The 49,244-nt window shown below is 71.8% G+C and carries 40 protein-coding genes; 23 read left to right on the forward strand and 17 right to left on the reverse strand.

What is annotated here, in order from left to right:
• The first annotated feature begins 324 nt into the window (after positions 1 to 324).
• Positions 325 to 1,914 carry a phosphoglycerate dehydrogenase gene (gene serA, locus ACZ4W9_RS23825; RefSeq protein WP_467939019.1) on the forward strand — a complete coding sequence of 530 codons (1,590 nt, stop codon included), beginning with the start codon at positions 325 to 327 and terminating at the stop codon, positions 1,912 to 1,914.
• 34 nt (positions 1,915 to 1,948) lie between these two features.
• Here the strand turns inward: serA and ACZ4W9_RS23830 are convergent, their stop codons facing one another.
• A complete protein-coding gene (locus ACZ4W9_RS23830) occupies positions 1,949 to 3,499 on the reverse strand; it encodes an MFS transporter (protein WP_467939021.1) in 1,551 nt (516 codons plus the stop codon).
• Between the two features lie 96 nt (positions 3,500 to 3,595).
• On the opposite strand from ACZ4W9_RS23830, the gene ACZ4W9_RS23835 reads away from it, so the two are divergent.
• Together ACZ4W9_RS23835 and ACZ4W9_RS23840 are read left to right on the forward strand one after the other, a co-directional pair.
• Positions 3,596 to 4,180 (forward strand): TetR/AcrR family transcriptional regulator, encoded by a 585-nt coding sequence (locus ACZ4W9_RS23835; protein ID WP_467939023.1) that lies wholly within the window; start codon positions 3,596 to 3,598, stop codon positions 4,178 to 4,180.
• Positions 4,181 to 4,259: 79 nt separating this feature from the next.
• Positions 4,260 to 5,804: an FAD-dependent monooxygenase gene (locus ACZ4W9_RS23840; RefSeq protein ID WP_467939025.1), complete on the forward strand. Its 1,545-nt coding sequence runs from the start codon at positions 4,260 to 4,262 to the stop codon at positions 5,802 to 5,804.
• Positions 5,805 to 5,816: 12 nt separating this feature from the next.
• Here ACZ4W9_RS23840 and ACZ4W9_RS23845 read toward each other — a convergent pair whose 3' ends face one another.
• Complete coding sequence (locus ACZ4W9_RS23845; protein ID WP_467939027.1) at positions 5,817 to 7,121, reverse strand: PucR family transcriptional regulator; 1,305 nt, start codon at positions 7,119 to 7,121, stop codon at positions 5,817 to 5,819.
• A 143-nt stretch (positions 7,122 to 7,264) separates the two neighbouring features.
• Here ACZ4W9_RS23845 and ACZ4W9_RS23850 point away from each other — a divergent pair, with 143 nt between their 5' ends.
• The 12 genes from ACZ4W9_RS23850 to cimA all read left to right on the forward strand — a co-directional run bounded on the left by ACZ4W9_RS23850 (position 7,265) and on the right by cimA (position 21,015).
• Entirely contained in the window at positions 7,265 to 8,191 is a 927-nt protein-coding gene (locus ACZ4W9_RS23850; protein ID WP_467939029.1) for a proline dehydrogenase family protein, read from the forward strand.
• Between the two features lie 39 nt (positions 8,192 to 8,230).
• Positions 8,231 to 9,862 carry an L-glutamate gamma-semialdehyde dehydrogenase gene (gene pruA / locus ACZ4W9_RS23855; RefSeq protein WP_467939031.1) on the forward strand — a complete coding sequence of 544 codons (1,632 nt, stop codon included), beginning with the start codon at positions 8,231 to 8,233 and terminating at the stop codon, positions 9,860 to 9,862.
• An 87-nt stretch (positions 9,863 to 9,949) separates the two neighbouring features.
• Entirely contained in the window at positions 9,950 to 10,489 is a 540-nt protein-coding gene (locus tag ACZ4W9_RS23860; RefSeq protein ID WP_467939033.1) for a GNAT family N-acetyltransferase, read from the forward strand.
• A 261-nt stretch (positions 10,490 to 10,750) separates the two neighbouring features.
• Positions 10,751 to 10,882 carry a hypothetical protein gene (locus ACZ4W9_RS23865; protein WP_467939035.1) on the forward strand — a complete coding sequence of 44 codons (132 nt, stop codon included), beginning with the start codon at positions 10,751 to 10,753 and terminating at the stop codon, positions 10,880 to 10,882.
• A gap of 92 nt (positions 10,883 to 10,974) precedes the next feature.
• Positions 10,975 to 12,018: a 3-isopropylmalate dehydrogenase gene (locus ACZ4W9_RS23870; RefSeq protein ID WP_467939037.1), complete on the forward strand. Its 1,044-nt coding sequence runs from the start codon at positions 10,975 to 10,977 to the stop codon at positions 12,016 to 12,018.
• A gap of 242 nt (positions 12,019 to 12,260) precedes the next feature.
• Positions 12,261 to 13,349 (forward strand): branched-chain amino acid aminotransferase, encoded by a 1,089-nt coding sequence (locus ACZ4W9_RS23875; protein WP_467939039.1) that lies wholly within the window; start codon positions 12,261 to 12,263, stop codon positions 13,347 to 13,349.
• 230 nt (positions 13,350 to 13,579) lie between these two features.
• Positions 13,580 to 14,278, forward strand: a complete 699-nt coding sequence (ureA, locus tag ACZ4W9_RS23880) for an urease subunit gamma (RefSeq protein WP_467939041.1) — start codon at positions 13,580 to 13,582, stop codon at positions 14,276 to 14,278.
• Positions 14,275 to 15,999 (forward strand): urease subunit alpha, encoded by a 1,725-nt coding sequence (locus ACZ4W9_RS23885; protein WP_467939043.1) that lies wholly within the window; start codon positions 14,275 to 14,277, stop codon positions 15,997 to 15,999. The genes ureA and ACZ4W9_RS23885 overlap by 4 nt, the downstream gene beginning before the upstream one ends.
• Before the next feature lie 11 nt (positions 16,000 to 16,010).
• On the forward strand, positions 16,011 to 17,051 hold the full coding sequence (locus ACZ4W9_RS23890; protein WP_467939045.1) for an agmatine deiminase family protein: 1,041 nt from the start codon (positions 16,011 to 16,013) through the stop codon (positions 17,049 to 17,051).
• A gap of 18 nt (positions 17,052 to 17,069) precedes the next feature.
• Positions 17,070 to 17,675, forward strand: coding sequence for a TetR/AcrR family transcriptional regulator (locus tag ACZ4W9_RS23895; protein ID WP_467939047.1), 606 nt, complete (start codon positions 17,070 to 17,072; stop codon positions 17,673 to 17,675).
• 121 nt (positions 17,676 to 17,796) lie between these two features.
• Entirely contained in the window at positions 17,797 to 19,119 is a 1,323-nt protein-coding gene (locus ACZ4W9_RS23900) for an MFS transporter (protein WP_467939049.1), read from the forward strand.
• A 285-nt stretch (positions 19,120 to 19,404) separates the two neighbouring features.
• Positions 19,405 to 21,015 carry a citramalate synthase gene (gene cimA, locus ACZ4W9_RS23905; RefSeq protein WP_467939050.1) on the forward strand — a complete coding sequence of 537 codons (1,611 nt, stop codon included), beginning with the start codon at positions 19,405 to 19,407 and terminating at the stop codon, positions 21,013 to 21,015.
• 13 nt (positions 21,016 to 21,028) lie between these two features.
• Here cimA and ACZ4W9_RS23910 read toward each other — a convergent pair whose 3' ends face one another.
• From ACZ4W9_RS23910 to ACZ4W9_RS23920, 3 genes are all read right to left on the reverse strand, one after another.
• Complete coding sequence (locus tag ACZ4W9_RS23910) at positions 21,029 to 21,637, reverse strand: GOLPH3/VPS74 family protein (protein WP_467939051.1); 609 nt, start codon at positions 21,635 to 21,637, stop codon at positions 21,029 to 21,031.
• A gap of 193 nt (positions 21,638 to 21,830) precedes the next feature.
• Positions 21,831 to 22,163: a hypothetical protein gene (locus tag ACZ4W9_RS23915; RefSeq protein ID WP_467939053.1), complete on the reverse strand. Its 333-nt coding sequence runs from the start codon at positions 22,161 to 22,163 to the stop codon at positions 21,831 to 21,833.
• 26 nt (positions 22,164 to 22,189) lie between these two features.
• On the reverse strand, positions 22,190 to 24,055 hold the full coding sequence (locus tag ACZ4W9_RS23920) for a ricin-type beta-trefoil lectin domain protein (protein ID WP_467939055.1): 1,866 nt from the start codon (positions 24,053 to 24,055) through the stop codon (positions 22,190 to 22,192).
• A 144-nt stretch (positions 24,056 to 24,199) separates the two neighbouring features.
• On the opposite strand from ACZ4W9_RS23920, the gene ACZ4W9_RS23925 reads away from it, so the two are divergent.
• Together ACZ4W9_RS23925 and ACZ4W9_RS23930 are read left to right on the forward strand one after the other, a co-directional pair.
• Positions 24,200 to 27,217: a glycoside hydrolase family 3 N-terminal domain-containing protein gene (locus ACZ4W9_RS23925; protein WP_467939057.1), complete on the forward strand. Its 3,018-nt coding sequence runs from the start codon at positions 24,200 to 24,202 to the stop codon at positions 27,215 to 27,217.
• Positions 27,218 to 27,260: 43 nt separating this feature from the next.
• Positions 27,261 to 28,625: a hypothetical protein gene (locus tag ACZ4W9_RS23930; protein WP_467939059.1), complete on the forward strand. Its 1,365-nt coding sequence runs from the start codon at positions 27,261 to 27,263 to the stop codon at positions 28,623 to 28,625.
• Between the two features lie 3 nt (positions 28,626 to 28,628).
• Here ACZ4W9_RS23930 and ACZ4W9_RS23935 read toward each other — a convergent pair whose 3' ends face one another.
• Together ACZ4W9_RS23935 and ACZ4W9_RS23940 are read right to left on the reverse strand one after the other, a co-directional pair.
• On the reverse strand, positions 28,629 to 28,865 hold the full coding sequence (locus tag ACZ4W9_RS23935) for a DUF397 domain-containing protein (RefSeq protein WP_467939061.1): 237 nt from the start codon (positions 28,863 to 28,865) through the stop codon (positions 28,629 to 28,631).
• Positions 28,862 to 29,683, reverse strand: coding sequence for a helix-turn-helix domain-containing protein (locus ACZ4W9_RS23940; RefSeq protein WP_467939063.1), 822 nt, complete (start codon positions 29,681 to 29,683; stop codon positions 28,862 to 28,864). Before ACZ4W9_RS23940 ends, ACZ4W9_RS23935 begins: the two co-directional genes overlap by 4 nt.
• A 112-nt stretch (positions 29,684 to 29,795) precedes the next feature.
• Here ACZ4W9_RS23940 and ACZ4W9_RS23945 point away from each other — a divergent pair, with 112 nt between their 5' ends.
• Positions 29,796 to 30,206 (forward strand): ATP-binding protein, encoded by a 411-nt coding sequence (locus ACZ4W9_RS23945; protein WP_467939065.1) that lies wholly within the window; start codon positions 29,796 to 29,798, stop codon positions 30,204 to 30,206.
• Positions 30,207 to 31,535: 1,329 nt separating this feature from the next.
• Here the strand turns inward: ACZ4W9_RS23945 and ACZ4W9_RS23950 are convergent.
• Positions 31,536 to 32,147, reverse strand: a complete 612-nt coding sequence (locus ACZ4W9_RS23950; protein WP_467939067.1) for a YceI family protein — start codon at positions 32,145 to 32,147, stop codon at positions 31,536 to 31,538.
• A gap of 213 nt (positions 32,148 to 32,360) precedes the next feature.
• Here ACZ4W9_RS23950 and ACZ4W9_RS23955 point away from each other — a divergent pair, with 213 nt between their 5' ends.
• The 4 genes from ACZ4W9_RS23955 to ACZ4W9_RS23970 all read left to right on the forward strand — a co-directional run bounded on the left by ACZ4W9_RS23955 (position 32,361) and on the right by ACZ4W9_RS23970 (position 37,155).
• On the forward strand, positions 32,361 to 32,858 hold the full coding sequence (locus ACZ4W9_RS23955) for a hypothetical protein (protein WP_467939069.1): 498 nt from the start codon (positions 32,361 to 32,363) through the stop codon (positions 32,856 to 32,858).
• A 34-nt stretch (positions 32,859 to 32,892) separates the two neighbouring features.
• On the forward strand, positions 32,893 to 35,193 hold the full coding sequence (locus ACZ4W9_RS23960) for a polysaccharide lyase 8 family protein (protein ID WP_467939071.1): 2,301 nt from the start codon (positions 32,893 to 32,895) through the stop codon (positions 35,191 to 35,193).
• Positions 35,194 to 35,347: 154 nt separating this feature from the next.
• Complete coding sequence (locus ACZ4W9_RS23965) at positions 35,348 to 36,943, forward strand: acyl-CoA carboxylase subunit beta (protein WP_467939073.1); 1,596 nt, start codon at positions 35,348 to 35,350, stop codon at positions 36,941 to 36,943.
• Between the two features lie 20 nt (positions 36,944 to 36,963).
• Positions 36,964 to 37,155, forward strand: a complete 192-nt coding sequence (locus ACZ4W9_RS23970) for an acyl-CoA carboxylase epsilon subunit (protein ID WP_467939075.1) — start codon at positions 36,964 to 36,966, stop codon at positions 37,153 to 37,155.
• Between the two features lie 62 nt (positions 37,156 to 37,217).
• Here ACZ4W9_RS23970 and ACZ4W9_RS23975 read toward each other — a convergent pair whose 3' ends face one another.
• The 9 genes from ACZ4W9_RS23975 to ACZ4W9_RS24015 form a co-directional block, all read right to left on the reverse strand.
• Complete coding sequence (locus ACZ4W9_RS23975; RefSeq protein ID WP_467939077.1) at positions 37,218 to 37,502, reverse strand: hypothetical protein; 285 nt, start codon at positions 37,500 to 37,502, stop codon at positions 37,218 to 37,220.
• Positions 37,503 to 37,591: 89 nt separating this feature from the next.
• Positions 37,592 to 38,173, reverse strand: a complete 582-nt coding sequence (locus ACZ4W9_RS23980) for a GTP-binding protein (protein WP_093769009.1) — start codon at positions 38,171 to 38,173, stop codon at positions 37,592 to 37,594.
• Complete coding sequence (locus tag ACZ4W9_RS23985) at positions 38,154 to 38,732, reverse strand: DUF742 domain-containing protein (protein ID WP_467939079.1); 579 nt, start codon at positions 38,730 to 38,732, stop codon at positions 38,154 to 38,156. The genes ACZ4W9_RS23980 and ACZ4W9_RS23985 overlap by 20 nt, the downstream gene beginning before the upstream one ends.
• A 96-nt stretch (positions 38,733 to 38,828) precedes the next feature.
• Positions 38,829 to 39,242: a roadblock/LC7 domain-containing protein gene (locus tag ACZ4W9_RS23990; protein ID WP_004983065.1), complete on the reverse strand. Its 414-nt coding sequence runs from the start codon at positions 39,240 to 39,242 to the stop codon at positions 38,829 to 38,831.
• Between the two features lie 10 nt (positions 39,243 to 39,252).
• On the reverse strand, positions 39,253 to 42,531 hold the full coding sequence (locus ACZ4W9_RS23995; protein ID WP_467939081.1) for a sensor histidine kinase: 3,279 nt from the start codon (positions 42,529 to 42,531) through the stop codon (positions 39,253 to 39,255).
• A gap of 380 nt (positions 42,532 to 42,911) precedes the next feature.
• Positions 42,912 to 43,487, reverse strand: coding sequence for a GTP-binding protein (locus tag ACZ4W9_RS24000; protein WP_181793988.1), 576 nt, complete (start codon positions 43,485 to 43,487; stop codon positions 42,912 to 42,914).
• Positions 43,468 to 43,866: a DUF742 domain-containing protein gene (locus tag ACZ4W9_RS24005; RefSeq protein WP_467939083.1), complete on the reverse strand. Its 399-nt coding sequence runs from the start codon at positions 43,864 to 43,866 to the stop codon at positions 43,468 to 43,470. The genes ACZ4W9_RS24000 and ACZ4W9_RS24005 overlap by 20 nt, the downstream gene beginning before the upstream one ends.
• Positions 43,867 to 43,977: 111 nt before the next feature.
• Positions 43,978 to 44,391 carry a roadblock/LC7 domain-containing protein gene (locus tag ACZ4W9_RS24010; RefSeq protein ID WP_014675212.1) on the reverse strand — a complete coding sequence of 138 codons (414 nt, stop codon included), beginning with the start codon at positions 44,389 to 44,391 and terminating at the stop codon, positions 43,978 to 43,980.
• Between the two features lie 9 nt (positions 44,392 to 44,400).
• Entirely contained in the window at positions 44,401 to 48,354 is a 3,954-nt protein-coding gene (locus ACZ4W9_RS24015; RefSeq protein WP_467939085.1) for a sensor histidine kinase, read from the reverse strand.
• 582 nt (positions 48,355 to 48,936) lie between these two features.
• Here ACZ4W9_RS24015 and ACZ4W9_RS24020 point away from each other — a divergent pair.
• A complete protein-coding gene (locus ACZ4W9_RS24020; RefSeq protein WP_467939087.1) occupies positions 48,937 to 49,131 on the forward strand; it encodes a hypothetical protein in 195 nt (64 codons plus the stop codon).
• Positions 49,132 to 49,244: the final 113 nt, after the last annotated feature.

The raw sequence follows: 49,244 nt of genomic DNA on the forward strand, positions 1-49,244 counted from the left end.
TCCCAAAAAACGGGGGAAAAAAAAAAGAAAGGAGGGGGAAAAGGGGGGGGGGGGGGGGAAAAGAGGGTCCCCCCCCCTCCCTGTTTGCCTCTCCCCCCCCCCCCCCCCCCCCCCCCACGCGGCTTCTCGCCCGGGCTCCGTACAAAGTGGAGCCTCTCATCCGGGTGATCCTTCCGCGGAGGCGTAATACAGATCGCGCCGCGCCACTACACTTCTGCACAACACGCGTCAGGCCCACAGCGTCGTGCGTCTTCCGCGGCTAGCCCCCCTCCACCGCCTGCGGCCGTCGGGACGGCCGTCCGCATCGCACATGTGAGGACTCACGTGAGCTCGAAACCTGTCGTACTCATCGCTGAAGAGCTGTCGCCCGCCACCGTCGACGCACTCGGTCCGGACTTCGAGATCCGGCACTGCAACGGAGCCGACCGCTCCGATCTGCTGCCGGCCATCGCCGACGTGGACGCGATCCTGATCCGCTCGGCCACCAAGGTCGACGCCGAGGCCATCGCCGCCGCGAAGAAGCTCAAGGTCGTCGCGCGAGCCGGCGTCGGCCTGGACAACGTCGACGTCGCCGCCGCCACCAAGGCCGGCGTGATGGTCGTCAACGCCCCCACCTCCAACATCGTGACCGCGGCCGAGCTGGCCTGCGGTCTCCTGCTGTCCACCGCCCGCAACATCCCGCAGGCCAACGCCGCGCTGAAGAACGGCGAGTGGAAGCGCAGCAAGTACACGGGTGTGGAGCTGGCCGAGAAGACGCTGGGTGTCGTGGGCCTGGGCCGCATCGGTGCCCTCGTCGCGCAGCGCATGTCCGCGTTCGGCATGAAGGTCGTCGCCTACGACCCCTATGTGCAGCCCGCGCGAGCCGCGCAGATGGGCGTCAAGGTGCTGTCGCTGGACGAGCTGCTGGAGGTCTCCGACTTCATCACCGTCCACCTGCCCAAGACCCCCGAGACCCTCGGCCTGATCGGCGACGAGGCGCTGCGCAAGGTCAAGCCGAGCGTGCGCATCGTCAACGCCGCGCGCGGCGGCATCGTGGACGAGGCGGCGCTGTACGCGGCCCTGAAGGAGGGCCGGGTCGCCGGCGCCGGCCTGGACGTGTACGCGAAGGAGCCGTGCACCGACTCCCCGCTGTTCGAGCTGGACCAGGTCGTCTGCACCCCGCACCTGGGCGCGTCCACCGACGAGGCGCAGGAGAAGGCCGGCATCGCCGTCGCCAAGTCCGTCCGCCTCGCCCTGGCCGGCGAGCTGGTGCCGGACGCGGTCAACGTCCAGGGCGGCGTCATCGCCGAGGACGTCAAGCCGGGCCTGCCGCTGGCCGAGCGCCTCGGCCGGATCTTCACCGCGCTGGCCGGCGAGGTCGCGGTCCGCCTCGACGTCGAGGTCTACGGCGAGATCACCCAGCACGATGTGAAGGTGCTGGAGCTGTCCGCGCTCAAGGGCGTCTTCGAGGACGTCGTGGACGAGACCGTGTCCTACGTCAACGCGCCGCTGTTCGCCCAGGAGCGCGGTGTCGAGGTGCGCCTGACCACCAGCTCGGAGTCGGCCGAACACCGCAACGTGGTGACCGTGCGCGGCACGCTGGGCACCGGCGAGGAGGTGTCGGTCTCCGGCACGCTGGCCGGCCCGAAGCACGTCCAGAAGATCGTCGCGGTCGGTGAGTACGACGTCGACCTGGCGCTCGCCGACCACATGGCGGTGCTGCGCTACGAGGACCGTCCGGGTGTCGTCGGCACCGTCGGCCGCATCCTCGGCGAGGCGGGCATCAACATCGCCGGCATGCAGGTCGCCCGTGCGGCGGTGGGCGGCGAGGCGCTGGCCGTCCTGACCGTGGACGACACGGTGGGCGCCGCCGTGCTGGCCGAGCTCGCCGCGGAGATCGGGGCCACGTCGGCCCGGTCGGTCAACCTGGTCTGAGCCACGAGTAGAACGCCGGACGGGCTGACTTCTGTCAGTCCGTCCGGCGTTTTTCCTGCTTCCGCGCGCCCTCGGTCCGGCGCAGCGTCACCGCCGCCCCGACCGCCGCCAGCGCCAGCAGCACCGCCCCCGCGAGGGCCGCCCCCCGCATCCCGCTGGTGAACGCCTCCCGTGCCGTCGCCAGCAGGGCTTCGCCCGCCCCGCCCGGCAGCCGCGAGGCGTCGGCCAGTGCCCCGCCCAGGGTCTCGCGGGCCTGGGCCGAGGCGCCGGCCGGCATCTCGTGGCGGTAGAGGGCCGTGCCGATGGAGCCGAGGACCGCCATGCCGAGCGCGCCGCCGAACTCCGTGCCGCTCTCCAGCAGCGCGGAGGCGGTGCCCACCCGCTCCACCGGCGCGCCGCTCATCGCGAGGTCGGTCAGCTGGGACAGCACCATGACCACTCCGGAGGCCAGGACGCCCGCCGCGGCCAGCACCAGCCACAGGGAGTCGGTGCCGGCGAGGGCGAGCAGGCCGTATCCGGCGGCGCCGACCGCGAAGCCGGCGGTGACGACGTGCCCGCGGTGGACGCCCCGCTGGACGAGCGCGGCGGCGACCGGTCCGGCGACCCCGATGAGCACCGACGGGAGCAGGCTCCACAGCGCCGCCGCCAGCGGGCTCTTGCCGAGCACGGACTGGAGGTACTGGGTGGTGAAGATGGCCGAGCCCATCATCCCGAACGCGCTGACCATGGTCAGCAGCAGCGCCGGGGTGAAGCCGGGGCCGCGGAACAGGGCCGGCGGGACCAGCGGGGCGGCGCCGGTGCGCTGGCGCCGGACGAACAGGGCCGTGAAGCACAGGCCGGCGGCGAGCGCGGCGACGTACCGGGGGTGCCAGCCCTCGGAGGGGATCTCCTTCAGACCGTAGACGAGGGGCAGCACGGCGGCCATCGACAGGGGGATGCCCGTCCAGTCGAAGCGGCCGGGCGCCGGGTTCCTGGACTCGGGCAGCAGCACCGGGCCGAGGACGAGCAGCAGCGCCATCGCGGGCAGGTTGACCAGGAACACCGAGCCCCACCAGAAGTGCTCCACCAGGATGCCGCTCAGCACCGAGCCGAGGGCGATGCCGCCGGTCATCACGCCGGACCACAGCCCGATCGCCTTGGCGCGCTGGGCCGGGTCGGTGAACATCGTGCGCACCAGGGCCATCGTGGACGGCATCAGGGTCGCGCCGCCGAGGCCGAGCACCGCGCGGGCCGCGATCAGGGTTTCGGCGCTGCTCGCGTAGGCCGCGAGCAGGGAGGCGGCTCCGAAGGCGGCGGCACCGCACAGCAGCAGCCGGCGGCTGCCGAGGTGGTCGCCGAGCGCGCCCATCGTCATCAGCAGACCGGCCAGGACGAAGCCGTAGACATCGAAGATCCACAGCTGCTGGGTGCCGGTCGGCCGCAGGTCGGCGCTGATCGCGGGGGTCGCGAAGTACAGCACCGAGACGTCCATGGAGACCAGCAGCAGCGGCAGCATCAGCACACCGAGCGCGGTCCATTCACGGCGCCCGGCGCGGACGGGGGCGCCCGGGGCGCCGAGGGGGAGGGTGCTCGTCGGGTTGGTCATGGCGAGGACTGTACGACCGTCTTAAACGATTGTCTATGACATTTGTATAAGTCGGTTGTCTAGGACGGTTGTATGAGCCCGGCGTAGAGTGTCCGCATGGGACACCGTGAGGATCTGCTCGAAGGCGCCCAGCGCTGCCTGCTGCGGAAGGGCTTCCTGCGCACGACCGCGCGGGACATCGTCAAGGAGTCGGGCACCAATCTGGCGTCGATCGGCTACCACTACGGCTCGAAGGACGAGCTGCTGGTCCAGGCGTACATCGCGCTGATCGAGGGCCTGGGCGAGCGCTTCGCCCCGCCGCCGGCCAGGGAGATGACCCAGCCGCCGGGCTCCCTGGAACGCTTCCAGGAGGTGTGGGCCGCCGTCATCCGCACGGTTCCCGAGGCCCGGCCGGTCTGGCTGCTCAGCTTCGAGCTGATGTTCCAGGACGAGCGGCTGGCCGACGTCCGCAAGCTGCTGGCCGAGGCCCAGGAGGAGGGCCGGAGCGGGCTCGTCGCCCTGGTCGGCGGAATCCCGGAGGCCGACGTGGACCCGGAGCGGGCCGAGACCGAGGGACGGCTCTACCAGACCCTGCTCAACGGCCTCATGGTCCAGTGGCTCTTCGACCCGGACACGGCGACCACCGCCGAGCAGCTCACGGAGGGTCTGCGGCGGGTGATGGACGCGGCCCAAGGGCGCTGATCCGCCGGTTTGCGGGCGGCCGGCGGGCGCGTCAGGCTGAACCCATGGGGCGGACCCGCCGCGCGGAACGGCGTCCGGGATGCCGGTAGCGGACGCGGAGACGGCGGTGCTGATCGTGGGCGGCGGGCCGGTCGGGCTCACCGCGCGGGCGCTGCTGGCCAGGTGGGGCGTCCCCGCGCTGCTGGTCGACAGGCGCCGGGAGCTGTCGCCGTTCCCCCGCTCGCGGCTGGTCAACGTCCGCTCGATGGAGATCTTCCGCGGGCTGGGACTGGCCGGCCCGGTCGCCGCCCGCGCCTTCCCGCCGGAGTTCGGCCGGGTCCGCTTCCGCGACACCCTGAGCGGCCCCGACTTCGCCACCGCCGCCATGACCGGGGTCCGCGCGCCGGTGCCCGAGAGCCCCGTGACCGGTGTCCTCACCTCGCAGGACCGGCTGGAGCCCCTCCTGCTCGGCGCGGCGGACACGCCGGTACGGTTCGGCTGTGAACTCGTCGGGCTGACCGGGGAACCGGACGGCGTCGTGGCGCGGCTCGCCGGGCCCGGGTCCGGGACGCGGGTCCGGGCCCGCTGCCTCCTCGCCGCCGACGGCGCGCACTCCACCGTCCGCCGGCTGCTGGGAATCGGCACCGGCGGACCGGGGGAGCTCGGCGCCTTCACCACCGTCGTCTTCGACGCCGACCTCGGCCGCTGGTGCGCCCGGCGGCCCGCCGGGGTCTACTTCACCGCGCACGGCTCCTTCCTGCCGCTGTATCCCGAGGGCGGCTGGGCGTGGTTCGGCCCCACGCCCGAGGACCCGGACACCGCCGACTGGCCGGCCGTCGTCGCGCACGCCCTCGGCCCCGGCGCGGGCGTCCGGGCCGACGTGGTCCGCGTCCAGCACTGGGTGATGACCGCGTTCGTCGCCGACCGCTTCCGCCGCGGCCGGGTCCTGCTGGCCGGCGACGCCGCGCACACGGTCCCGATCATCGGCGGGCTCGGCATGAACGCGGGCATCGCCGACGCGCACAACCTCTGCTGGAAAGTGGCGGGTGTGCTCCGGGGGTGGGCGGCCCCGGCCCTGCTGGACAGCTACGAGGCGGAACGCCGGCCCGTCGCCCGCACGACCCTGAGCCAGGCGGTGTCGAACACGAGGCTGGCGGCCCGGGTGCTGGACCGGCGCCGGGAACAGCTCCGCACCGGCACGACGGCATCGGCTCCGGCCGAAGTCCCCTGGACCGATCGGTACTTCGCCCAACTGGGCCTCGTACTCGGCGTCACCTACCGCTCCACCGCCGTCCTGGCGGACAGCGCGGCCGTCCCCGAGGACACCGGCCCGGACTACGTCCCCACCGCCGGCCCGGGTCGTCGCATGCCCCACCTCTGGCTCGGTCCCGGCCGCTCCACGCTCGACGTCTGCGGCGAGTGGTTCACCCTGTTCACCGCGGACCCCGCCCACTGGCCACCGCCTCCCGGCCCCTGGCCCCTGCGCGTCGCGCCCCTGCCCGCCGGGCACGCCGACACCCTCGGTCTCGGCCCGCACGGAGCGCTGCTCGTCCGCCCCGACGGCCACATCGCCGCCCGCCCCGCCGGCGCCGACACCCTCCCCCGCGCCCTCGCCGCGCTCACCGGCACGGCACCCACCGCATGAGCCGGGCCAGGCTCACAACCGTGCCCGCTTCAACGCCATGTGCAGCAGCAGCCGGTCCTCGCCGTCGTCCAGGTCCAGGCCGGTCAGCTGCTCCACCCGGGACAGCCGGTAGTACAGCGTCTGGCGGTGGATGCCCAGCTCCGACGCCGTACGGCCGGCCTGCCCCGCGCAGTCGAGGTAGACCTCCGCCGTGCGGGCCAGCTCCCCGTGGGCGGGGGAGAGGAGCGAGCCGACCACCCTGTCGTGCGCGGTCTCCGGCGGCAGCGCGGTCAGCAGCCGGTACGCCCCGATCCGCGCCCACCGGGCCACCGGCCCGAGCCGCGGCTCGGCCAGCGCGGCGCGCGCGGCGTCGAGGGCCTGCTGCCAGCTGGTGCCCAGCTCGGCGAGGCCGGTGCCCGGCTCCCCGATGCCGGCGGCGCACCCGGTGGCCCGGGCGGCCGGCCCGGCCGCCGCGCCGGGCCGCGCCGCCACCGCCGCCGCGGTCCGCGCCCCGGCCCCGCGCGTGCGCGCCCCCCGCGACTCCTCGGCCTCCTTCAGCAGCCGGGTGGCCGCGGCCGTCGCGGGGGCCGTCGTGTCCACGCTGCGCAGCCGTACCAGGACCGCGAGGCTCAGGCCGGCCGCCCCCCACGGCAGCGTGCACAGGGCCGTGGCGTGCGGGACCGTGCGCGGGGCGGGGACGTCGTCCGGGTCGGCCGACGGCCAGGGCGCCACGCAGACCAGCGTGTGCGGGCCGTCGGCGCGGGGGCCGAGCGCGGTGCGCAGTTCGGCCACCGCCATGTCCCGCTGCCAGCCCCGGTCCGCGGTGAGCACCGCGCGCAGCTCCCGGCTCAGCCCGGCCCCGGCCTCCGCCTCGTCCGCGAGCAGCGCGCCGATCCGGTCCGCCACCCCCATGGCCGCGATGAGCTGGGCGTCCGTCGGCCCCGGGTCGCCGTCCAGCAGCCAGACGTAGCCGAGGACGACGCCGCGGTGGCGCACGGGCAGGCAGATCCGGCCCCGGTAGACACCGGCCTCCGGACTGGGCGGGATGCGCACCGGCGCGGTCGCCCGGGTGATGCCGAACCCCTCGAACCAGGCCCGGACGGTGGCCGTGGAGCGCCGGGTCAGGATCGAGCGGGTGCGCACCGGGTCCAGCGCGGACGGGTCCAGCTCGTCCTCGCTGTCGTAGGCCCCGAAGGCGATCAGCTCGAAGTCGCGGTTCTCCAGGGTCGCGGGCACCCCCAGCAGCTCGGAGATCTCGTCCACCAGCTCCTGGTAATCCGCCTTGAATTCAGCCGCCACCCGGGCATTCTCCCCCATTTCCCGGCCACGTTCATACATCTGTCTGAGATCCCGGGCACGGATGCGTGACAGCTGTCGATGGCCCAGGATCGGAGCGATCCATAGGTTTCACGGTGGTTCTCCGTGCCGTACCCGAATCGTCGGGTGACGGCCCCTTTGGTGCTTGTCTGTGGAGGTGCCCCGTGCTGGGTCCCGTGATTCTCGCCGCGTCGCGCAGCGACCGGATGCGACGCCTGATCTCGGCGGCCCCGGTGACCAAGCAGGTCGTCGACCGCTTCATACCCGGCGAGGCCGTGGCCGACATCGTCCCGATCATCGAGGACCTGACGGCCAAGGGACTGGAGCTGACGATGGACGTCGTCGGCGAGGACATCACCACCCCGGAGCAGGCCACCGCCGCCCGGGACGCCTACCTGGAGCTGATCGACCGCCTCAAGGGCCTGGAGCTGGGCGAGAAGGTCGAGATGTCGGTCAAGCTGTCGATGTTCGGCCAAGCGCTGGAGGGCGGACACGAGCTGGCCCTCGCCAACGTCCGCCCGGTCGTCGAGGCCGCCGCCGCCATCGGGACGACGGTCACCCTGGACGCCGAGGACCACACCACCCTCGACTCGATGTTCGCCATCCACGAGGAGCTGCGGAAGGACTTCCCGCAGACGGGCTGCGTCATCCAGGCCTACCTGTTCCGCACCGAGGCCGACGCCCGCCGCCTCGCCGCGGCCGGCAGCCGGGTGCGCCTGGTCAAGGGTGCCTACAAGGAGCCCGCCGAGGTCGCCTACCAGCAGAAGCACGAGATCGACAAGGCCTACGTGCGCGTCCTGCGGATCCTGATGGAGGGCGAGGGCTACCCGATGATCGGGTCCCACGACCCCCGCCTGATCGCCATCGCCCAGGAGCTGGCCCACCAGGCCGGCCGTAAGCTCGACGAGTACGAGTTCCAGATGCTGTACGGCATCCGGAGCGAGGAGCACCTGAGGCTGGCCGCCGAGGGCCACCGCATGCGCGTCTACACCGCCTACGGCACCGACTGGTACGGCTACTTCATGCGCCGCTTGGCGGAGAAGCCCGCCAACCTGCGGTTCTTCCTCCGTTCCATGGTCAGCAAGGGCTGAGCCACACCACCCGCTCACGTACAAGGAGTTACGGATCTCATGGACGCTGTGACCCAGGTCCCCACCCCCGTCAACGAGCCGGTGCACGGCTACGCCCCCGGTTCGCCCGAGCGCGCCCGGCTGGAGGCCAAGCTCAAGGAGCTGGCCGAGAACCCGATCGACCTGCCGATGACCATCGGCGGCGAGAAGCGGCTGGGCGGCGGCGAGCCGTTCGAGGTCGTGCAGCCGCACAACCACAAGGCCGTCCTCGGCACCGGCCGGCACGCCACCCGGCAGGACGCGCAGGACGCCATCGACGCGGCCCTGGCCGCCGCCCCGGCCTGGCGCGCGATGTCCTTCGACGACCGCGCCGCGATCATCCTGCGCGCCGCCGAGCTGCTGGCCGGCCCGTGGCGCGAGACGATCGCCGCGTCCACCATGCTGGGCCAGTCCAAGACCGCCCAGCAGGCCGAGATCGACAGCCCCTGTGAGCTGGTCGACTTCTGGCGCTTCAACGTCCACTACGCCCGCCAGATCCTGGCCGAGCAGCCCCCGGCGAACTCCCCGGGCGTGTGGAACCGCCTGGACCACCGCCCGCTGGAGGGCTTCGTCTACGCGATCACGCCGTTCAACTTCTCGGCGATCGCGGCGAACCTGCCCACCGCCCCCGCCCTGATGGGCAACGTGGTGGTCTGGAAGCCGTCCCCGACCCAGACCCACGCCGCCGTGCTGCTCATGGAGCTGCTGGAGGAGGCGGGCCTGCCCAAGGGCGTCATCAACCTCGTCACCGGCGACGGCATCGCGGTCTCCGAGGTCGCCCTGGAGCACCGGGATCTCGCGGGCATCCACTTCACCGGCTCGACCAAGACCTTCCAGTACCTGTGGAAGACGGTCGGCAACAACATCGAGAAGTACCGCTCCTACCCGCGTCTGGTCGGCGAGACCGGCGGCAAGGACTTCCTGGTCGCCCACCCGTCGGCCGACCGCGCGATCCTGAAGACCGCCCTGACCCGGGGTGCCTTCGAGTACCAGGGCCAGAAGTGCAGCGCCACCTCCCGCGCCTACATCCCGGCCTCCATCTGGAACTCGGGCTTCAAGGAGGAGTTCGCGGCCGAGGTCGACTACCTCACCATGGGTGACGTCACCGACCTGTCGAACTTCCTCGGCGCCGTCATCGACGACCGCTCGTTCGCCAAGAACAAGGCCGCCATCGACCGCGCCAAGGCCGACCCCTCCTGCACCATCGTGGCCGGCGGCTCCTACGACGACTCGGTGGGCTACTTCGTCCGCCCGACCGTCATCGAGTGCACCGACCCGGAGAACGAGGTCTTCACCACCGAGTACTTCGGCCCGATCCTCGCGGTGTACGTCTACGAGGACGACCAGTACGACGAGATGCTGACCCAGATGGAGTCGGTGTCGGACTACGCCCTCACCGGCTCGGTCATCGCGAACGACCGCGCGGCGGCGGCGTACACGATGGAGAAGCTCCGCTTCGCCGCGGGCAACTTCTACATCAACGACAAGTCGACCGGCGCCGTCGTCGGCCAGCAGCCCTTCGGCGGCGGCCGGGCCTCCGGCACCAACGACAAGGCCGGCGCCCCGCAGAACCTCCTGCGCTGGACCCTGACCCGCGCCATCAAGGAGACTCTGGTCCCGCCGACCGACTACACCTACCCGCACATGGGCTGACCGCCCCCGCGATCCCGGCCCGGCAGGCCCGCTCACCGCAGCGGGCCTGCCGGGCCGTCGCCATGTCCGGCGGGCGATACTGCCGCCATGACTCCTCGACCGCGCCTCGCCCACACCGCCGGTCTCGACCCCGCCGAACTGCGGGAGGTACGGGCCCTGCTGGACCGCGCCTTCGACGGGGACTTCTCGGACGAGGACTGGGACCACGGGCTCGGCGGGACGCACGTGCTGATCCGGGACGACGGCGGTCTCGCCGCACACGGGGCCCTCGTGATGCGCCGGCTGCGGCACCGGGGACGGTGGCTGCGCACCGGATACGTCGAAGCCGTCGCCGTCCGGGCCGACGTACGGCGGACCGGGCTCGGCGGGCGGGTGATGGGCGCGCTGGAGCGGGTGCTCGACCGGGCCTACGACCTCGGCGCGCTGTCGGCGAGCGACGAGGGCGCCCTGCTGTACGCCGCCCGGGGCTGGCGGCGCTGGCCCGGACAGGTGCACGCCCTCTCGCCCGACGGCGTCGTCCGGCTGCCGGACGAGGAGGGCGGGGTGTACCTGTGGCCCGCTCTCGCCGGCCCGCCCGACCCGTCCGGGGAACTGGTCTTCGACTGGCGGGACGGCGACATCACCTGACGGCGCGTCGGGCTGCGCGGTAAAAGCGCAGCTCAGCGGCGTCGTCGTCTCAGATAGTAGGAAGTCCGAGTAATTGTGCAGACAGGCGCGGGCCGCTCCCTTAACGTGAAAGAAGCCGAACGTCTCGCTCCATCCAGCGAATGGCGGTCGTGAGCCGGCCCGCGCAGGCAACCCCTGCGGCCAAGCGCTCCCCGCCCCTTCCGGCGACTCGCACACCCCCCTCACAGCCGTGCTCCACGCATGCCGAAGGAGTCGATTGCCATGGCCGAGACGACCGTCCGCCGCCGAGTCCGCCACGAGTCCCGCACGAGCGAGTCCGACCGCAAGAACGCCGCCGCCGCCCTCCAGCGCGCCCTCGACCGCCGGGACAACGGCGGCCAGACCGGCCACTGAGCCATGGCCGGGCGGGCACTCCGCCACCCGCCCGACTGTCCGCATGGCGGACATCGTGTGTCATCACCTGGGACGAGGAGTAGGGTGCCGACATGTCTCGCAGCATCAATCTCGCAGTGATCCCCGGTGACGGCATCGGCCAGGAGGTCGTGGCCGAGGGTCTGAAGGTCCTCTCCGCCGTCCTGCCGCAGGATGTGAAGCTGGAGACCAAGGAGTACGACTTCGGTGCCCAGCGCTACCACGCCACCGGTGAGACCCTCACCGACGCGGACCTGGAGCAGCTGGGGGGCCACGACGCCATCCTGCTCGGCGCGATCGGCGACCCGTCCGTGCCGTCCGGCGTCCTGGAGCGCGGCTTCCTGCTGAAGCTCCGCTTCGCCTTCGACCACCACGTCAACCTGCGCCCGTCCAAGCTGCTCCCCGGTGTCGCCACCCCGCTGGCCGGCCAGCCGGAGATCGACTTCGTCGTCGTCCGCGAGGGCACCGAGGGCCCGTACACGGGCAACGGCGGCACCATCCGCAAGGGCACCCCGCACGAGGTCGCCACCGAGGTGTCCGTCAACACGGCCTACGGCGTCGAGCGCGTCGTCCGCGACGCCTTCGAGCGCGCCCAGGCCCGCCCGCGCAAGAAGCTCACGCTGGTCCACAAGAACAACGTGCTGACCTTCGCCGGGCACCTGTGGACGAACGTCTTCCACCGGGTGGCCGCGGAGTACCCCGAGGTCACCACCGACTACATCCACGTCGACGCGGCGACGATCTACCTCGTCACCGACCCCGGCCGCTTCGACGTCATCGTCACCGACAACCTCTTCGGCGACATCATCACCGACCTCGCCGCGGCCGTCTCCGGCGGCATCGGCGTGGCCGCCTCCGGCAACATCAACCCCAGCCGCGAGTTCCCGTCCATGTTCGAGCCGGTGCACGGCTCGGCCCCGGACATCGCCGGCCAGGGCAAGGCCGATCCCACGGCCACCGTCCTGTCCGTCGCCCTCCTGCTGCGCCACCTGGGCTACGAGTCGGAGGCCGACCGCATCGACACCGCGGTCGCCGCCGACCTCACCGAGCGCGCCGGCCGGCCGGCCCGTTCCACCTCCGAGATCGGCGACGCGCTCGCCGTACGCGTAGCCGGCTGACCCGCCGCGCTACACCCAAGCCGCCGGGTCGCCACCGCACCCGGCGGCTTCTGACGTGTCCCGCCGGGTGTCACCATCAACCCCGGGACCGCTTCACCCCCGTTCCCTTCTGCCGCGGGCCCCGCGCGATAATCGAACACGGAGCCGCGATATGAGGGATTGCTCGGACGTCCTAGCACCGACGACCGAGAGTGCAGGCGTGAGCGCGGCCCGTCACTACAACCGGTGAAGGACAACCACTGATGACGACGCCCACGATCGAGCTCAAGCCGTCCGCCAGCCCACTCGCCGCCGCGGAGCGCGAGGCGATTCTGGCCAACCCCGGCTTCGGACGCCACTTCACCGACCACATGGTGACGATCAAGTGGACCGAGGGCCGCGGCTGGCACGACGCCCAGCTCGTCCCGTACGGCCCGATCTCCATCGACCCCTCCACGCACGTCCTGCACTACGGCCAGGAGATCTTCGAGGGCCTGAAGGCGTTCCGCCAGCCCGACGGTTCGGTCGCGGTGTTCCGCCCGGAGGCCAGCGCCCGCCGGTTCCGCAACTCCGCCCGCCGCATGGCCATGGCCGAGCTGCCCGAGGAGCTGTTCATCGGCGCGCTGGACGCGCTGCTCACGCAGGACGCGGACTGGGTCCCCCCGCACGGCGGAGAGGCCTCCCTGTACCTGCGGCCGTTCATGTTCGCCACGGAGGCCGCGCTCGGCGTCCACCCGGCCAACGAGTACCTGTTCATGCTGATCGCCTCCCCGTCCGGCGCCTACTTCGCCGGTGGCGTGAAGCCGGTCACCATCTGGGTCGCCGAGGACCACGTCCGCGCGGTCCCGGGCGGCACGGGCGACGCCAAGACCGGCGGCAACTACGCGGCGTCCCTGCTGCCGCAGGCCGAGGCCGCCGCGCACGGCTGCGACCAGGTCGTCTACCTCGACGCGGTCACCCGCACCAAGGTCGAGGAGTCCGGCAGCATGAACGTGGCGTTCGTCTACGGCGACCGGATCGTCACCCCCTCGCTCACCGGCTCCATCCTGGAGGGCATCACCCGCGACTCCCTCCTCCAGGTCGCCCGCGACCTCGGCTACCAGGCCGAGGAGGGCACGATCACCCTCCAGCGGTGGCGCGAGGACGCGGCGTCCGGCGCGCTGACCGAGGTCTTCGCCTGCGGCACCGCCGCGGTGGTCACGCCCATCGGCCACGTCAAGACCAAGACGGACGCGTGGTCCCACGGCGACGGTACGCCCGGGCCGGTCACCATGCGGCTGCGGGAAGCCCTGCTGGGCATCCAGCGCGGCCTGATGGAGGACAAGCACGGATGGCGTCACCAGGTCGGTTAACCTCGCGGCTCGCACGTCCGCACAGGGGCGTGGGGCGGCTGCCGGTCGTCGGGAACGATCGCGCGGCTCCCCGCGCCCCTTCGCCGTGCGCGCGGACGTGCGACCGCGTTAGAGCGACGCTCGATGTGACATGGGACAGATCGCCATCCAATGCCATCTCTCCATGGATTCTCTGATTAGAGTGATGCTCTAATGTCTGCAAGACGTGGAGGACAAGGAGGTGCCGCGTCGTGAGACTGACCCCCACGGAACGTGACCGGCTGCTGCTCTTCGGTGCCGCGGAGCTGGCCCGGGCCCGCCGGGCGCGCGGCCTGAGGCTGAACGTGCCGGAGGCCACCGCGCTGATCGCGGACACCGTTTGCGAGGCGGCCCGCGACGGCAGGCGGCTCGCCGAGGCCATCGAGGCCGCCCGCTCGGTGCTCGGCCCCGAGGACGTGCTGCCGGGCGTCGCCGACGTCGTCACCGAGGTGATGGTCGAGGCCGTCTTCGACGACGGCTCCCGGCTCGCGGTCGTCTCCGACCCCATCGGCGGGGGCCTGGGCGAGGACGCTCCCGGCGCGCTGCTGCCCGGTCCCGAGCACGCCGACCCCGGGCCCGCCGTCCGGCTGCGCGTCACCAACACCGCCGGCGTGCCGGTCTCCGTCACCTCCCACTTCCACTTCTTCGAGGCCAACCCGCGCCTCGACTTCGACCGCCGCGCCGCCTACGGCATGCGGCTCGCCGTGCCCGCCGGCTCCTCGGTCCGCTTCGGGCCCGGCGAGAGCGAGGAGGTCGCGCTCGTGCCGATCGGCGGCGAGCGGATCGCGATCGGCTTCGCCGGCCTGGTCGACGGGCCGCTGGACGCGCCCGGCGCGCGGGAAGAGGCCCTGCGCAGGGCCGCCGCCTGTGGCTATCTGGGAGTGACCCCGGAAGGAGACGAGGAGCGATGAGCCGCTCGAAGGGACGAGAGGTGAGCCGGTCGATCCACATCGACCCGCACGCCTACGCGGCCACCCACGGCCCGCGCGCCGGCGACCGGGTCCGCCTCGGCGACTCCGGGCTGACGATCCGCGTCGAGTCCGATTCCCAGCGGTACGGCGACGAGTTCCTGGCCGGCTTCGGCAAGACCGCCCGCGACGGACTGCACCTGAAGGCCGCCGCCGTCCGCGACACCTGCGACGTCGTGATCAGCAACGTCGTGGTCATCGACGCGGTGCAGGGCATCCGCAAGGTGTCCATCGGCATCCGCGAGGGACGCATCGCGGCCATCGGCCGGGCCGGCAACCCGGACACCCTGGACGGCGTGGACGTCGTCGTCGGCACCGGCACCTCCATCGTGTCCGGCGAGGGCCTGATCGCCACCGCCGGCGCCGTCGACACCCATGTGCACCTGCTGTCGCCGCGCATCATGGAGGCGTCCCTCGCCTCCGGGGTGACCACCATCATCGGGCAGGAGTTCGGCCCGGTCTGGGGCGTCGGCGTCAACTCGCCCTGGGCGCTGCGCCACGCCTTCAACGCCTTCGACGCCTGGCCGGTCAACATCGGCTTCCTCGGCCGGGGTTCGTCCTCCCATCCGGCACCGCTGATCGAGGCCCTGGCCGAGGGCGGGGCGAGCGGCTTCAAGGTGCACGAGGACATGGGCGCCCACACCCGGGCGCTGGACACCGCGCTCCGGGTCGCCGAAGAGCACGACGTCCAGGTGGCCCTGCACAGCGACGGCCTGAACGAGTGCCTGTCGGTCGAGGACACCCTGAAGGTGCTGGAGGGCCGCACGATCCACGCCTTCCACATCGAGGGCTGCGGCGGCGGACACGTGCCCAACGTGCTGAAGATGGCCGGTGTCCCGAACGTCATCGGCTCCTCCACCAACCCCACCCTGCCCTTCGGCCGGGACGCCGTCGCCGAGCACTACGGCATGATCGTCTCCGTCCACGACCTCAAGCCCGACCTGCCCGGCGACGCCGCCATGGCCCGCGACCGCATCCGGGCCGGCACCATGGGCGCCGAGGACGTGCTGCACGACCTGGGCGCGATCGGCATCACCTCCTCCGACGCCCAGGGCATGGGCCGGGCCGGGGAGACCGTCCGCCGCACCTTCGCCATGGCCGGCAAGATGAAGGCCGAGCTGGGCCCGCTGGAGGGCGACGGCGAGGGCGACGACAACGCCCGCGTGCTGCGCTACATGGCCAAGCTCACGATCAACCCGGCCATCGCGCACGGACTGTCGCACGAGGTCGGCTCGATCGAGGTCGGCAAGCTCGCCGACCTCGTGCTGTGGCGCCCGGAGTACTTCGGCGCCAAGCCGCAGCTCGTACTGAAGGCCGGCTTCCCGGCGTACGGCGTGGTCGGCGACCCCAACGCGGCCACCGACACCTGCGAACCCCTCGTCCTCGGACCGCAGTTCGGGGCGTACGGCGCCACGGCCGCGGACCTCTCCGTGGCGTTCGTCGCGCAGGCCGCCGTCGACCAGGGGAACGACACGCTGCCCACCCGCCGGCGCCGGGTCGCCGTGCGCGGCACCCGCGGCATCGGCCCCGCCGACCTTCGCCTGAACGCCCGCATCGGCGCGGTGGACGTGGACCGGCGCACCGGCCTGGTCACCCTCGACGGCGACCCGCTGCGCTCGGCACCGGCCGACTCCGTCTCCCTGAACCGCCTCTACTTCCTCTAAGGACTCCGCGCATGACCACCCCCGCCGCCGACGGCTTCCGCATGCCCGCCGAGTGGGCCCCGCACGAGCGCACCTGGATGGCGTGGCCGGGCCCCAACCCCACCTTCGACGACCCGGCCGACCTGGCCGCCGCCCGCGCCGCCTGGGCGTCCGTCGCCCGCGCGATCCGACGCTTCGAACCGGTGACGGTCGTCTGCGGTCCCGGCCAGTCCGCCGAGGCCCGGACCCTGCTAGGCCCCGGGATCGACACCGTCGAACGGGAGCTGGACGACGCCTGGATGCGGGACATCGGCCCCACCTTCCTCACCGACGGCAAGGGCCGGCTGGCAGCCGTCGACTGGACCTTCAACGGCTGGGGCGCCCAGCACTGGGCCCGCTGGGAGCACGACTCCAAGGTCGGCGCGTACGTCGCCGGCCTCACGGACGCGAAGACGTACGCCTCGAAGCTGGTCAACGAGGGCGGCGCGATCCACGTCGACGGCGAGGGCACCGTCCTGCTCACCGAGACCGTGCAGCTCGGCCCCGAGCGCAACCCGCACTGGTCCAGGGCGGAGGTCGAGGCGGAGATCCACGCCCACCTCGGCACGAGCAAGGCGATCTGGCTGCCGCGCGGCCTGACCGGCGACTACCCCCCGCACGGCTTCGGCACCCTCGGCCACGTCGACATCGTCGCCGCCTTCGCCCGCCCCGGCGTCGTCGTCGCCCACCACCAGCCCGACCCCGCCCACCCCGACCACGAGGTCACCAAGGAGGTCATCGGCCTGCTGAGGTCGGCGACCGACGCCCGGGGCCGCGCCCTGGAGGTGGTCGAGGTGCCCGCGCCGACCGTCCTGGAGGCCGACGGCCACTGGGCCGACTACTCCTACATCAACCACTACATCTGCAACGGCGGCCTGGTCCTGTGCGGCTTCGACGACCCGCGCGACGAGACCGCCGCCGGGATCTTCCGCCGCCTGTTCCCGGAGCGGACGGTGACCCTGGTGGACGCCCGTACGATCTTCTCCGGTGGCGGTGGCATCCACTGCATCACCCAGCAGCAGCCGAAGGTCTGACACACACAGGAGCAGCAGATGGCCGGTGCGGGCCGGGCGCGCAGGAACGCGCCGCCGCGCGAGGAGGTCCTCGCCGCCGCCATGGGCATGATCGCCGAGCGCGGTCTGGAGAAGCTCACCATGGCGGGGCTCGGCCGCGAGGTCGGCATGAGCAGCGGCCATCTGCTGTACTACTTCCACTCCAAGGACGAGCTGCTGCTCCAGACCCTGGAGTGGAGCGAGGGCCGGCTCGGCGCTCGGCGGGCCCGGCTGCTCGCCGGTCCCGGGACCGCCCGGGAGCGGCTGGAGGCGTACGTCGACCTGTACGTCCCCGAAGGCCACCGGGACCCGCACTGGACGCTGTGGCTGGAGGTCTGGAACCGCTCGCAGAACGCCGACGGGGCCGCGCGCGAGCGGCAGGCCGCGATCGAGGGCGCCTGGCACCGCGACCTGGTCGCGCTGATCGCCGAGGGGGTGTCGCGGGGGGAGTTCCGGGGGGTGGACGCGGACCGCTTCGCCACGCGGACGCGTGCGCTGCTCGACGGGTTCTCGATCCATGTGGCCATCGGGTTGCGCGGTACCGATCGTGAGCGAGTGCTTCTGCATGTGCGGGAGTTCTTCGAGGACGCGTTGGCAGTCGTTTAGCCGCGGCGCCGTCGTGGTCGCTCGCGCTCACGCGGCGGAGCCGCATATCGATACGGCCCCGCGCCCCTTCGGGGGCGCTGCTCAGGAATCGTTCACTCCCGCTCGGGGCATGTACCGGCCCATGGGACGTCAACACTGGAAGAAGATCTGGGTCGGCTCGGCGGGGAACATGGTCGAGTGGTTCGACTGGTTCGTGTACGCGAGCTTCGCCACCTATTTCGCCGGCGCGTTCTTCCCGAGCGGCAACCCCACCGCACAGCTGATGAACACCGCCGGCATCTTCGCCGTCGGCTTCTTCATGCGCCCGGTGGGCGGCTGGCTGCTGGGCAGGGTCGGCGACCGCAAGGGGCGCAAGGCGGCGCTCACCCTGACCGTCACCCTCATGTCGGCCTCGGCGGTCCTCATCGCCGTGGCCCCCACCTACGGCGTCGCCGGCTACGGCGGCGCGCTCGTCCTGCTCGTCGCCCGGCTGCTCCAGGGCCTGTCCGTGGGCGGCGAGTACGCGGCCAGCGCCACCTATCTCACCGAGGCGTCGGACCCCGCCCGGCGCGGCTTCGCCTCCAGCTTCCAGTACGTCTCCATGACCGCCGGCCAGATCGCGGGCCTCGGCCTCCAGATCATCCTGCAGCGGACCATGTCCGACGACGCCCTGCACAGCTACGGCTGGCGCATCCCGTTCATCGTGGGCGCGCTCGGCGCGGCCGTCATCTTCTACCTGCGCCGCAGCATGCTGGAGACCGAGGTGTACGCGGAGGACACCTCGCACAGCGCCGAGCGCGGCACCCTGCGCGCCCTGTGGCAGCACAAGCGGGAGGCGTTCCTGGTCATCGCCCTCACCATGGGCGGCACGGTGGCGTACTACACGTACACCACCTATCTGACCAAGTACCTGTCCAACTCGGCGGGCCTGTCGAAGCAGACCGCGACCCTGGTCTCCTTCACCGCGCTGATCGTCTTCGCCTGCCTCCAGCCGCTCGCCGGCGCCCTGTCCGACCGCATCGGCCGCCGCCCGCTGCTGATCACCTTCGCCGTCGGCTCCACCTTCCTCACCGTGCCGATCATGACGCTGCTCAGGCACGTGGACGGCTACTGGCCCGCCCTCGGCCTCGCCCTGCTCGCGCTGGTCGTGATCACCGGCTACACCTCGATCAACGCCTGTGTGAAGGCCGAGCTGTTCCCGACCGGCATCCGCGCGCTCGGCGTGGCCCTGCCGTACGCCATCGCCAACGCCCTCTTCGGCGGCACCGCCGAGTACGTCGCCCTGTGGTTCAAGAAGGGCGGCATCGAGTCCGGCTTCTACTGGTACGTGGCCGCCTGCGCCGCCGTCTCCCTGATCGTGTACGTCACCATGCGCGAGACGAAGGACCTGGACCTGGCCCGGGTGAAGGCCGCCGAGGGAACCGGGGCGGGCGACGGGGAGTCCAGTCTGACGACCGCATCCTGAGACGGGCGGTGAGCCGGGGGCGGGGCTGTGCCAGACTTCCCCCGTGCTCTCGTTCGCCATGATTATTGGCAGCAGGCGCGCCGGTCCGCAGTGACCACCTCGTACGACCAGGTGCGGGTGGCCACCGTCGTCCTCGACCCGCGCGCAGACCTCTCGCACCCGCGAGGGGTTTTTTCGTTTTCCGGCCCACCTTCAGCCGGAAGCGGAGCGCGCGGGAGGATTGGGGGGATGGTGGAGCCGGTCATTCCGGTAAGACCGAAGATCCACAACAGGAGCCTTGAGACCATGACCGAGACGGCAACCAGCGAGCTCGACGACTCGTTCCACGTCTTCGACACCACGCTGCGCGACGGGGCGCAGCGCGAGGGGATCAACCTCACCGTCGCGGACAAGCTGGCCATCGCCCGGCACCTGGACGACTTCGGCGTCGGCTTCATCGAGGGCGGCTGGCCCGGTGCGAACCCCCGGGACACCGAGTTCTTCGCCCGTGCCCGCCAGGAGATCGACTTCCGCCACGCCCAGCTGGTCGCCTTCGGCGCCACCCGCCGCGCCGGCACCACGGCCGCCGAGGACCCGCAGGTGAACGCGCTGCTGGAGTCCGGCGCCCCGGTGATCACGCTGGTCGCCAAGTCGCACGACCGGCACGTGGAGCTGGCGCTGCGCACCACCCTGGACGAGAACCTGGAGATGGTCCGCGACACCGTGTCGTACCTGGTGGGCCGGGGCCGCCGGGTCTTCGTGGACTGCGAGCACTTCTTCGACGGCTACCGCGCCAACCCCGACTACGCCAAGGCCGTCGTCCGCACCGCCGCCGAGGCGGGTGCGGACGTCGTCGTCCTGTGCGACACCAACGGCGGCATGCTGCCCGCCCAGGTGCACGCGGTCGTCTCCACCGTCCTCGCCGACACCGGCGCCCGGCTCGGCATCCACGCCCAGGACGACACCGGCTGCGCGGTCGCCAACACCCTGGCCGCCGTGGACGGGGGCGCCACGCACGTGCAGTGCACGGCCAACGGCTACGGCGAACGCGTCGGCAACGCCAACCTGTTCCCGGTGGTCGCCGCCCTGGAGCTGAAGTACGGCAAGAAGGTGCTGCCCGAGGGCAGGCTGCGCGAGACCACCCGCACCTCCCACGCCATCGCCGAGGTCGTCAACCTCACCCCGTCCACGCATCAGCCGTACGTGGGAGTGTCGGCGTTCGCGCACAAGGCCGGGCTGCACGCCTCCGCCATCAAGGTCGACCCCGACCTGTACCAGCACATCGACCCCGAGCTGGTCGGCAACACCATGCGCATGCTGGTCTCCGACATGGCGGGCCGCGCCTCCATCGAGCTGAAGGGCAAGGAACTCGGCATCGACCTCGGCGGCGACCGGGAGCTGGTCGGCCGCGTGGTCGAGCGCGTGAAGGAACGCGAACTCAAGGGCTACACCTACGAGGCCGCCGACGCCTCCTTCGAACTGCTGCTGCGCGCCGAGGTGGAGGGCCGGCCGCTGAAGTACTTCGACGTGGAGTCCTGGCGGGCCATCGTGGAGGACCGCCCCGACGGCACCCACGCCAACGAGGCCACGGTCAAGCTGTGGGCCAAGAGCGAGCGGATCGTCGCCACCGCCGAGGGCAACGGCCCGGTCAACGCCCTCGACCGGGCCCTGAGGGTGGCGCTGGAGCGGATCTACCCGCAGCTCGCCAAGCTGGAGCTGGTCGACTACAAGGTCCGCATCCTGGAGGGCAAGCACGGCACCTCCTCCACCACCCGCGTACTGATCTCCACCTCCGACGGCTCCGGCGAGTGGGCCACGGTCGGCGTGGCGGAGAACGTCATCGCCGCGTCCTGGCAGGCCCTGGAGGACGCCTACACCTACGGCCTCCTCCGGGCGGGCGTGGAACCGGCGGAATAGTCCCGCCGGTCGCTCACGGCGCCCGCCAGATGTTGTCGAACGCCACCGTCTCGATGCGGCGGCGTTCGCGCACCGCCCCCAGTTCGGTGACCGCGTCGCCGACCGCGATCAGCACGGTGACGACCGCCTCGTCCTCGGGCCCGTCCCCGGCGGGGCGGTCGGCGCCGATGCCGAGGGTGGCCGCGAGCCCGGTGAGCACCGGGTCGCGGGACTCCCAGCGGTCGGTGGCGTGGCGCCGCACGGCGGTGTCGGCCGGGGACGCGGCCCTGCCGCTCCGCCGGGGCAGCCAGTGGTGGCGCCGCTCCCCGGCGAGCTGCCCCGCCGCCTCCAGGACGTCGTGGTAGGCCACGGCCAGCCCCTCGCCGCGCCGCCACAGCCAGTCCGCGACCGTCTCGTACGGCTCCTCGCGCCGGAGCCGGGCCCCCGCCTCGTCCAGCATCCGGTCACCCGTGGTCAGCACCGGCCCCGGGACGACGCGCTCGCCCTCCAGGGTGAGCGCCCGCGCGCCGAGCAGGTCGATCAGCTCGGCCCCGGCGAGCGCCAGCGACAGATCGCCCTGTTCGACGGGGTGCTCCCCGGGGACGTCCAGGCTGACGAGGAAAAGATCCTGCGGTGTGGTCATGTCCTCCACCATGGTCCGCTCCTGCCCGATCCGCAGCACGGCACACCGGCACCGCTCAGCACGAGTCCGCCGCGAGCCGCTCGAACGCGCGCCCGCTCAGCACCCGTCCGTCCGCCCACACCTGCCCCGGCCTCAGCCGGGCGAGCTGTTCGGTGGTGAACTCGACCGTCCCGTTGTGGGAGTCGCCGCCGCTTTACTGCCCGAACCCGAGGACGTAGTGGTGCCGGGGCAGCGGCCGGCGCGGACCCCGGTGCCGGGCGGCCCAGCCGGCGGGCGGGGCGAAGAGAGGGAAGTCGGCGGCGCCGCGCAGTCCCTCCTTCTCCGCGTCCCAGCCGGTGATGACGGGCCCGCCGGCGCCGCCGTGCGGCCGCCCGTCCAGGTACGGGTTCCGGTAGCCGTCGTCGCCGCACGGACGGAACACCGCGTACGGCGTCCCGTCCGGCGCGGCCCGCACCCCCACGAGCGGCAGGTCGACGGCCCCGCAGCCGCTCAGCAGCAGCACCCCGCCGACGACCCCCGCCGCCACGGCCCCCGTGTGTCGCAATGTCCCGCCTAACGCAGTGCCCACTTCTGGTTGGCGGCCCCGGTGCACGACCAGATCTGGGCCCGGGCCCCGTTCGCCGGCGAGTTGTCGGTGACGTCGAGGCACTTGCCGGCCGCCGTGTTCACCACATCACCCGTGGCCGCGTCGTACGACCACCGTTGGGCACCGGTTCCGTTGCAGCCGTACAACTGGACCTTGGCGCCGTCCGCCGTCGAACCCGAGGCCACGTCCAGGCACGTGCCGAGCGCCCGGACCGACCCGTCGGCCCGCACGGTCCACTGCTGGGCGGTGCTGCCGTTGCAGTCGTAGAGCTGCACCGCCGTGCCGTCGGCACTCGAACCGCCCGCCACGTCCAGGCACTTGCCGGCCAGGCCCACGAAGGCCCCGGTCCGGTCGCCGCCCCCGGACTGGGTGCCGGACCAGGTGAAGGTCGCCGAGGTCTTCCCCGGCAGCGCGTACGTGGCGTGCTGTGATCCCCAGTTGACGGTGAGCGTCTTCGCCGACGAGGAGTCGTTGTACGCGATCAGCGCCTTGCTGCCGTCCGGGTTGCGCCAGGCCACGTTCGGCACGGCGGCGGACGCGGTGGAGGCGATGCGCTGGGCGCCGGGGCGGACGAACTTCGTCAGGTGGCCCATGTCGTAGTACTCGACGGTGTAGTCCACGGTGCCGCTCGCGCCATCGCCGTTGTGCACGGTGACCAGTCCGGTGCAGGTGCCGCACCCGCCGTTGTGCGGGCCCATGTTCTGGTCCACGGCCAGCGACCACTTGGTCACCGACTTCGCCCAGTTGCGCGTGTAGTCGATGATGTCCGACATGTCCTCGCGCTGCTGGTTCGCGATCCAGGTGCCGCCGGAGTGCTCGGTGCCGAAGGCGTCCAGCGCCGGGTACCGGTTGTGCACGGCGGTCTGCTTGCCGATGTCACCGCCGTAGCCGTGCCAGGCGATCCCGCCGAAGTTGGGGTGGCTGCGGACGGCCGGGTCGTCCACGGTCTGGGCCGCGTAGGAGTCGTACACGTCCCAGTTCCAGTCGTGCGCCAGCACCTTCGTGCCCAGGCCCGCCGCCTGGAGCCTGGGCAGCAGCTCGTTCTTCGTGAAGTAGGCGAGGCCGCTCGCGTTCCAGCTCATCGACGGATAGCCGGAACAGCACGTCGGCTCGTTCTGCGCGGTGACGTACCGCACGTCGATGCCCTGCGCTTGGTACGCCTGGAGGTACTTCACGAAGTACGCGGCGTACGCGCCGTAGTCCTCGGCCTTCAGCCAGCCGCCGTTGAGCGAGCCGCTGTCCTTCATCCACGCCGGTGCCGTCCACGGCGAGGCCATCACCGTCAGGGACGGGTTCAGCCGGAGCGCCTGCTGCGTCAGCGGGACCACGTCCGCCAGGTCGTGCGCTAGGGAGAACCTCGCCAGCGACGGGTCGCTCTGCCCGGCGGGCACGTCGTCGTAGGTGTAGCCGTAGCGGGCCAGGTCGGAGGCGCCCATCGGGTTGCGCAGGAACGACAGGCCGATGCCGTCGGCCGGCGAGAACAGCTTGCGCATGGCCGCGTCCCGGGCCGTCTGCGACAGCGCTCCGCTGCCGTTCATCAGCCAGGCGGCGGTGTCGGTGAAGGACGCGCCGCCGCCGGTGAAGGTCTGGTAGCGGGTGTTCTCGTCCACGGTGATGTTCTCGCCGCTCCCGCCCGTGCCGGGCTGGAAGGCGAACGGGGTCTGCGGCGCCAGGCCGCGTACGACATGCCGGCCGGCGGAGTCGTCGGTGGTGGTGAGCCAGGCGGTGACCTGCTCGCCGGCCGCGTGCGCGGGGACCGCGGCCACGCCGTACCCGGCGGCGGAGAGCAGTCCGGCCAGCAGCAGCCGGACCGCGCGGGGGGTTCTCCTCATGGTGCGTCGCCCTTCCTTCAGGGTTCGACGGATGACGGGTCGTCTTGACGGGGATGTGAGGCCCTAGTTAACTCACGGCGTGAGCTAAGCCCTGAGTGAACCACGAGAGTCCACGAGTGCACCGTGAGAGTCAAGGGAAGGTCCATGCGTAGAACCGCCCTGCTCGCCTCCGCCACGCTCCTGGCCGGTCTGCTGCCCTGGGCGGCCACCGCCCGGGCCGCCGACGGGCCGGCCCCCACCGCCGTCGACCGCTTCGAGGGCGAGGTGCCCTTCGCCGCCCAGCCCGCCGAGGGCCTCTTCACCTGGGGCGGCGACAGCGACGACCCGCCCGCCCTGCGCCTGGCCGACCGCGCCGACGCCCCCGACGGCGCCAAGGTCCTGACCGGCGCCTACGACATCAGCGGCTACGGCGGCTTCACCCACGACTACGCCGCCACCGCCCCCGCCCACGACTGGTCCGCCCACCGGGGCATCCGCTTCTGGTGGGACGGCCGGAACAACGGGCGGAAGATCACCCTGGAGATCAAGGACGGCGGCGCCCACGGCGAGGCCTCCGAACTCTGGACGGCCTCCTTCACCGACGACTTCACCGGCTGGAAGCAGGTCGAACTCCCCTTCACCGACTTCGTCTACCGCACCGACTACCAGCCCGTCGGCGGCATCGACCACGTCCTCGGTCTCAAGGAGATGTGGGGCTACTCCCTCACCCTGCCGGCCGGCGCCAAGGGCGACTTCGCCATGGACGGCGTGGAGCTGTACGGCACGGCGGACCCGGCCCTGCGCGCCACCGTCACCACCGACGCGCCCGTCCACCCCGTCAAGGAGGGCGGCACGGCGAAGGTGAAGGTCACGGTCGCCACCACCGGCGAGGCACCCCTCGCCGACCCCGTGACCGTCGCCTACACCACGGCCGGCGGCACCGCGACCTCCGGCGCCGACTACACCCCCGTCTCCGGCACCCTCACCTTCCCCGCCGGCACCGCCTCCGGCGCCACCCGGACCATCGAGGTGCCCACCCGCCGCGACCGCGCGGCCGAACCCGCCGAGACCATCCCGCTGAAGCTCACGGTCACCGGCGCCAAGGCGCCCGCCGAGAATCCGCAGGTCGTGGTCGACGCGCACGGACTGCCGTACCTGAACGCCAGGCTCCCGATCCGCGAGCGGGTCGCCGACCTGCTCGGCCGGATGTCGCCGGCGGAGAAGGCCGGCCAGATGACCCAGGCCGAGCGCGGCGGCGTGGGCCAGGGCGCCGACATCACTGCCTACGCCCTCGGCTCGCTGCTGTCCGGCGGCGGCTCCACGCCCACGCCCAACACGCCCGAGGCATGGGCGAAGATGATCGACGGCTTCCAGCTGCGGACCCGGGCCACCCGCCTCCAGATCCCGCTGGTCTACGGCGTCGACGCGGTCCACGGCCACAACAACCTCGTCGGCGCGACGATCCTGCCGCACAACATCGGCATCGGCGCCTCCCGCGATCCGCGACTGGCCCAGGCGACGGGCGCGGTGACCGCCGCCGAGGTCCGCGCGACCGGCGTCCCCTGGGACTTCGCGCCCTGCCTGTGCGTGAGCCGCGACGAACGCTGGGGCCGCGCCTACGAGTCCTACGGCGAGGACCCGGCCCTGGTCGAGTCCATGGAGACGGTGATCCAGGGCCTCCAGGGCCGCGCCGACGGCCGGGACCTGGGGCGCGCCGACAAGGTGCTGGCCTCGGCCAAGCACTTCGCCGCCGACGGCGGCACCGCCTACGGCTCCTCGGCCACCGGCTCGTACACCATCGACCAGGGCGTCACCACCGCCACCCGCGAGCAGCTGGAGGACATCCACCTGGCGCCGTACCAGGAGGCCGTCGACCGGGGTGTCGGCACGGTCATGCCGTCGTACTCCTCGCTGGACATCACCGGCGACGGCAAGGGCGCGGTCAAGATGCACGCCCGCGGCGACATGATCAACGGCGTGCTCAAGGACCGGATGGGCTTCGACGGCTTCGTGATCAGCGACTACAACGCCGTCGACCAGCTCCCCGGCGACCAGCCCACCCGGGTGCGCACGGCGGTGAACGCGGGCGTCGACATGATGATGGTGCCGTACTCCTACAAGGACTTCAGCACCACGCTCGTCGACGAGGCCAGGGCCGGCCGGGTCACCGGCAAGCGGATCGACGACGCCGTCTCCCGCATCCTCACCCAGAAGTTCAAGCTCGGCCTGTTCGAGCACCCCTACGCCGACACCTCCGGGGCCGCCGCCATCGGCTCCGCGGAACACCGGAAGGTCGCCCGCCGGGCCGCCGCCGAGTCGCAGGTGCTGCTGAAGAACACGGGCGGGCTGCTGCCGCTGAAGAAGAGCGAGAAGGTGTACGTCGCCGGGTCCAACGCCGACGACATCGGCAACCAGACCGGCGGCTGGACCGTCACCTGGCAGGGCGCCTCCGGTGACATCGTGCCCGGCACGACCGTCCTGGAGGGCCTGCGGAAGGCGGGCGGCCGGGTCACCTACTCCAAGGACGCGTCCGCACCGCTGGCCGGCCACGACGTGGGCGTGGTCGTCGTCGGCGAGACCCCGTACGCCGAGGGCGTCGGCGACGTCGGCAACAACGGCCACGACCTCACGCTGTCGGCCGCCGACCGGGCCGCCGTGGACAAGGTCTGCGCGGCCATGAAGTGCGCGGTGCTGATCGTCTCCGGCCGCCCCCAGCTCATCGGGGACCGGCTCGGCGGGATCGACGCCCTGGTGGCCTCCTGGCTGCCCGGCACCGAGGGCGACGGCGTCGCCGACGTGCTCTACGGCAAGCGCCCCTTCACCGGACAGCTCCCGGTCAGCTGGCCGAAGTCCGAGGCCCAGCTCCCGATCAATGTGGGCGACACGGCGTACGACCCGCAGTTCCCCTACGGCTGGGGCCTGACCACCCTCGCCGAGATCCCGCAGGGCGGCACGTCCACCCTGCGCGCCCTCGCGGCCAGGGCCGCGGCGGCCGAGCGGCACGGAGACGACAAGGCCGGACGCGCGCTGGTGACCCGGGCCCGCCTCCTGGTCCAGCGGAAGGCGGCCGGCCACCTCACCCAGGCGGTCTCCAAGCCCTTCGCCGACGCGGACCACCTGCTGCTGACCGGCCGGTACGGAAAGGCGGTGCAGAAGCTCGCGGAGGCATACCGGGCCGCCTGACCTCGGATGCCCTAATTGGGGAGGCTTCGGGTAGTTTCGAGGTATGAAGGTCGTGCCGCGGAACCGAAGCCTCCCCGCACTGCTGCTGGCCGTGCTGGTCCTGGTGCTGACGACCACGTTCGCACCCGGGGCCAGGGCGGACACCAGCGTCTCCGAGATCGCCCGGGCCCTGCGCGCGAGCCCGGTCTACGTCGACCCGGCCGCCCGGGACCAGCTCTCCGCCCAGACCGCCGAAGCCCTCGCCGCCCGGATCAAACGCGCGGACAGGCCCCTGTTCATCGCGGTCCTCCCGGCCGGCTACCCCACCGCCGGCCTCTTCACCGACCTGCGCGCGGCGACCGGGATCACCGGCCTGTACGGCGTCCGCCTCGGCGACCGTTTCGACGCCCGCGCCGACTCCTCCGTCATGTCGCCCACGGCCCGGCAGAACCTCGTCCGCAGCGTCCAGGGCGAGGACACCACGACCCAGCTGGCCGACTTCACCGACCGCGCCCTGATCAACATGGGCGGCCACGCCCCCCGGAGCTGGGGCGGCACGACCGACGGCCGGGTGTCCGGCACGGCCCTGATCGCGACGGCCGCCGTCCTGGTGGCGGCCGGCGCGGGCGCGTACACACTGGTCCGGCGCAACCGCCGGCGCCGCGAGGACGAGCAGCGGGCCGCCCTGGACCGGCTGCGGGTGGTCGTGGACGAGGACATCACCGCGTTCGGCGAGGAACTGGACCGCCTGGACTTCCAGCCCGGCGCACCCGGCGCCGACGACGCCATGCGCGCGGACTACGAGCACGCGCTCGACGCCTACGACACCGCGAAACAGCGCATGGCCATGGCGGAGCGCCCGGAGGACGTCCGCGGGGTCACCGAGGCGCTGGAGGACGGCCGCTTCTCCCTGGCCACCCTCGCCGCCCGCCGCGAGGGCCGCCCGCTCCCGCAGCGCCGCCCGCCGTGCTTCTTCGACCCCCGCCACGGCCCGTCCACCACCGACGCCACCTGGACCCCGCCCGGCGGGGCCCCGCGCAACGTGCCGGTCTGCGCGGCCGACGCCACCCGTCTGGCCGACGGCCGCGACCCGGTGATCCGCGAGGTCGACACCGACTACGGCCGCCGCCCCTACTGGGACGCGGGCCCCGCCTACGGCCCCTGGGCGGGCGGCTACTTCGGCGGCGGCCTGCTGCCGGGCCTCCTCGTCGGCACCATGCTGGGCGGCATGATGGCGACACCCTCCTACGCCGCCGACTACGGAGCCGGGTACGGCGACTTCGGCGCGGGCGGCTACGAGGGCGGGGACGTCTCCGGCACGGACTTCGATCCCGGCGACTTCGGCGGTGGCTTCGGCGACGGGGGTGGCTTCGACGGAGGCGGTGGCGACTTCGGCGGGGGCGGGGACTTCGGCGGCGGCAACTTCTGAGGGCTAGACGCCCTTGAGGAAGTCGTTCCAGGTGGCGGGGGAGAGGGTGAGCGTGGGGCCGGTGGGGATCTTGGAGTCGCGGATGTGGATGGCGGCGGGGTGGGAGGCTACCTCTACGCAGTTGCCGCCTTCGCTGCTGCTGTAGCTGGACTTGCGCCAGGAGCAAGCCATTTCGAGGCAGTTGCCGCCTTCGTTGCTGCTGTAGCTGGACTTGAACCATGCGAGTGCTGCGGTGTTCATGACTCTCCTAGCAGTCCTTTCAGCAGGCGCACGCTCTCGTCGGGTGAGAGGGCCTGGGACCGCAGCATTCCATACTTGAGGTGGTAATCGCTGACCTCGTCGGGATCATCGACGAGGAAGCTGGCGCGCTGCACCTCCAGGTAGACCAGTCGCTCGAACTCGGGAGTTTCCAGCAGGGTCATGGGTCCCGCGAGCCCGGCGTGCGGCATGCGGTCCATGGGCATGATCTGCACGCTCATATGAATGGGTGCGGTGTACTCAAGGATCTGCCGAATCTGTGCCCGCATGACGTCCGGGCCGCCGACCTCTCGCCGCAGGATGCTCTCCTCCAGGACGAAGTGCCCCACGGGCGGCCGGTCCCGCTGCCAGATCAACTGCCGATCCATGCGAGCTTGAACCCACTGCTCAGCCGTCTCGCTCCCGAGCGCGGGATAACGGGAGTCGAAGGCGGCCAGGCAGTACTCCCGGGTCTGCAGCAATCCCGGCACCATCTGGGTCTCGTAGGCGAGAATGCTCATCGCTTCCTGCTCGTGATCGACCAATCCCTGAGCGAACTGAACGATCCGATCCCGTACCGGCAGCCTGGCGACGACCACCGTTAAGGCGCCGCCCGTTTCCAGGAGGTCATCGAACTGCTCGGCGCGATCCGGCTGTAGGGCCAGCCTCCCTTGCTCGATGGACCTCACTGTGTCGACGGAGATGTTGGCCATCTCGGCCAGTTGTTCCTGTGTGAGGTGTGCTTTCTTGCGGTAGTGGGCGACGAGTGCGCCGACCGCATACCACGAACCGACCTTCTTGGGCCTGGGTGCCACGTGCATGGCCGTTCCTTTCCCCCGTATGCACGCCGATCTGTCGTAGTGGACTCGTAGTGATGAGGACTACGACTTCACTCACTGCCCCAGTGTAGTGACACACAGTGACATTGGCCTCGTGAATGCACAAACCCAACACCCCCACACACGCCAGGCGTTCTACCGGCGGGACCGCAGGTCGGTACGGCTCGCACGGCAGTTCGCATGGCAGACCCTGATCGACTGGGCGGCGGCCGAGCGCGGCGACGACGTCTTGCTCTGCGTGAGCGAGCTGGCGACCAATGCCCTTCTCCACGGTGTCCCCGCGGGCCGTGGCTTTCTCCTCCGTCTGGCCCGGCACGCGGACGGCGCCCTACGGGTGGAGGTGCACGACAGTGGACCGGGCGAGGTCCGTTGCCCGGACCCGGCGCCGGATGCGAACGCGGAACACGGCAGGGGACTGCTCCTGGTCGCGGCGTTGGCGGACAAGTGGGGCGTGGGGGAGCGGAACCCAGGAAAGATCGTGTGGTGTGAGTTCCTGAGAAAGTGACCGTGGGGCCGCCCGCTTCTTGGTCAGTGTCGTGCTTCCGTGAGCCGAGTCAAGGGCGCGTTCCGCGTCGGCTGCGCCGATGGCCCTGCGGGCCACCCTTGACACGGCTCACTCCAGCACGGGGTAGAAGCGAGCGGGCGGCCAGGGGAAAGTGGCCGGCTCGACCTCGTCGGCCCCTGAGGTCGGCTGCGTTCGCACCGTCGGCGAGGAATGCGCGCTCGCGCCTCGCCAGCACGCCGGGAGGGCTTGGCGGCTTCCGGCCCGGTGGGGCGGTGCGCGGTCTCGTCTCGCCCGCACGCCGGGTCGGCTTGGCGGCTGCTGGCCCGGTGGCGGGTGGTACGCGCTCGCGTCTCGCCTGCACGCGCCGGGAAGGGCTCAGCGGCTTCCGGCTCGGTGGCGGGTGCGCCCTCGCGTCTCGCCTGCACGCCGGGCCGGTGGGCGTCCGGCGGCCGTCATCAGGCCAGCCGGTCACAAGGGCTCCCCGTGCGGGCTTCCCTTCGGGTTCCCCGGGCGGCGGCCGGGCCTCACCGGGTCGTCGGCCGATCCACCCGGTAGGCAGTTTTGGAATGCCTGTCCATAATTAACCCCCTCGGCCCCCAGCCCCACCACGACAGCAGCCCCGCCCCCCGAATCGACCGCGCCAGGGCCTAGGAAGGCCGTCCGCCACCACCCCGCCACAAGGCGCCGCGCCACCCCACCGGACCACCAGCCAGCCACCGAACCGCCCCGGCCCGGCGCGCAGGCGAGACGAGGACGACCGGCACCCACCACCGGCCCGCCAGCCGCGCCCTCCCGGCGTCCACGCGAGACGCGAGCGCGTACCCGTCACCGGGCTGCACGCCGCTTGGCCCTCCCGGCGTGCAGGCGAGGCGAGATCGCGCACCTGCCACCCGCCGCCGGGCCGTTCGCCGCCGCGCCCTCCCGGCGTCCATGCGAGACGCGAGCGCGTACCACCCACCGGGCCGGAAGCCGCTTCGCCCTCCCGGCGTGCAGGCGAGGCGAGGACGCGCACCGCCCCACCGGGCCGGAAGCCGCCAAGCTCACCCGGCGTGCTGGCGAGGCGCGGGTGCGTGCCCCTGCCGACAGGGGTGGGCAGCCTGCCCCAGGGTCCGGTACCGGTCGGGGCCACCGCTCTTCCGGGCCGCTCGCTCGCTTCTTCCCCGGGCTGGAGCGAGGCGTGTCAAGGGTGGCCCGGAGGGCCATCGCCGAAGGCGACGCGCAGCGCCCTTGACTCGGCTCGCGGAAGCCCGACACTGACCGGGAAGCGAGCGGCCCAACAGCCACTTCCGAACACCGGAGCCCACACCCACGGCGGGCCCCCGACCCACCTCACGCCTGCTTGATCGCCGAGATGTCGAACGTCAGCTTCACCTTGTCGGAGATCAGCACCCCGCCCGTCTCCAGCGCCGCGTTCCACGTCAGGCCCCACTCGGACCGCAGGATCTCCGCCTTGCCGGTGAAGCCCACACGCTCGTTGCCGAACGGGTCCTTGGCGAAGCCGTTGAACTCCAGGTCGATGGTCAGCGGCTTGGTGACACCGAGCAGGGACAGCTCGCCGGTGACGCGGTAGTCCTCCCCGCCCAGCGCCTCCGCGCCCGTGGACCGGAACGTCATCATCGGAAACTCGTCCGTCTTGAAGAAGTCCGCCGACTTCAGGTGCGTGTCCCGGTCCGCGTTGCCCGTGTCGATGCTCTCCATCCGGACATCGAGCACGGCGGTCGACTTCGCGGGGTCGGCCCCGTCCAGGTGCAGCGTGCCGGTGAAGTCGCCGAACCCGCCCTTGACGTTGGTGACCATGGCGTGCCGGGCGACGAACCCGATCGTGCTGTGGGCCGGGTCGATCTCGTAGTCGCCGGTCAGCGCGGTCAGGTCGGGACCGGTGGAGGCCGGCGCGGCCGGGGCGGGCTGGGTGGTGGTGTTCTTGCGGCCGAAGATGCCCATGACGTGCTCCTGGTTGAACGTTGAACTAAGTTCCGGCTCTGACCATAACCCCAATCTGTTCAACGTTCAACTACAACCTCACCGTGTCGCCACGCTCGCGCACAGTCACCCGTTCGTGCCTCTGGTGCACCCCCCGCCCCCTCGGGCACCATCTGCCTGCACCACCTGCACAGCCGCCCCGAGAAACCCCGGCCCACCGCAGGAAGGCATGCCATGAAGACCCGCCCGCTGCTGACCGCCCTCGCCCTCGTCGTCGCCCCCGGCGTCGCCGTCGTCGGCACCGCCACCGACGCCTTCGCCGTCACCAAGATCAGCCACGCCACCGCCACCTCGATGTTCCGCCAGGTCGGCATCACCTGGTCGTCCTCCGGCAACTGCTCGGACCGGAACAACTCCACCTGCACGTCCTTCGAGCAGCTCAACCTCGCCACCGCCCAGGGCGCCCAGACCCTCAAGGGAGCCAGCGGCTGCGCGCTCAACATCACCGGCGGCACCGAGACCGGCCACGCCTCCGGCACCTACTCCCACTGGAACGGCTACAAGCTCGACTACGGCAAGAACACGTGCGTGACGTCGTACGTCAAGAACACCTTCACGTACATCGGCCTGCGCGGTGACGGCGCCCCGCAGTACAAGTCCGGCTCCGGGAACATCTACGCCGACGAGGGCAACCACTGGGACGTCCTCTACTACAACTGCGGCGGCTGCTGAGCGGCGGGCGAGGGCGGTGACCGGGCCCCTCGGCATGTCCCGACGCGCACTGCTGCTGGCCGCCGCCCTCGCCGCCACCCCCGGGTGGGGCGCACGCGCGGCCGGCGCCGACCCCTACGAGACGCTGCGCCAACGCTGGCTCGGCATCGCGCTCGGCACCGGATACGACCCGGCCGCCGAACCGTACGCCTCCCGCCTCGCCCGACTCGGCGAGCGGGCACGGGAGTTCCAGGCCGCCATGCTCCCCGGCCCCGCCTCCCTGTGGCCCGGTCACCCCTTCGACCCGCCCTCCGGGATCACCTTCAGCTACGGCCGCCTGTGGACCATGACCCAGGCGTACGTCCAGGCCGGTACCGGCGTCACCGGCGACCCGGTCCTGCTCACCGACGTGCTGCGCGGCCTCGACCACCTGTCCGCCACCGTCTACCACCCCGCCACCACCCGCTACGGCAACTGGTGGGAGTGGCAGATCGGCAGCCCCCGCCTGCTGATGGACATCACCGCCGCCCTGTACGCACACGCGGGCCCGGACCGGGTCGCGGCGGCCTGTGCGGCCGTCGACCACTTCCTGCCCGACACCGTGCTCACCGACTACTCCGGCACCTCCACCGGCGCCAACCGCGTCGACCTGTGCCGCTCGGTCGCCCTGCGCGGCGTCCTCGGCCGCAGCCCGCGGAAGATCGCCCTCGCCCGCGACGCCCTCTCGCCCGTCTTCCCGTACGTCACCCGGGGCGACGGCCTCTACGCCGACGGCTCCTTCGTCCAGCACACCTGGGTCGCCTACTCGGGCACCTACGGCCAGGTCCTGCTGGACGGTCTCGGGCGGCTGTTCGCGCTGCTCACCGGCTCGCAGTGGGAGATCACCGACCCCGCCCGGCAGAACGTCCTCGACAGCGTCGAGCACGCCTACGCACCGCTGATCCACGACGGACTGGTCATGGACTGCGTCAACGGCCGCGCCATCAGCCGGGGTTGGTCACGCTCCGACGACCAGGGCGTGATGCGCGGCGACCACTACCACGGGCAGGCCCTGATCGCCGCCATCGCCCTCCTCGCCGGCGGCGCGAGCACGGCGGAGCGCGAGCGGTGGTACGGCCGCGTCAAGGGCTGGATCGAACGGGACACCGTGACCACGATGCTGACGTCCCCTCAGTTCGGGGTCGCCGATCTCGCGCGGCTGCACACCGTCGCCGCCTCGCCCGTGCCCGCCGCCCCCGAACCCCTCGGCCACCGCCTCTTTTCCGCCATGGACCGCGCCGTCCACCGCGCCCCCCGCTTCACCGCCGCCCTCGCCATGGCCAGCGACCGCATCGCCCACTACGAGTGCGGCAACGGCGAGAACCCGCGCGGCTGGCACACCGGCTCCGGCATGCTCTCGTGGTGGCCGCGGGGGAGCGGCGACCAGTACACCGACTGGTACTGGCCCACCGTCGACTGGTACCGGCTGCCCGGCACCACCGTCTCCACCCGGCGGCTCGCCGACCGGGCCGGCGGCGAATGGGGCGCCCCCAGACCGGACGTCCGCTGGGTCGGCGGCACCACCGACGGCACCTACGCGGCCGTCGGCCAGCACCTCGAGGGCCTCGGCTCCACCCTCCGGGCCCACAAGTCCTGGTACTTCCTCGACGACGCCGTGGTCTGCCTCGGTGCCGGAATCTCCTGCGCCGACGGCGTCCCGGTCGAGACGGTCGTGGACAACCGCAACCTGGGGGAGAACGGCACCCAGCGCCTCGTACGCGGCCGGGACTGGGCGCACCTGGAGGGCCACGGCGGCTGGATCCTGCCCCACGGCGGCGAGCTGCGCACCCTGCGCGAGGACCGCACCGGCGCCTGGGCCGACATCAACACCGCCGGCAGCCCCGAACGGCGCACCCGCCGCTGGCAGACCCTCTGGCTCGACCACGGCACCGACCCGGCCGGCGCCTGCTACGCCTACGTCCTGCTGCCCGGCGCCACCCGCGCCGAGACCGTCGCCCGGGCGGGCGACCGGCACTGGCTGACCGTCCTCGCCAACGACACCACCGCCCAGGCCGTCGCCGTGCCCCGGCTGGGGCTGACGGCGTGCACCTTCTGGGGGACCGGTACGGTGGGGGAGCTGACCGTCTCGGCCGGCGCGAGCGTGCTCGTCGTGCGCCGGGGCCGGACCGCCGCCCTCCGGATCAGCGAGCCGCCCCGCACCGGCGCCCCCCTCGAACTGGTCTGGGAGCACCCGGTGCGCGCGGTCACCCGGGCCGGCGACGGCGTCGAGGTGCTGTCGGCGGACCGCCGTCTGAGGCTGCGCGTCACTCCGGGGATGGCATGTGCCACCCGTGAATGTGAGGTGACTCTCAGCTGATCGGTTTGTGGCCTCCCTACAACGCGAAGCCCTCCTGAGCAGTCGGAACGGCTGCATTCCGTAGTGGTTCTGTTCACTCGTACCAGGAAAACGGGCCGGAGACTGTACAGAGTCGACGGCTCGCTTTTCTTGGTGTCCTTCGTAAGGTCGCTACATGACCGTTTTGGAAGAGACGACGGGTGAGCCGACCGGTGAGCCGACGGACGCGCGCGGACGGGTCGCAGAGCTGCACGACATCCGTGCGCGGGCCGTGGCGGGCCCGAGCGAGAAGGCGACCGAGGCGCAGCACGCCAAGGGCAAGCTGACGGCGCGGGAGCGGATCGAGCTGCTCCTCGACCCCGGGTCCTTCCAGGAGGTCGAGCAGTTGCGCCGGCACCGGGCGACCGGTTTCGGCCTGGAGGCGAAGAAGCCGTACACCGACGGCGTCATCACCGGCTGGGGCACGGTCGAGGGCCGCACGGTCTTCGTCTACGCGCACGACTTCCGCATCTTCGGCGGCGCGCTGGGCGAGGCCCACGCCACCAAGATCCACAAGATCATGGACATGGCCATCGCGGCCGGGGCCCCGCTGGTCTCCCTGAACGACGGCGCCGGCGCCCGCATCCAGGAGGGCGTCTCCGCCCTCGCCGGCTACGGCGGCATCTTCCAGCGCAACACCAAGGCCAGCGGTGTCATCCCGCAGATCTCGGTGATGCTCGGCCCGTGCGCGGGCGGCGCCGCGTACTCCCCGGCCCTCACGGACTTCGTCTTCATGGTCCGCGAGACCTCGCAGATGTTCATCACCGGCCCGGACGTGGTCAAGGCCGTGACCGGCGAGGAGATCACCCAGAACGGCCTGGGCGGCGCCGACGTCCACGCCGAGACCTCCGGCGTCTGCCACTTCGCGTACGACGACGAGGAGACGTGCATCGCCGAGGTGCGCTACCTCCTCTCGCTGCTCCCGCAGAACAACCGCGAGAACCCGCCGCGCGTGGAGTCCACGGACCCGGTCGACCGCCGCAGCGATGTCCTGCTGGACCTGGTCCCGGCCGACGGCAACCGGCCGTACGACATGGCCAAGGTCATCGAGGAGATCGTCGACGACGGCGAGTACCTGGAGGTCCACGAGCGCTGGGCGCGCAACATCATCTGCGCCCTCGCCCGCCTCGACGGCCAGGTCGTCGGCATCATCGCCAACCAGCCCCAGGTCCTCGCCGGCGTCCTGGACATCGAGGCGAGTGAAAAGGCTGCGCGCTTCGTCCAGATGTGTGACGCTTTCAATATCCCGATCGTCACCTTCCTGGACGTCCCCGGGTTCCTCCCCGGCGTCGACCAGGAGCACGGCGGAATCATCCGCCACGGCGCGAAGCTGCTGTACGCCTACTGCAACGCCACCGTGCCGAGGATCTCGCTCATCCTGCGCAAGGCGTACGGAGGTGCCTACATCGTCATGGACTCCCAGTCGATCGGCGCCGACCTCACCTACGCGTGGCCGACGAACGAGATCGCCGTGATGGGCGCGGAAGGCGCGGCCAACGTCATCTTCCGCCGGCAGATCGCCTCCGCCCAGGACCCCGAGGCCATGCGGCAGAAGATGGTCAAGGAGTACAAGGCCGAGCTGATGCACCCGTACTACGCGGCCGAACGGGGTCTGGTCGACGACGTCATCGACCCCACCGAGACCCGCGAGGTGCTGGTCAAGTCGCTGGCGATGCTGCACACCAAGCACGCCGACCTGCCCTCCCGCAAGCACGGCAACCCGCCCCAGTGACCTCACGGAGACCGACACCCATGAGCACTCCCGACATCCGCGTCGAAAAGGGCCACGCCGAGCCCGAGGAAGTCGCCGCCCTCACGGCCCTCCTCCTGGCCCGAGCCGCCGCCCAGCCCACCCCGGCCCCGACCCACCGCCTCCGCGCCAAGGCAGGCTGGCGCCGCCTGGAACGAGAGCCCGGCTTCCGCGCCCCGCACAGCTGGCACTGAGCGCCGTACGCCACGACCCCGTCACTCCTCCGGGAGGGCGGGGTCGTGGCGCGTCCGGGCGTTCACCCGTCCTGCCGCCTCTCGTCCCGCCTTCGCAGCCACGGGTCCAGTGGCAGGGACAGGGTGGCCACGCAGACCGCCGGCCACAGGGAGGTCAGGCGCAGACCCGGCGTCCACAGGGGCAGCAGGACGGCGGTCAGGAACGTGGTGAGCCAGCCCAGGACCAGCGGGCTGCGCAGCCGCGCCCGCACCGGGAAGAGCAGGGCCGAGGACACCAGCGCGCTCGGCACCAGCAGCAGCGCCGCCCACAGCAGCGCGCTCCAGCCGTCGACCTCGATCACATTCATCCCCGTACCACCCGCACGCGCTCACGACGAAGGCTCCTGTCGCCAAGGAAGAGCGACAGGAGCCGTGGTCGGTTGCCCGGGCGGCCGGGTTACCGCAGCCGTGCCATGAGGGCGTGTTCGACGAGGGTGATGAGGGCGCTCTTGGCGTCGGCGCGGTGGCGGGCGTCGGTGGTGATGATGGGGGTGTCGGGGCCGATCTGGAGTGCTTCGCGGACTTCGTCGGGGCTGTAGGGCTGTTGTCCGTCGAAGCCGTTGAGGGCGATGACGAAGGGGAGGCCGCTGTTCTCGAAGTAGTCGACGGCGGGGAAGCAGTCGGCGAGGCGGCGGGTGTCGACGAGGACGATGGCGCCGATGGCGCCGCGGACCAGGTCGTCCCACATGAACCAGAAGCGGTCCTGTCCGGGGGTGCCGAACAGGTAGAGGATGAGGTCCTGGTCCAGGGTGATGCGGCCGAAGTCCATGGCCACCGTGGTGGTGGTCTTGTCCCCGGTGTGGGTGAGGTCGTCGATGCCGGCCGACGCGGACGTCATGACGGCCTCTGTGCGCAGCGGGTTGATCTCCGAGACGGCGCCGACGAACGTGGTCTTGCCCACGCCGAAGCCGCCCGCCACCACGATCTTCGCGGAGGTGGTGGAGCGGGAAGGACCGCCGCTAGAGCTTGCGAAGTCCACTGAGCACCCTTTCGAGCAGTGTCACGTCTGGCTGGCCACCGGCGTTCTCGTCGCCGCCGGGCTGATGGATGGCGACCAGGCCCGCCTCCGCCAAGTCGGCGACGAGGATCCTGGCCACGCCGAGGGGGATCGTCAGCAGGGCCGAGATCTCGGCCACCGACTTGATCTCCCGGCACAGGTTGCAGATCCGCTGATGCTCGGGCAGCTGGCCCTGCATCTGGTGCGGAGCGGCGGTGGTGTGCACCAGTGCCTCGATGGCGAGCTGGTAGCGCGGGCGGGTCCGGCCGCCGGTCATGGCGTACGGACGCACCAGGGGGTTGTTCGACGCCGAGGCCGGAGCCGGCTCCGGGCGGCGCTGCGGCTGGACCGGCTGGATGCGCGGCGCCTGCGGCGGCTCGTACGGCGGCTGGTTGTACGGGCCGGGGCCCTGCGGGGTGTAGGGCCGGCGGTGGCTGGGGGCGGAGGGGAAGTTGTACGGGTTCGCCGAGCCGTCGTTCTGACCCTGGGCAGGGCCGTACGACCAATTGCCCGAAGACGAACTGCCTGGGGGTGTTGCCACTTTCTCCTCCTCCGAACCGCGCCGGGCACCCATCCCTGTGGAAGCCGCGTCCCGAAACCTTACGACCCCGGGACACGTATACGCATCGTCCGATTACTAGTTGAGAAGGCTTCCCTGGAGCTCCGCGCGGAGATCCGGGGTGAGAACCGTGCCCGCGCGGTCCACCAGAAGGGCCATCTCGTACCCGATGAGACCGATGTCCGCCTCCGGATGGGCCAGCACCGCGAGGGACGACCCGTCCGAGATGGACATGATGAAGAGGAATCCTCGCTCCATCTCCACAACCGTCTGGTTCACGCTGCCGCCCTCGAAGATGCGCGAGGCACCGGCGGTCAGCGAGGTCAGACCGGAGGCGACGGCCGCGAGCTGGTCGGCACGGTCGCGGGGAAAGCCTTCGGACATCGCCAGAAGGAGTCCGTCGGCGGAGACCACCACCGTGTGGGACACCCCCGGGGTGTTGTCCACGAAGTTGGTGATCAACCAGTTCAGGTTCTGTGCCGCCTGGCTCATCGGGCTCACACTAACGCTCCTGGTTGTAGGTGCTGTCAGGACCGAAGCCCTGGCCGTTCGTATCACTGCCTGCGCTGCGCCCGCGCTGGACGCCCCGACGCAGGTTGCTCAGCCTGCCCCGGACGTCCTCCGGGGCGCGGGAGACCTGAGGGCCTCCCTGGGGGGTGGATTCGGCGGAACCCTCGACCAGGTTGGCCTTGGGCACCCGCCGCGGCAGACCGGACGCGGTGACCCCGCCTGCCTTGGGCTTCTTGAGCTGCGCGGCCTGCTGCCACCGCTCGTCGTTCGCCGACCGCCAGTCGCCGTCGCCGCCCGTGCCCTGCGCGCTCCCCGGTGCCGGGGACGCCGCATCCTGCCGCACGCGCGCCGTGCCGTTCGCGTGCGCGGAGCCGGCGCCGTGGGAACCGCCCGCGGCGGAGCCACGGCGGGGCAGCCCGGAATCGGTCAGCTCGTGCGCGGCGGGAGAGGCCGTACCCGGACGGTCGAAGCCTACGCCGTCGTGCTCGCTCGCGTCAGCGGCCCGCGGGGATTCCGCTTCCGGAGCGTACTGGGCCGGATAGCCGTTCTGGTAGCCGTCCTGCTGCGGCCAGTCGTCCTGGTAGGACGGCTGCTGAGCGGGCTCCGCATACGGCGCCTCGGGCTCAGGGTAACCGCCGCCGGCCAGGAAGCCCTCGTGCTGCGGCGCCTCGCCCGTCGGCGCGTAGTACCGCTCGTCGTACGGCTGCTCGTACGGCCGCTCGTACGACCCGGTGTGCTGCTCCTCGTACGACCCCGTGTGCTGCTCTTCGTACGATCCGGTGTGCTGCTCCTCGTACGCCGGAGCCTCGTACGCCTGCTGCTCCTGGTACGCCTGCTGCGGCTGCTCCTGGTACGCCTGCTGCCGGCCGGTGAACGGGTCCTGGTAGGGGGCCTCGGCGGTCTCGTGCTGCGGCTCGGCGTGCTGCTGGCCGTGCGCCTGGGCCTCCAGGGCGGCGCGGCGCTCCTCGCGCAGCCGGGTGCGGCCGACGGTGTCCAGCCCCTGGCCGCCGTCGGGGCCCTCGGTGTACCGGCTGTCGTCGAAGCCCAGCTCGGCGGCGGTGCGCACGGGCTGCTGCTGAGTGCCGAAGTCCCCGTCCCGGAACTGCTGTTCCGGGATGATCTGCGAGACGGTGAACTCGTCGCGCTCCAGCGGGGCTTCGCCGCCACCGCCGTGCGTGATCGCGTCCGGCAGCATGACCAGCGAGGTCGTACCGGCCTGCTCGCCCGAGGGGCGCAGCTGGACCCGGATGCCGTGCCGGTCGGACAGCCGGCCGACCACGAACAGGCCCATGCGCTGGGAGATCGCGGCGTCCACGGTCGGCGGGTTGGCCAGCTTGTGGTTGATGTCCGCGAAGTCCTCGGCGGTCAGGCCGATGCCCTTGTCATGGATCTCGATCATGACGCGGCCGTCGGGCAGCCGGGTCGCGGTGACCCGCACCTTGGTCTGCGGGGAGGAGAACGTGGTGGCGTTCTCCAGCAGCTCGGCCAGCAGGTGCACCAGGTCGGTGACCGCGCGGCCGTGGATCTCGGCCTCCGGCACACCGGACAGCTCGATGCGCTCGTACTGCTCCACCTCGGAGGAGGCGGCGCGCAACACGTCGACCAGCGGCACCGGCTGGTCCCAGCGGCGGCCGGGCTCCTCGCCGGCGAGCACGAGGAGGTTCTCGCCGTTGCGGCGCATACGGGTGGCCAGGTGGTCCAGCTTGAACAGGTTCTCCAGCTGGTCCGGGTCCGCCTCGTTGTTCTCCAGGTCGGTGATCAGGGTCAGCTGGCCCTCGATCAGCGACTGGTTGCGGCGCGAGAGGTTGGTGAAGATCGCGTTGATGTTGCCCCGCAGCAGCGCCTGCTCGGAGGCGAGCCGGACCGCCTCGCGGTGCACCTGGTCGAAGGCGCGGGCGACCTCGCCGATCTCGTCCTTGCTGGTGATCGGGATCGGCTCGATCCGGGTGTCGACCCGGCCGGGGTCGGTACGGGAGAGCTGGTCGACCAGCATCGGCAGCCGCTGCTCGGCGATGCCGAAGGCGGCGTTGCGCAGCCGGCGCATCGAGCGGCTCATCTGCCGGGCCACCAGGCCGGCCAGGATGAACGCGGCCAGCAGACCGATGACGACCACGGCACCGGTGACGAGGGCGGAGGTCTTGGCGTCGTCGGCGATGCCGGACGCCTCGCTCACGGCCTTGTCGGCCATGTCCGCCTCGATCTGGCGGTAGGCCTTGTACTTCAGCGTGTTCACCGCGAACCAGTTGTCGGCGGTGATGCCCTTGGCGGCCAGCCCGGCACGGGTGAGGGAGCCGGTGTCCTTCATGGTGGCCAGCGCCGTGACCATGTCGGCCGGGTCGGACGGCGGGGCGACGTAGTCCGGGTCCTTGCCCTTGGCCTCCTGGGCCAGCGCGGCGGCGTCCGCCTCGACCTTCGTCGTGGCGTCCTTCAGCTTCTGCGCGTCGGCCTCGGTGCCACCGCCCCGGTACTCCTCCAGCGCGATGCGCTCCAGGTAGGCGTACGAGGACAGGGAGATCCGCTGAGTCGTCAGGTTCGGGGCGTCCGGACCGGGCTTGACCAGCAGGTGCGTACCGATCGACCGCTCCAGCGACAGCGCCGCCTTGGTCAGCGAGATGGCGTAGACCGTGCGGCCGTAGGAGGTGATGTTTCCGGTGCCCAGCCCGAGTTCGTTGGCGAACTCCATCAGCGGGTGGGCGACCTCGACGTAGCCCTCCTCGGTCTTCACACCGGTCATCCGGGAGGTGTACGCGGCCTGCCGCAGCCTGGCCAGCTCCGGCTCGGCCTCGTGGAACAGCGACAGCCGGCGCTTGAGGCCGGACTTGCCCGGCGCGCTCTTCGCCGCCTCCTCGAACGCCCGGGCCGCCTGGTCGGTGGTCTTGCGGGCGCCCTCGACGACCTGCTTGCTCTCGGCGTCCTTCTTCTTCAGGAGCAGCGGCTCGGCGGTGAGGTCGCGCTCGTTCTCCAGCGCGTCGGCGTAGGAGAGGGCGGCACGCACCAGACGGGCGGTGTTCTCGGCGTCGCGCGCCTCCTGCCAGGTGTCGATCGAGCCCTTCACCTGGAAGCCGCCCATGACGAGGCCGACCAGCACGGGTATGAGCAGGATCGCGTTCAGCCGGGTGGGCACCCGCCAGTTCCGGGGCGAGAGACGGCCACCGGACGCCGGAGCCGCTGCCGGCTCCGCACCGGGAACGGGGGTGGGCGCCGCAGCGCGCGGCGGCGGGGTGAAGTTGCCCCGCGCCGACGGCTCGGGACCGTTCTTGCTTCGCCTCACTCGACCAACAACCTCTCGGCGGTCGGCACCTACGTCGTGCCGCAGTCTCTCAGAGCCCGGATCGCCACAGACCACTACGGAGTACGTCTTCGACCATGGGGCAGTTCAGGCATTCCAGCACGTGGACCAGCGCGATTCCAAACAGCGGAACCCCCGTGATGGAGCCGTTGTAAACGCCAGATAAAACGGTCATAAAGAGCGAGCCTTGCCAAAAGGCGGGACGTTCGTGCGCGCAGCGGCACCGTTCGACCGCGTGGCGTGGTGATACCCGGCCATACGTCTGCCGAACTGTTATGAACACCGGAGCCGACCGTGTCAAAGGCCACAGCCGGCTCCGAAACCTTTACGACAACTGCCGTATTGCCCGTCGCACTTGGGTGTTACTTCAAGCGTGCCATGAGGGCGTGTTCGACGAGGGTGATGAGGGCGCTCTTGGCGTCGGCGCGGTGGCGGGCGTCGGTGGTGATGATGGGGGTGTCGGGGCCGATCTGGAGTGCTTCGCGGACTTCGTCGGGGCTGTAGGGCTGTTGTCCGTCGAAGCCGTTGAGGGCGATGACGAAGGGGAGGCCGCTGTTCTCGAAGTAGTCGACGGCGGGGAAGCAGTCGGCGAGGCGGCGGGTGTCGACGAGGACGATGGCGCCGATGGCGCCGCGGACCAGGTCGTCCCACATGAACCAGAAGCGGTCCTGTCCGGGGGTGCCGAACAGGTAGAGGATGAGGTCCTGGTCCAGGGTGATGCGGCCGAAGTCCATGGCCACCGTGGTGGTGGTCTTGTCCCCGGTGTGGGTGAGGTCGTCGATGCCGGCCGACGCGGACGTCATGACGGCCTCTGTGCGCAGCGGGTTGATCTCCGAGACGGCGCCGACGAACGTGGTCTTGCCCACGCCGAAGCCGCCCGCCACCACGATCTTCGCGGAGGTGGTGGCCCGGCCCGCGTCAGAGCTTGCGAAGTCCACTGAGCACCCTTTCGAGCAGCGTCACGTCAGGAGCGCCACCGTTGTTCTCGTCGCCACCCGGCTGGTGGACGGCGACCAGGCCGGCCTCGGCGAGGTCGGCCACCAGGATCCGGGCCACGCCGAGCGGCATGTTCAGCAGCGCCGAGACCTCCGCGACCGACTTGACCTCACGGCACAGGTGGCAGATGCGCTGGTGCTCCGGGAGCAGCGTCACGAGTGCTGCCGGGTCGGCCGTGGTGCTGATCAGCGCCTCGATGGCGAGCTGGTAGCGGGGCCGGGTCCGGCCGCCGGTCATGGCGTACGGCCTCACCAGCGGCTGATCGCCCTCGTCCCCGTACGGCTCCGCGTACGGATCATGATGGGCGGTGGGCGGGGTCATGAATCCTCCGGGCGGGACAGCAAGTCGGTCAGTCAAGCCGTCTGACGGGGCCGGTGGGGGGATTGTGGCGGCCGGACGGTGTTTTTGTGAGGTGGGTGGTACCGGGGCCGGTCAGTGGAGCAGACTGCCCTGGAGTTCGGCGCGCAGGTCCGGGGTGAGTACCGCACCCGCGCGGTCGACGAGCAGTGCCATCTCGTAGCCGACGAGGCCGATGTCCGCCTCCGGGTGGGCCAGGACCGCGAGGGACGACCCGTCCGAGATGGACATCAGGAAGAGGAACCCGCGCTCCATCTCGACCACCGTCTGTGCCACGGTGCCGCCCTCGAAGATCCGGGACGCCCCGGCCGTCAGCGAGGTCAGCCCGGAGGCGACGGCCGCCAGCTGGTCGGCGCGGTCTCTCGGGAAGCCTTCGGACATCGCCAGCAGAAGGCCGTCGGCGGAGACCACCACGGTGTGGGACACCCCGGGGGTGTTGTCCACGAAGTTGGTGATCAACCAGTTCAGGTTCTGTGCCGCCTGGCTCATCGGACTCAACTAACGCTCCTGCTGGTGAGTGGGGCTCGGGAAGCTGCCGGTCTGGCCGCTGCCGGCCTGACGGCCCTGAGCGATGCCCCGACGGAGATTGGTCAGCCGGCCGCGTACGTCATCGGGCGCACGCGAGACTTGCGGACCGCTTTGGTGCTGTTGCTGCTGGGCGGTGCCGGGCACGAGGTTCGCCCGGGGCACCCGGCGCGGGAGGCCGGAGGTGGTGACCCCGCCCGCGGCGGGCTGCCGTACGCGCTCGGCCTGCCGGACGAGTTCGTCGTTCGGCGAGGTCCGCCAGGAGCCGGTGTTCGGCCCGGACCGCTGCGGAGCGGACGCGGGCGCCTGCTGCTGCGGCGCCTCGGGCGCGTTCTCCTGCTGCTGCTGGAACCAGTTGGTCTCCAGCGTGTCGAACAAGGGGGTGCGACCGTCCCCCGGACCGCTGGCCGGCGGCAGCGCCCACTCGTCACCCGGCTCCGGGCCCTCGTCGGGCCGCTGCGCGGCACCCCGGTCGTCCGCCTCCTGGCGGACCGGACGCTGCTGCGGGGCCGGCGGGCGCGGGGCGCCGAAGTCGTCACGGCGGGCCGGCTGCGGGCGTTCGTACTGCCCGCTCCCGCTCTGGCCGGCGTTCGGCAGGGCGTGCTGCCCGGTGGAGCCGCCGTCGTACCCGCCGTCGTACGCCTGCGGCGCCGGGAACTGGCCCGTGTGCTGCGCGCCGTTGTCCGGCCGGCCGGCGCCGGGAGCGCCGAACACGTCGGAGCGGGCGAACGAACCGGTGTCCTGCCGGCTGCCGGGACCGTCGAAGGGCCCCGCCTGCCGCTCGGCGTCCGGCCGCGGGAACTGGCCCGTGTGCCCGAGGTCGTCCGGGCGGGCGAACCGGCCCGCGTTCCGGCCGTCGTCGGGCTGCGGGAACTGGCCCGTGCTCTGCGTGTTGTCGAACTGCGGGTACTGGCCGGTGGTCTGGGCGCTGTCGGGCTGCGGGTACTGGCCCGTGCTCTGCGTGTTGTCGAGCTGCGGGAACTGGCCCGTCTGCCGGAGGTCGTCCGGGCGCGTGTACTGGCCGGTCTGCCGGGCCGGGCCGGGCAGCTCGGCGCGCGGGAACTCGCCCGTCGCGGCCGGGCCCTGCGCGTCGATGCGGGGCATCTCGGCGGTGGAGCCCGGACCCTGCCGGTCGTCCACGCGCGGCATGTGCGCGGTCTGCGCCGGGTCCTGCTCGTCGTGGCCGCGCGGAGTGTCCAGCGAGGCACGGGAGACCGGGGCCTGGGCGTCGGCCCAGCCCGGGGTGCGGGACTGCGGCTCCGCGGGCAGTTCGGCCCGGGGGCCGCCGCGCGGCGGCAGCTGGGGCCGGCGTCCCTGGTCCGCCGGACCGCCGGAACGCTTGCGGCCACGGCCGCCGCCGAACAGATCCTGCTGAGGGCCGTTCGGGTGCGCGGCCTGGAGGCCCTGCGGCGCACCGGGCGCCTGGCCGCCGAGACCGCCCGCGCCGGAACCGGCCGGCGTCCGGCCGCCCTGCTGCGGCGCGGCACCGGGGCCGCCCTGCGGACCGCGTGCCCCGCCCGGCGCACCGGGACGGCCGCCCTGGCCCGTGCCGGGCAGCGCGGCCCGGGGGCCCTGGCCGGAGCCGACCTGGCCGCGCGGGCCCGGACCGCCGCCGAGCAGCCCGCCACCGGCCGGACCACCGCCCGTGTTGCCGGTCTGCCGCCTGGCCGCGGCCGCACCGGCGGCGGCCTGCGCGGCCGCGGGACCACCGGTGGACACGGGGGCGCCGGGCTTGCCGGGCGTCGGCTTCTTGTCGCCCTGGGCGACGTCCACCGGCAGCATGACCAGCGCGGTCGTACCACCGGAGTCGGACGGGCGCAGCTGGATGCGGATGCCGTGGCGCTGGGAGAGCCGGCCGACCACGAACAGACCCATGCGGCGGGAGACCGACACGTCCACGGTGGGCGGCGAGGCGAGCCGCTCGTTGATCGCCGCCAGGTCCTCGGGGGACAGGCCGATGCCGGTGTCGTGGATCTCGATCAGGACGCGGCCGTCGGGCAGCGCGTGACCGGTGACCTTGACCTTGGTCTGCGGCGAGGAGAACGAGGTCGCGTTCTCCAGCAGCTCGGCGAGCAGGTGCACGAGGTCGTTGACGACCCGGCCGGCGACCTGGGTGGTGGGCACCGCGGCCAGCTCGATGCGCTCGTACTGCTCCACCTCGGAGGCGGCGGCACGGAGCACGTCGACCAGCGGGACGGGGCGGGTCCAGCGGCGGCCCGGTTCCTCACCGGCGAGGACGAGGAGGTTCTCGCCGTTACGGCGCATGCGGGTGGCGAGGTGGTCCAGCTTGAACAGGGAGGACAGCTGGTCCGGGTCGGCCTCGCGGGACTCCAGCTCGGAGATCAGCGACAGCTGGCGCTGGATCAGGCCTTGGGAACGGCGCGAGAGGTTGGTGAACATCGCGTTGACGTTGCCCCGCAGCAGGGCCTGCTCGGCGGCGAGGCGGACGGCCTCGCGGTGCACGTCGTCGAAGGCCGCGGCCACCTGGCCGATCTCGTCCCGGGAGTGCACACCGACCGACTCCACGGAGGTGTCGACGTCCTGCGGGTCGGACTCGGAGAGCTGCTTGACCAGCTCGGGCAGGCGGTCCTGGGCGACCTTGGTGGCGGTCTCCTGGAGCCGGCGCAGCGAGCGGATCATGGAGCGGGCCACGACGAACGCGCCGACCAGCGAGACACCGAGCACGAGCAGGATCAGCACACCGGAGAAGATGGCCTCCCGCTCGGTGGCGCTCTTCAGCTCGCGGGCCTTCTGCTCCATCTCCTCCAGGAGCGTGTGCTCGATCTTCTTCATCTGCTCGATCTTGGTCGAGCTGTCGTCCACCCAGTCCTTGTAGGACCGCGCCGGCAGCTGCTGCAGGCCGTCGGGGGACTCGAAGGAGCGCTTGGCGTAGGTGTCGGCGGCCTCGATCGTCGGGTTGCCCTCGTCGATCGGCTTCAGCAGCTCCTCGGCGTCGTGGTCCGCGTAGATCTTCCGGAAGATCGCCAGCTCGGAGTTCTCGCTCTCGTACGCCGACTGGCCGTAGAGGCGGTCGTTCTCGGAGAGGTCGCCCTTGGTGGCGGGGGTCGCCGGCAGCGCGGCGGCGATCATGGCCCGCTGCACGGAGGCGTACTCCTTGGCGGTGGAGAAGGCCGCCAGGGCGCGGGTACGGGAGATCATCTCCGGGTTGCTGGACGCCTCGGCCATGTCCTGGGAGAGGCCGATCAGCTGGCTGATGAGCCGGTGGTAGGACTCGACCGTCTGCGAGGCGTTCCGCTCCGACGCGTACGACTTCTGGCGGATCTTGGCCAGGTCGTCCAGCTGGTTGGCGAGGCCGACGAGCGCGTCGCGCACGCCCTGGAGCTTGCCGTCCTTGCTCGCCGCGTCGATCTTCTCGGAGTCGTCGAGGAAGTCGTCGCGGGCCCGGTCGGTCTTCTGCTGGTACGCCTTGATCTGGTAGTCGTTCGCCTTCAGACCGCCGTGCGCCAGCGGGCCGGCGGACTGGTCGCGCTCCTCCTGGAGCGCCGCGGCCAGCTCGGTGGCCTGCTTGGTCATCTCCGTCAGCAGCTTCATGTTGTCGAGCTGCTGGATGTCGTTCAGGTTCTCGTTGATGCGCAGGGCACCCAGCGTGGTGGCCGCGACCACGGGGAGCGCGAGCAGCGAGACCAGGCGGGTGGAGATGCGCCAGTTGCGCAGGTGCATCCGGGAACCGGAGCCGACGGAGCCGCCGGGGACGGGCTTCACCGTCGGCGTGGGGGCGCCGGAGGGAGCCGTCTTCGCGGGGGCCGACAGGGTGGGGGTCCCGGGGCGTCCGGCGCGCTCACCGCCGTCCTTGGCCGGGGCCGGACCCGGGCTCTGGGCGTGCTGGGGCGTCGAACCGCGGTCGGCCCCGCCGTGCGGCTCCGGCTCCGCCGAAGCGCTGCCATCCCTCTTGAAACGTCCCTGCACTAGCGTCGCAACCTCTGGACCAGGCGCCCCTCCGCGTGAACGGAGGGACACGGTGTCGGCGTTGTGGGGAGCGCCCTGAATACGCCCCCCGGGTGGTCTTGAGTGACCGGCGCTGGCTCCCCCTGTCCCGCCGCCACTCGGCGCTGTGTTGCGCCCCCTGCGCGCCGGCTCGATCCCGCGGCGGTCCGTGGAATTCCAGCACAGTGCAGGATCTCCAACAAGGGCAGTGGGCCGAGCTGTGACCTCCGTGACAACGTGTGAGGGGCGAGTTACCAGCAGTGGACCCGAATTCGGTCGATAACGGGCATATTTCGGCGAGTCGTCGATCAGTCGTCGGTCGTGGCCTGGTGTCCCAGTCGCCATGATCAGGAGCGGAATGATGCCTTCAGGTGCCCAATGTCCGTTTCGTTGCGGCCGGTTGACGGTCGGAATTGACCGATTTGCCCGTGAGTTCGTGAGCAAACTCACACACTTCTCAGCGACAGTAGGCGACTTCGTCGGGGAATCGCATGTTTAGCCTGACGCTTTACAAGACGGACGACTCTGCCAACCCACTCGACCAGAGGGCACAGGACGACAACGGTGAAGACGACGATGATGTTCCGCAAGATAGCCAACCCGCGACGCACCACCCTGGCGCACCTGAAGGACGCCGGCGAGCTGCACACGCCCGAGCTGCCGGAGCACTCCGTCGACCTCCCCGCCCAGACGGCCAACCCCCGGCGCACCGTCCTCATGGAGGTCCCGGTGGGCTCGGGGGCCCCGGCGGGCGAGTGACCGACGGCTTCACCGGGTGCGGGGGGGGGGGGGGGGGGGGGGGGGGGGGGGGGGGGGGGGGGGGGGGGGGGGGGGGGCTGGGGAGCCCGTGCACGGTCGGACGGGCGGGGAGG

It is taken from the genome of Streptomyces sp. NPDC029296, from assembly GCF_055569255.1.

What these genes read in the sequence shown, in the direction of transcription:
- ACZ4W9_RS23885 (WP_467939043.1), top strand. Translation starts at nt 14,275, where the DNA reads ATGAGCCGCTCGAAGGGACGAGAGGTGAGCCGGTCGATCCACATCGAC.
- ACZ4W9_RS23965 (WP_467939073.1), top strand. Translation starts at nt 35,348, where the DNA reads ATGACCGTTTTGGAAGAGACGACGGGTGAGCCGACCGGTGAGCCGACG.
- ACZ4W9_RS23955 (WP_467939069.1), top strand. Translation starts at nt 32,361, where the DNA reads ATGAAGACCCGCCCGCTGCTGACCGCCCTCGCCCTCGTCGTCGCCCCC.
- ACZ4W9_RS23860 (WP_467939033.1), top strand. Translation starts at nt 9,950, where the DNA reads ATGACTCCTCGACCGCGCCTCGCCCACACCGCCGGTCTCGACCCCGCC.
- ACZ4W9_RS23895 (WP_467939047.1), top strand. Translation starts at nt 17,070, where the DNA reads ATGGCCGGTGCGGGCCGGGCGCGCAGGAACGCGCCGCCGCGCGAGGAG.
- ACZ4W9_RS23840 (WP_467939025.1), top strand. Translation starts at nt 4,260, where the DNA reads ATGCCGGTAGCGGACGCGGAGACGGCGGTGCTGATCGTGGGCGGCGGG.
- cimA (WP_467939050.1), top strand. Translation starts at nt 19,405, where the DNA reads ATGACCGAGACGGCAACCAGCGAGCTCGACGACTCGTTCCACGTCTTC.
- ACZ4W9_RS23830 (WP_467939021.1), bottom strand. Translation starts at nt 3,499, where the DNA reads ATGACCAACCCGACGAGCACCCTCCCCCTCGGCGCCCCGGGCGCCCCC.
- ACZ4W9_RS23935 (WP_467939061.1), bottom strand. Translation starts at nt 28,865, where the DNA reads ATGAACACCGCAGCACTCGCATGGTTCAAGTCCAGCTACAGCAGCAAC.
- ACZ4W9_RS23930 (WP_467939059.1), top strand. Translation starts at nt 27,261, where the DNA reads ATGAAGGTCGTGCCGCGGAACCGAAGCCTCCCCGCACTGCTGCTGGCC.
- ACZ4W9_RS23870 (WP_467939037.1), top strand. Translation starts at nt 10,975, where the DNA reads ATGTCTCGCAGCATCAATCTCGCAGTGATCCCCGGTGACGGCATCGGC.
- ACZ4W9_RS23865 (WP_467939035.1), top strand. Translation starts at nt 10,751, where the DNA reads ATGGCCGAGACGACCGTCCGCCGCCGAGTCCGCCACGAGTCCCGCACG.
- ACZ4W9_RS23890 (WP_467939045.1), top strand. Translation starts at nt 16,011, where the DNA reads ATGACCACCCCCGCCGCCGACGGCTTCCGCATGCCCGCCGAGTGGGCC.
- ACZ4W9_RS23875 (WP_467939039.1), top strand. Translation starts at nt 12,261, where the DNA reads ATGACGACGCCCACGATCGAGCTCAAGCCGTCCGCCAGCCCACTCGCC.
- pruA (WP_467939031.1), top strand. Translation starts at nt 8,231, where the DNA reads ATGGACGCTGTGACCCAGGTCCCCACCCCCGTCAACGAGCCGGTGCAC.
- ACZ4W9_RS23975 (WP_467939077.1), bottom strand. Translation starts at nt 37,502, where the DNA reads ATGAATGTGATCGAGGTCGACGGCTGGAGCGCGCTGCTGTGGGCGGCG.
- ACZ4W9_RS23960 (WP_467939071.1), top strand. Translation starts at nt 32,893, where the DNA reads ATGTCCCGACGCGCACTGCTGCTGGCCGCCGCCCTCGCCGCCACCCCC.
- ACZ4W9_RS23950 (WP_467939067.1), bottom strand. Translation starts at nt 32,147, where the DNA reads ATGGGCATCTTCGGCCGCAAGAACACCACCACCCAGCCCGCCCCGGCC.
- ACZ4W9_RS24010 (WP_014675212.1), bottom strand. Translation starts at nt 44,391, where the DNA reads ATGAGCCAGGCGGCACAGAACCTGAACTGGTTGATCACCAACTTCGTG.
- ACZ4W9_RS23845 (WP_467939027.1), bottom strand. Translation starts at nt 7,121, where the DNA reads ATGTATGAACGTGGCCGGGAAATGGGGGAGAATGCCCGGGTGGCGGCT.
- ACZ4W9_RS23835 (WP_467939023.1), top strand. Translation starts at nt 3,596, where the DNA reads ATGGGACACCGTGAGGATCTGCTCGAAGGCGCCCAGCGCTGCCTGCTG.
- ACZ4W9_RS23990 (WP_004983065.1), bottom strand. Translation starts at nt 39,242, where the DNA reads ATGAGCCAGGCGGCACAGAACCTGAACTGGTTGATCACCAACTTCGTG.
- ACZ4W9_RS23900 (WP_467939049.1), top strand. Translation starts at nt 17,797, where the DNA reads ATGGGACGTCAACACTGGAAGAAGATCTGGGTCGGCTCGGCGGGGAAC.
- ACZ4W9_RS23970 (WP_467939075.1), top strand. Translation starts at nt 36,964, where the DNA reads ATGAGCACTCCCGACATCCGCGTCGAAAAGGGCCACGCCGAGCCCGAG.
- ACZ4W9_RS23940 (WP_467939063.1), bottom strand. Translation starts at nt 29,683, where the DNA reads ATGCACGTGGCACCCAGGCCCAAGAAGGTCGGTTCGTGGTATGCGGTC.
- ACZ4W9_RS24005 (WP_467939083.1), bottom strand. Translation starts at nt 43,866, where the DNA reads ATGACCCCGCCCACCGCCCATCATGATCCGTACGCGGAGCCGTACGGG.
- ACZ4W9_RS23910 (WP_467939051.1), bottom strand. Translation starts at nt 21,637, where the DNA reads ATGACCACACCGCAGGATCTTTTCCTCGTCAGCCTGGACGTCCCCGGG.
- ACZ4W9_RS23925 (WP_467939057.1), top strand. Translation starts at nt 24,200, where the DNA reads ATGCGTAGAACCGCCCTGCTCGCCTCCGCCACGCTCCTGGCCGGTCTG.
- ACZ4W9_RS23920 (WP_467939055.1), bottom strand. Translation starts at nt 24,055, where the DNA reads ATGAGGAGAACCCCCCGCGCGGTCCGGCTGCTGCTGGCCGGACTGCTC.